Source organism: Streptomyces sp. NPDC090442, assembly GCF_044769405.1.
GTDB lineage: Bacteria > Actinomycetota > Actinomycetes > Streptomycetales > Streptomycetaceae > Streptomyces.
Map to the genome: position 1 here is coordinate 171,415 of NZ_JBIVXW010000003.1, position 57,671 is coordinate 229,085.

The window sequence follows — 57,671 nt, forward strand, 5'->3', positions numbered from 1 at the left end:
GGTCAACGACATCGGTAACGAGGAAGCATTCCTCGCCGCGATCGACGAGACGATCAAGTACTTCAACGACGGCGACATCGTCGACGGCGTCATCGTGAAGGTCGACCGGGACGAGGTCCTGCTCGACATCGGTTACAAGACCGAAGGCGTCATCCCGAGCCGTGAGCTCTCGATCAAGCACGACGTCGACCCCAACGAGGTCGTTGCGGTCGGCGACGAGATCGAGGCGCTTGTTCTCCAGAAGGAGGACAAGGAAGGCCGCCTGATCCTCTCGAAGAAGCGCGCCCAGTACGAGCGTGCCTGGGGCACCATCGAGAAGATCAAGGAAGAGGACGGGATCGTCACCGGTACCGTCATCGAGGTCGTCAAGGGTGGTCTCATCCTCGACATCGGCCTCCGCGGCTTCCTCCCGGCCTCCCTGGTCGAGATGCGTCGTGTCCGCGACCTCCAGCCCTACGTGGGCAAGGAGCTCGAGGCCAAGATCATCGAGCTGGACAAGAACCGCAACAACGTGGTCCTGTCCCGCCGTGCCTGGCTGGAGCAGACCCAGAGCGAGGTCCGTCAGACCTTCCTCACCACCCTCCAGAAGGGTCAGGTGCGCTCCGGCGTCGTCTCCTCCATCGTCAACTTCGGTGCCTTCGTGGACCTGGGCGGCGTCGACGGTCTCGTCCACGTCTCCGAGCTGTCCTGGAAGCACATCGACCACCCCTCCGAGGTCGTCGAGGTCGGCCAGGAGGTCACGGTCGAGGTCCTGGACGTCGACATGGACCGCGAGCGCGTCTCCCTGTCGCTCAAGGCGACCCAGGAAGACCCGTGGCAGCAGTTCGCCCGCACCCACCAGATCGGCCAGGTCGTGCCCGGCAAGGTCACGAAGCTGGTGCCGTTCGGTGCGTTCGTCCGCGTGGACGAGGGCATCGAGGGTCTGGTCCACATCTCCGAGCTGGCCGAGCGCCACGTGGAGATCCCGGAGCAGGTCGTCCAGGTCAACGACGAGATCTTCGTCAAGGTCATCGACATCGACCTGGAGCGCCGCCGCATCAGCCTCTCGCTGAAGCAGGCCAACGAGTCCTTCGGCGCCGACCCGTCGGCGGTCGAGTTCGACCCGACCCTGTACGGCATGGCCGCGTCCTACGACGACCAGGGCAACTACATCTACCCCGAGGGCTTCGACCCCGAGACCAACGACTGGCTCGAGGGCTACGAGACGCAGCGCGAGGCCTGGGAGAACCAGTACGCCGAGGCTCAGCAGCGCTTCGAGCAGCACCAGGCCCAGGTCATCAAGTCCCGCGAGGCCGACGAGCAGGCTGCGGCCGAGGGCGCTGCCGCTCCGGCGGCCGGCGGCCAGGGCGGCGGCGGCAACGTCTCCGGTGGCTCGTACTCCTCGGAGTCGGCGGACAACTCCGGCGCCCTGGCGTCGGACGAGGCCCTCGCCGCGCTCCGCGAGAAGCTGGCCGGCGGCCAGAGCTGAACGGTTCCACCGTCAGCGCTAGCCGGTTGAGGTAGCTGAAGACGCAAGGCCCGCTCCCTTCGGGGGCGGGCCTTCGTCGTGTGTGGAGGCTTCGCTGAGAACTGCTGAGCCCGCTGGGATCGGGCCGGTTGGCGGGGGCGAGAGACCGTGTGGTGTGGTGTCGTAGCTCCGACCCGGGGGCGGGTGGTGGCTGCTGGGTGAGGGTGGCACGTGGGGGCGCGGCGGCGTGTGCCTCTTGTGGTCGTAAGGTCCCGTTCAGGCGGAGCCCGTGAGCCGCCGCTCGCGGTGCGCATGGTCATGACGGTGCCGGCGCGGGCGATGAGGGGGCGGGTGCGACTCAACTTCCGTGCCAGATGTGGCCCTTGTCCGGGAGGCGACCTGGTTCATTGATGTGCACGGGGTGTGGGGACGGGAATGCCGGGGCCCTTCCGGGACGTTCTTGCTTACGGACACGAGGAGGAGCGGTCACTGTGTTGGATCCCCAGGGTTTGTACGAATGGGAGCCGAGTGGGCTCGCGGCGGTCGAGGCGTTCACGGCCAGGGACTCCGCCGGCCTGGTGCTGCTCTACCACTTCGACGGCTACATCGACGCCGGTGAGACCGGCGACCAGATCGTGGAGCGGTTGCTCGACGGCCTGTCGCACCGCGTCGTGGCCCGTTTCGACCACGACCGGCTGGTGGACTACCGTGCGCGCCGCCCGCTGCTCACCTTCGAACGGCACCGCTGGACCGCTTACGAGACCCCGAGCATCGAACTCCACCTGGTCGAGGACGCCACCGGGGCGCCCTTCCTGCTGTTGTCCGGGCCCGAACCGGACGTGGAGTGGGAGCGGTTCGCCGCGGCGGTCCGGCAGATGGTGGAGCGGCTCGGCGTCCGGCTGTCGGTCAACTTCCACGGCATCCCGATGGGCGTCCCGCACACCCGCCCCGTGGGTCTCACCCCGCACGGCAACCGCACGGACCTGATCCCGGGGCACGGCAGCTTCTTCGACGAGGCCCAGGTGCCTGGTAGCGCCGAGGCACTGGTCGAGTTCCGGCTCGCCGAGGCGGGGCACGACGTGCTGGGCGTCGCGGCGCACGTGCCGCACTACATCGCCCGGTCCGCGTACCCGGACGCCGCGCTCACCGCCCTGGAGGCGGTCACGGCTGCCACCGGCCTGGTGTTGCCGAACGCCGCGCATGCGCTGCGCACGGAGGCGCTGCGGACGCAGGAGGAGATCGAACGGCAGATCTCGGAGGGCGATGAGGAGTTGATCGCCCTGGTGAGTGGCCTTGAGCACCAGTACGACGCGGTGGCCGGGGCGGAGTCCCGGGGCAACCTCGTCGCCGAACCGCTCGAACTCCCGTCGGCCGACGAGATCGGCCGGGAATTCGAGCGCTTCCTGGCGGAGCGCGAGGCGGAGGGCGGCGGAGGCGCCCTCTGAGGCCGGCCAGCGGGCCAGCGGCCAGCGGCTGAGTGCCTAGCGGGGCAGGCCCACATGGTTGATCGTCGGCTCGACTTCGCCTGCGCGTAGAGGAGTTGTGCCGTACGGGGCTGCTCCGACTGGTGGGGGTCCTGACGGGGCGGCATCACCTGCGTGAGGGCGCCGTCCGGTGAATGGTGGGCGGTGGCGGAGTCCAGCCTGACCGTGTCGGGGGTGCGGGTCGTGGTGAGCGGCTGGGGTGGATTCCCCTTCGTCGGTGTGGTGGCCGGGAGTTGAGGACCGGTTGGGGTACGGGACACCGCTGCCCGGGCGTCCCGCCGCGGGGCGGGGCGTATAGCGTGGGGTCATGGTGAAGGTGGGGCTGACCGGCGGGATCGGTGCCGGCAAGAGTGAGGTGTCACGGTTGCTGGCGTCGTACGGCGCGGTGATCGTGGACGCGGACAAGATCGCCCGCGAGGTCGTCGAGCCCGGTACGCCCGGACTCGCCGCGGTGGTCGAGGAGTTCGGGGCGGATGTCCTCGCGCCGGACGGCACCCTGGACCGGCCGAAGCTGGGCGCGCTGGTCTTCGCCGACCAGGAGAAGCTCAAGGCGCTCAACGCGATCGTGCACCCCCTGGTGGGCGCGCGGTCGGCCGAACTCGAAGCGTCGGCGGGCCCGGACGCCGTGGTGATCCACGACGTGCCGCTCCTGACGGAGAACGGCCTGGCACCGCTCTACGACCTGGTGGTGGTCGTCGACGCGACACCGCAGACCCAACTGGACCGGCTGGTGCGGCTGCGCGGGATGGCGGAGGACGACGCTGCGCAGCGGATGGCGGCGCAGGCCACCCGCGAGCAACGGCTCGCCATCGCCGACCTGGTGATTGACAACGACGGCCCGCTGGAGGCGTTGGAACCCCAGGTCCGCGCGGTGTGGGAGCGGCTGCGCGGGGCCTGAGCCCGGGCGGTAGCCTCACCGCCATGACAACCACCGATCTTGCCCCCAAGTCCCCTGCCCCGGAGCCCGGTTCCACCACCGGGGCGTCCGGCTCGGCCGCTGACTCCGGTGACGTCGCTCCCGCGTCGTTCGTCGTCAACATCCCCGGGCTCGCCGACGCCGAGCTGGAGCCGGAGCCCCTCGCCCCCGAACAGATCGTCTCCGGCGACCCGGTGGTGACCGGGAAGGTGCTCTGGGAGTCCCCGGACGGCCGCCAGATCCGCGGCATCTGGCAGATCACGCCGGGCGTGGTGACGGACGCTGAGGCGAACGAGCTGTTCGTGGTCGTCAGCGGACGCGCCACCATCGAGGTCGAGGGCGGCCAGGTCCTGGAGGTGGGACCGGGGGACGCCTGCGTCCTGCGCGAGGGCGACCGGACGCGATGGACCGTGCACGAGACGCTGCGCAAGGCGTACCACATCAGCCTCTAGCCGCGCGGCGGGCACATCGGAATCAGTGTCGGTGTCCGTTTCGGTGTCGGAGTGAGCGTCGGCGTCGGTGTGAGGTGCTGACGTCGGGGTGGGACGCACTGCCATCCACGAGTCCCGGTGCCGACGGACCCCGTTGCCCGTGGGCCTCGGCGTCAACGGGTACCACCACCGCCGACGGGTCCCGGCTTCGGCCGGGAGCGACCGCCGGTCGGGAATGCGGCAACGCATCCGGGTGTTGACGACCTCGTTGTCGCACCGCACAGGGCGGTCGCACCACACTGAGCGGATGTGCACCGCACATCGCCGTACGGAGTAGGCCGGTTACGGCCTGCCCCGACGACACCGGAAGGAGTCGGCCCGTGCCCGAGCGCAGCCCCGAGACACACGTCATCGACTACCGTGCTGCGGAGCAACTGCTGGACGCCCGTGACCCGCGTGGCGCGATCCGGCTGCTGGATTCGGTGATCAGCGCACACCCGGAGAACACCGCCGCGCGGCTGCTGCGTGCCCGTGCCTTCTTCCTCTCCGCCCAACTCCGCCCCGCGGAGCTGGAGTTCCAGATCGTGCTGGAGCGCGAACCGGACAATGCCTTCGCCCACTTCGCACTGGGCCGCACCCTGGAGCGTGCCAGCCGTCCCGACGAGGCGCTGCGGCACTTCCGCCTGGCAGCAGCACTCGAACCGCGCCCGGAATTCATCGAGGCCGCCCGCTTCGCGCCGGACCGCGGCAACGGTGGCCGTGCGACTGGCCCGGAGAACGGCGCCCCGTAGTTCGGGCCACCTTCAGTGCGTCGTAGCTGCCGCCGGAGCGCCATCTGGCCTGTCGACCGGCGGCGGCTGCGGTCGCGATCTGCTGCTACGGCCTGCCGTCGCGGCCCTACGGTCACGATCTGGGGTCACGGTCTGGAGTCGCGTCGCCGACCAGTGGTGTCGCGTGTCTGGTTGCGGCCGTGGTCCGGCGCATAGGGCGGTATGTGCCTGCCCGGCTGGTAGTGCGGTCCCTGGTGGATGTGCCGGATCACCAGGGCCAGATCGGTGGCGGCCAGCGCGGCCAGCGCGGCGCAGGCCGCCGCCCACTGCGGCCGGCCGGCCATCACGAAGGCCACGGCGCCGGCGATGGCCCACAGCAGCCCCCACAGGGCCAGCCCGAATCGCATCCTCAACGGGCTGCGCGCATGTAGCGGCTCATCTCCCGAACGCATCACACCCATCTCCTACCTCCAGCATCCTCCTGCTCGATTCGTCCGTCACGTGTCGGGCTTCTCCTTTCTGCGTGATCGTCGTTGCCTGAGCTCTTCTCCCGGCTCCTGCGCTCATCTCCTGACCCTCCGGACGTTTGTCTCCTGTCCTCCCTAGAGGCTTGCCTTCGGTTCGGCGTACTGGTCTGCTCGGTTTTCGTCGCGGTGTCGCGGTGTCGCGGTGTCGTGTTGTCGGGGTCTCGGGTCTTGCGTTCTCGTGCGGGGTGTTCCGTCCTGTCCCGGCTGGGTGGCGTGTGTAGTGGTGGGTGGCTTTCGGGATCGGGCCCGGCCCTCGGTGGTCATTGGCTTTGGTTCTTGAGCCTTTCGGCGTTGGGGCCCTGGCGGGGCATTGCGGAGGCGGGGCGGGCCTTAGATGTGTGGGTTCGGGCGGGGGTTACCGCCGTCGGGCTGAGGGCGCCGGCCGGGTGGGTGTTAATCCACGACAGCCCGCCGATGTCGAGCTGCGACCGGGCGCGGGTCACCGCGACATAGGCCAAGCGGGCCTCGTCGAGGTCGATCGGGCCGGGCAGGGGTGTGCCGTCCTCGTCGCGCTCGTCGAGATCATCAGGGCCGGTGAAGTCGTCCGCGATGCGCACGCTGGACCACTCGCGGCCCTTGGCGCGGTGGGCCGTGGACACCGTCACCTCGGCGGACTCCTCGGGCCAGAGCCGGTCCAGGGCGCGCAGTACCGCGTCCGAGCCGTGTTCGTCGATCAGCTCCACCAGGGGCAGCAGGTCGCGTCCGGCCGGATCGAATTCCGCGTACTCGCGGAGCTCGGACCAGGTCTCGAAGAGCATCAGCTCGGGATGCGCGGTGCGCCGGCCCGATGCCAGGTCGTGCGCGGCGCGGGCCAGCGCGGTCAGCGGCTCCCCGCCACCGGCGAGTGCGACCCGGCGGTTCGCCTCCAACTGCCGTATCACCTCGACCATGGCGCCCACGTTCGTCCGGCACAGGATCGCCTCGGGGACCGGGACGCGGCACAGCTCGGACTTCAGACAGGGGGACCCGGTGAGCCGGAGGGGCGTGCCGACGATCGTCAGCCACCGGTTGGCCTCGTTCGCCAGGGCCGGGCCGAAGCGGAAGGAACGGGAGAGGCTGAGGTGGGTGCCGTCGAAGCCGGTCATCACGTCGCGGGCGCCACGCCAGCCGTAGATGGCCTGTGCGGAGTCTCCGACCAGCACGAGCTGCGCGTGGTCCCGCTGTGTGGTGAGGACCTGCTCGACGACCGGGTTGGTGTCCTGTGCCTCGTCGAGGAGGAGGAAGTCGGTGGGGATGAGGGGGTCGCTCAATGCCCACATCTTGAGGTAGTGGTCGTGCTCGAAGCGGACCACGCCCTGGTCCGGGTCCTGTAGATCGGCCCATGCCTTGCGGGCGAACGGCAGGACCAAGGTGGCGAGTTGGGCGTGCAGTGGCTCGGACTCGGCGCCGCGCAGTGGTGGGACGTGATGGTGTGCGAGCTCCTTGTCGGCGGAGTGGCAGAAGCGGGTGACGGTGCGCAGCACCGTGTAGGACAGGGCTTTGTTGTTGACCTTGCGCGGGCCGATGCGTAAGGACAGGCCGTCCTCGATTCCGAGGGCGGCGCCCGTGCGCCAGCCTGCTTGGCGTGGGGCGTTCAGGCGCGCTTGGTAGTGCCGGCCGACGGCGGTGTACGCGAGGGCGTGTGCGGTTCTGCAGGACACCTCGGAGGGGAAGGTGCTGGCCGCGTGGCGTGCGACGGCGCGGTTGAAGGCGATGTAGCGGCCGCTGCGGCGTTGGCGTCGGGCGGTGTGGGCCAGCATTGCGAGAGTCGTCGTCTTTCCGGTGCCGGCGCCGGCCTGGATGACGAGGTGAGCGCCGGTGGGGAAGGCTTCGGCCGCGGCGGCCTGCTCGGGAGTGGGGGTGTGCATGAGGGCTCCTTCGACGGTCGTGGATCGCCGTGTGGTGTGGTGAGTTGCTGTTGTGCCGTCGCGCGGCGGTGTTGGTGCGCGACTGGGGGTTCCGTGTGTCGCGGCGAGTGATTACGTCACTGAATGTAATCGACTTGATGCGGGAGCGGGCGGTCCGCGTCCAGCCTGTGGATAACTTCGGTGTGGGTGGCTTTCGGAGCGGCTCGTCATGCGTTGCCGGCGGCTCTCTGTGCTGGTCAGGGCGTGTGCGGCCGGGCGGTCTCGAAAGGGATGCGGCGCGCCGTGCGTGCTGTGCGCGGGGCGAGGGGCCGCCGATTGTCAGTGCGGTCTGCTTTCCTCGACATCACGCAGGCGGCGCGCGGATGTCACGCAGAGCTGCGGTGCGGGACGTGGCGGGAAGGCACGGCGTGAAGAGCACGCCGTGACCGGTGGGGAATGCCGCGGCCGCCGGAGGACGACGGGGGAGACGACATGGAGACGACCGTAGACTCGCAGGTCGGGGGCGTAGCAGAGGGAATCCGGGTGCGATGGGCCCGGGGAGCGCCGTTGGCGGCGCGGAACGATCCGACGGCAGGGGATGGCATGGCGAGGTGGCAGGAGGCGCCGGGAGAGGCGTCCCGGCCCTCGATCACCCCTGCCGCCGGCGCGCCCCGCGCGGGCGAAGGTGGAGTCGGCGAGCTGGCCGCGGCCCTGGTGGAGTGCGCCGCGATCTTTCTGCCGGCCCGTACGCCGCGGGCCGGGACGGTCGCCTTCTGGCGGCCGGACGGCGGCCCGCTTCCCGGTGTTGACGTGGAGGGGAACGGCGGCCGGGCGTCGGAGTCGGGCAGTGGTGTCACGCGGCTGACCGTCGCGCGGCGGCATGGCAACGGCGCGCGGAGCCGGACGGTGTCCGCGCATCTGCTGCCCCTGCCGGATGCCGCTCCGGTGCTGGCCCGGGCCCGACGCACCGCCGACGCCCATCCGGCCGCCGCCTGTTGGGGCGCGGCCACCCTGCACGCGCTGCACCTCGCCGCTCGCGGCAGACTGCTGCCCGGCCTGACCGACGAGGACGCCGATGCCTGGCGCGCCGGCCCGCTCGACGCGGACGACATCGCGCACCTCCGGGCCGTCGCCGCCGCCATGCCCCCGGAGGCGTACGCGGTACCGATCCCGGGTGCCCGGCCGCTCCAGTTGCCCGATCCGGTAGTCCTGGTACGGCAGTTCGTGGATGCCGTCGTCGACACCCTGCCGCGCACCCCGGCCGCCGAGCTGGTGGCGGGCGCCCCGTTCGCCGCGACGGCACCGCAGCACCTCCCGGCCGCCCAGGAGTGGGCCGCAGAGGTCGCGGCCGGTGTCGACGCCGGAGTACGGCTCTCGCTCCGCCTCGACCTCGCCCCGCACCAGCTCTTCGATACCGCGGGAGGGGATGCGTCCGCGGGGGGCGACGCGCAGGGCGAGGACGTGAGTGGGGAAGGGGCGGCAACTCCGGGCGGTGGCATGGAGGAACGGCGCGCGGCGGCGGCGGTCCTGCAGGTCCACAGCCTCACCGACCCGACCCTGGTGGTCGATGCCCGCCAGCTCTGGGAGGGCGGGGCACCGGACCACTTCGGCGCCCGGTCCCGTGCCGACGCGCTGCTCGCGCTGCGCCGCGCCACCCGCGTCTGGTCCCCGCTCGGCCGCCTCCTGGAGCGCCCCGTTCCCGATGTGCTCCCGCTCGGCGAGGGCGAGTTGTACGCACTCCTGGGGGAGTTCGCGCCGCGCCTCGACGCCGCCGGGGTGGCCGTCCACTGGCCCAAGGAGCTGACCCGCGGTCTGACCGCGACGGCGGTGCTGCGGCCCGCTCCCGGTTCGGCGGCGGACGGCTTCGGCTTCTTCGACGCCGGTGAACTGGCGCAGTTCCGCTGGCAGTTGGCCATGGACGGGGTGCCGCTCAGCGACGCGGAGATGGATGCCCTCGCCGAGGCGCACCGCCCCATGGTGCGGCTGCGCGACCAGTGGGTCCTCGTCGACCCCGGGTTGGTCCGCAAGGCACGCAAGCGCGAACTGGGCTATCTGGACCCGGTCCGGGCCCTCGCCGCGACGCTCGACGGCACCGCGGAGGTGGACGGCGAACAGGTCGAGGTGGTGCCCCTGGGCGCCCTCGCCGCCCTGCGTGGTCGGCTCACCACCGAGACGCGCCCGCTACCCCAGCCCGCGGGGCTGCGGGCGACCCTGCGCGACTACCAACTCCGCGGCGTGGCCTGGCTGGACACCATGGTCTCCACGGGACTGGGCGGCTGCCTGGCCGACGACATGGGGCTGGGCAAGACCATCACCGTCATCGCGCTCCACCTCCGCCGGCGGCCCACCGCCCCCGTCCTCGTCGTCTGCCCCGCGTCCCTGCTCGGCAACTGGCAGCGCGAGATCGAACGCTTCGCGCCCGGCACGCCCGTACGCCGCTTCCACGGCGCCGGCCGCAGTCTCGACGGCATGGACGGCGGCTTCGTGCTGACGACCTACGGGACGATGCGCAGCAGTGCCACCGAACTGGCCGGCCGCACCTGGGCCTGGGTCGTCGCCGACGAGGCGCAACACGTGAAGAATCCGCGCTCCTCGACGGCCAGGGCGCTGCGCGGCATCAAGGCCCCGGCGCGGATCGCTCTCACCGGCACGCCCGTGGAGAACAACCTCTCCGAGCTGTGGGCGCTGCTGGATTGGACCACCCCCGGGCTCCTGGGGCCGCTCAAGACGTTCCGCGCCCTGCACGCCCGGGAGGTCGAGGGCGGGGAGGATCCGCGGGCGGCGGAGCGACTGGCCAGACTGGTGCGACCGTTCATCCTGCGCCGCAAGAAGTCCGATCCCGGTATCGCGCCCGAACTCCCGCCCAAGACGGAGACCGACCATCCGGTCCCACTGGGGCGCGAACAGGCCGCGCTGTACCAGGCGGTGGTGCGCGAGACCCTCGCCCGGATCGAGGGCGCCGAGGGGATGGCGCGGCGCGGCCTGGTGATGAAGCTGCTCACCGACCTGAAGCAGATCTGCAACCACCCCGCGCAGTACCTCAAGGAGAACGCCCCGGGCCTGGCCGCGCGCTCCGGGAAACTCGAACTCCTCGACGAACTCCTGGACACCATCCTCGCGGAGGGCGGCGCCACCCTGGTCTTCACCCAGTACGTCGCCATGGCACGACTTCTGGAGCGCCACCTCGCGGGGAGAGGCGTCCACAGCCAACTCCTGCACGGCGGGACCCCGGTGGCCGAACGGGAGCGGATGGTGGACCGCTTCCAGTCGGGTCGGGCGCCGGTCTTCCTGCTGTCCCTGAAGGCGGCCGGCACCGGCCTGAACCTCACCCGGGCCGGACACGTCGTCCACTACGACCGCTGGTGGAATCCGGCGGTGGAGGAGCAGGCCACCGACCGCGCCTACCGCATCGGCCAGACCCAGCCCGTCCAGGTCCACCGGCTGATCACCGAGGGCACCGTGGAGGACAACATCGCCCAACTCCTCACCGCCAAAAGGGCCTTGGCCGACGCGGTGCTCTCCGGTGGCGAGGGCGCGCTCACCGAGCTGACCGACGCCGACCTCGCCGACCTCGTCTCCCTGAGGAGGACCGGATGAACCCCGGGCACCGGCGCTGGCCCGTCACGGGGCGCGCCGCGGCGGCGGACCGGCTGGCCCGCGCCGACCGTTCGCGCACCTTCCCGCCGCTGCCGGTCCTCGACGGTCCGGACGGGACGGCCGCCGCGTCCTGGTGGGGCGGTGCCTGGCTGACGGCGCTGGAGCGCAGCGCACTGGACGGCGCCCGGTTGACCCGTGGTCGGGCCTACGCCCGCGACGGCCATGTCGACACGATCAACATCACCCCGGGCCGGATGATCGCCACCGTACGGGGCAGTCGACCCCGCCCGTACAGCGCCGAGGTGCGCGTCAGGACGCTCACCGACCAGGAGTGGGACGCCCTGTTGGACGGCGTCGCCGCCCACCCCGACCAGCTCACCGCGCTGTTGGCCAAGGAGCTGCCCCGCGCACTGGCCGAGGCGGAATCGGGCCTCCTGCCGGGGCCGGGCGACTTGGTGCCCCGGTGCTCCTGCCCGGACACCGGCCGGCCCTGCAAGCACGCCGCCGCGCTCTGCTTCCAGGTGGCCCGGCTGCTGGATGCCGATCCCTTCGTCCTGCTGCTGATCCGGGGCCGGGGCGAGCGCGAGCTGCTCGACGAGCTCGGGCGTCGCAGCGCCGGCCACGGTGCACGGGAGAGCCGGGGGCGGGCCGTGGGTCCGGCCCCGGCGGTGCCCGGGGGCGACGAGGCCGCGACCGTCGCCGCATCTGCGGTGAGCTCGGCTTTGGCTACTCCCACCCCTTCTGCGTCCCGCCCGGCGTTCGGCCCTGACGGAGTGCAGGCGTCCGGATCCGCTGCCGCGGCGCCGGAGGAGGAGCGGGTCCGGTTGGGCACCGAAGGGGGCGTCGGTGCCGCCTGGGCCCCGGCTCTCCCGGCTCAGGGCGTGCTCGCCCGGGAGGCCCTCGCCGACCGCCCCCGACCGCCGCTCCCACCGCCGGCCGCGGTACCGCCGCGGCCCGGCCGGCCGTTGGCCCTCCCGGACGCCGACGGGCTCCCGTTCGACGCCGCCACGCTCGAACTGCTCGCCGCCGACGCCGCGGCCCGCGCCCACGCCTGCCTGACAGACCCCGAATCCCCGGGGGAGCCCGCGGCGGCCGGCCCCTTCCCGGCGCTTGCGCCGTGGGAGGACGCCATCCGCCTGGCCGCCACCGCCCACCCCACGGCCGGTCTGACCACCACCACCCGCGCGCTGTACCGCGACCTCGCGGCGGCGACCGGCCGTACCCCCACGGACATCGCCCGGTCCGTCGCCGCCTGGCGCCAGGGTGGCCACGAAGGGCTCGTCCTTCTGGAGGGCACCTGGAACCCGCCGGCCGGCGACTTCGACCGGGCCCGCAGCGCCCTCCTGGCCGCGGGGCTGCCGGCTCTGCGCCCGCACCACAACCGCCTCACCGACGCCGCCCGCGGTCTCCAGCTCCGCTTCGGCCGCGACCACCGCTGGTACCCGTACGAATCCGAGCCCGGCGCCGAGGACTGGTGGCCCACCGGCCCCGCGGACGCGGACCCCGTGGGCGCCCTGACCACCCTGGTGACACGATGACTAACCTCAAGGCCGTGGAAGGACTCGACGCACTCACCCGTTCCCTGGCACAGCGCACCCCCGAACGGCTCGCCGCACTGCTCACCCGGCACGCCGAGCCGCTCGCCCGCCGGCCCGCACCCACCGAACTCCGGGGCCTGGCCGGCGCGTTGTGGTCCTACGAGACCCTCCACCAGGTGGTGCTGCACCTCGACCACCCCCGGCTCCAGGTGCTCGCCGCCACCGCCAGGATCAGCCAGCAGCGGGCCGCCCGGGACGCAGCCGCGCCCGCCGCCCCCACCGCCGGCGCCGACTACCAGTCGCTGATGGCCCACCGACTGTCCTTCCCGGAGCTGGCCAGCGAGGCCGTCACGCCCGAGGACGTCTACGCCGCGCTCGACGTCACCGCCCCTGGGCCGGCCCGGTCCGTCGCCGAAGCCGCCCTGGACGCGCTCTTCGACGACGGGCTCGCCGCGCCCACCGAGGACGGCGCCGTCGTCGTGCCGCCGCGCGTGCCCCAGCTCCTCGCCGCCCATGACCTCGGCCCGTTCGCGCCGCAGGCCCCCACTCCCGAGGGCGCCGCACCCGCCAGCGCCCCCACCGTGCCCGCCCCGCGGACCTCGCCGCACGACGAATCCCAGGCCGCCGCCGCGCAGTTGGCCACCACCGTGGAGCGGCTGCTCGCCTCCCTGGCCGGCGAGCCCGCCACCCTCCGCAAGTCGGGCGGGCTCACCCTCCGCGAGGTGAAGCGCCTGGCGAAGGCGGCCGGCACCACGGAGCCGCACGCCCGGCTCTTGCTCGATCTCGCCCTGGCCGCCGGCCTGATCGCGCTGACCCGCAGCCCGTCGGGCATCACCGCACTGCCCACCCACGCCTACGACGACTGGCTCGCCAAGGCGCCCGGCGCCCGCCTCGCTCCCGTACTGGCCGCCTGGTACGCCCTGTGGGACATCCCCACCCATACCCCGTTCGGCGAGACTCCCACCGCTCTGGTCCGCGGGCACGACCGGCACGCCCCCGCCCTCCGGTTCGCCCTGCTCGCCGCCCTGGCCGACGTCCCCCCGGGCGCCGGACCGCTACCTCCGCCGCTGCCGCTCCCCGACGCGCCGGAGGACGAGGAGGCCCTCGCGCCCCTGCGGCGCCTCCTCCACACCGCGCAATGGCACCGTCCGCTCGCCGTCACCGAGCAGCCGATGGTCGACGAGCGCGCCGCCCACACCCTCCACGAAGCCGCCTACCTCGGGCTCACCGCCCACGGCACCCTCACCCCCCTCGGCCGGGCCCTGCTCGCCGACCCGGCAGACCTCGACGAGCCGCTCCGCGACCTGCTCCCGCCGCCGGTCGAACGGGCCCACTTCCAGGCCGACCTGACCGCCGTCGTGCCCGGCCGTCCCGCCCCCGCACTCGCCGGACTCCTCGCCTCCGCCGCCGACCGGGAGTCCGAGGGGCACGCCGTGACCTGGCGCTTCACCCCCGGCTCGATCTGCCGCGCCCTGGACGCCGGTCACACCGCCGACACCCTCCGGGACGCGCTCACCGCCGCCTCGGCCGGCGACGCCCTGCCACAGCCCCTCGGCTACCTCGTCCAGGACACCGCCCGCACCCACGGCCGGATGCGGGTCGTGCCCGCCGGCTGCTGCATCCGCTCCGACGACGAGGCCCTGATCGCCGAACTCGCCGCCCACCACGCGCTGCGCGGGATTGGGGTGCGGGCGATCGCCCCCACGGTCCTGGTCAGCGGCCGCCCGCCGGCCGCCACCCTGGACGCGTTGCGTGCCGCCGGGTACGCCCCCTCCCTGGAGTCCGGCACCGGCACCGCCACCGTCGAGCGGCTGCCCAGCCACCGCACCGCGACCCCCGGCCCCACCCGGGACCCGCACGCCCCGCTGGCCCTTGCCCAACGCCTCCTGGGGCACCCGGTCGAGCCACGGCAGACCGCAACGAGCGGCCGCAACTGACCCGTTGACCCGGTATTCCGCTCCGCGCCGTACGGACGGAGTGGAACGGCTCCCTTCCGGTTGCCCGCCTCCTCGTACCGCGCGCCGTCCCTACGCGACAGAAGGCCGTCGCTGGTCATCTTGGCGATGGCCCGCCCAGAGCAGATGCCGATCCGCGGCAGCAGACCGGTCGCCGGCTCGACCCGCCCGCGCATCGAAATCGGCACCGGCGGAACCCACTTGACGTTCCCGAGCTCCGCCGCGCATCCCCGTTCGGCCCCGTACCGCTTTCTCTTTCCGTGGTGGGGCGGTCCGTGCCGCGCCCTTCCCGCCGTCGCCCGGACCGAATCCCACCGCTGCTTGACCGGTTGCGGCCGATCGGCAGGGGGCGAGTGGCGCGTCGGTCGGCCGGCGGGCGGCGTTGTCAGTGGCGTCAAGTAGCGTTTTCCGCGTACGGAGTCGAGCGAGGGGGAGTGCGACGTGGGGGACAACGCGGCGGACGCCGAGCGCGTCCGGAACGAGTTCAGCGGGACGGCGCACGGGCCGGTGATCCAGGCCGGGGTGATCGAGGGCGGCGTGCGGATCGAGATGCACCGACCGGAGCGGCCGGTGCCGCGACAGGTGCCTGCCGGCTCCCGGCAGTTCGTGGACCGCGAGCCGGTGCTGGCGGAGATCGACGGCTGGGTCGGCGACGGCGGTGGCATGGCGGTCCTCAGCGGCCTACCGGGCGTCGGCAAGAGCGCGACCGTACGGAGATGGGCACAGGAGGAGCGGGGCCGGTTCCCCGGTGGGGAGTTCTATGTCGACTTCGCCGAGCTGCGGGCGCAGGCGGGCGGCGACGTGTCGGCCGGGGTGAGCCGCTGCCTGCGGGCGCTCGGCGTCGAGGACCGCTATCTCCCCGACTCCCTGGGCGAGTTGACCAACATGCTGCGCACCCTGACCGCGGACGCGCGCGTACTGATGGTGCTCGACGACGTGACCGAACCGGCGCAGGTGCGGGCGTTGCTCCCGAGCGCCCCCGGCAGCGTCGTCCTCGCCACCAGCCAGTCGAAGCTGGGGGAGTTGCTGGCCGAGGGCGCCCGCCTGATGCCGCTGGAACCGCTGTCGCCGGAGCACGGCATGCAACTGCTGCGCCGGCTGTGCGGGGCGGAGCGCATCGCCGCGGACGACGAGGGCGCGGCCGAGCGGATCGTGGCGAGTTGTGGTGGGCTGCCGGTGGCCCTTCAGGTCGCCGCGGCGCGGTTGGTGATGCATCCAGGTTTGTCGGTCGCCGCGCTGGCCGATGAATTGGCCGACGACCGGCGCCGGTTGGATGCTCTGCGCCGGGGAGGGGAGCGCACGGTGTCCGCCGTTTTCGCAGTGGCCTACGCAGGACTGCCCGGGCCGGCCGCCCGACTGTACCGACTGCTGGGCCTGCACCCCGGCCGCCGCTGGGACGCCGCCTCGGCCGCCGCGGTGGCCGGGACGACGCCCGAGCGCGCCGCCGAGCAGCTCGACGTCCTGGAGACCGCGAGCCTGGTCACCGTGGCCGCCGACGGGCGCTACGAGTTCCACGACCTGGTGCGGCTGCACGCCCGCGAACAGGCCGTTCTGGAGGATGACGAGCCCGAGCGCACCGCGGCCGTGGCCCGGGTCGTGGACCATCTGCTCACCCGTGCCGCCCAGGCCGATCTCGCCGTCATGGGCCGTCGGATGCGCATCGGCGCGTACACCGACCGGCTGACCGAGGCGGACCGCGCCACCGCCTTCCCCGGCCGGCAGGAGGCGCTGCACTGGCTGGACGCCTGGCGCGGTGAGTTGCTGTCCGCCCAGCAGGTCGCAGCCGACCACGGCTGGCACCGCCGCGCCTGGGAGCTCGCCGAGGCGCTGACCGCCCTGTTCCTCAATCGCAGATACCTCAACGACTGGGTGCGCAGCGGCGACCTGGGCGCCCGCCACGCCGAGGCCGATGGCAACCCGGCCGCCGAGGCCCGGCTGCGCGCGCTGCTGTCCCGCCCCCTGATGGACCGCGACGAACTGCGGTGCGCCCACGGAGAGTTGGAGACCGCCGTCGCCCGGGCCGACGAGTCCGGCCACACCCTGTTGCGCGCCTCCGTCCGCGAGTTCTACGGCCGCTACTGGGACCGCTGCGATCCCGTCCGCGCCGTGACCGTCTACGAGGAGGCGATGGTCCACTACCGCGCCGCGGGCGACGAACGCGGCATCGCCATCGGCCGCTTCTTCCTGGGCGGCGCCCTGCACGCCGTCGGTCGTACGGGCGAGGCGCAGGCCGCCCTCCGGGATGCCTACGACGCGTTTCTGGCCCTCGACGACCGGCGGATGGGCGCCCGTGCGCTGGCCGCCCTCGGCGGTGTGCATCGCGACCTTGGGCGGGCGGCGGAGGCCGTGGCGGCGCTGGAGGAGGCCGCGGCCGTGCTCCGCGAGCGCGGGGCCGTCCACTACGAGGCCGAGGTGTGCGAGTCGCTCGCCGAACTGGCCGAGGAGCGCGGCGACCGCGAGCAGTGGCGACGATTCCTCACGCGGGCCCTGGAGATATACGAGGCCGGTGGCGGCCCGCGCGCCGTGGAACTGCGCAGCAGGTTGACGGACGCCGCGCCCGGTGCGGCAACCGACGCCGGCAGCGCCACGGAGCGGTCCGACGGCGGGAAGGAGGCCGACGGCGAGGGCACGGGGGGCCTCTAGCGCGCCGATGGCGGAGACGGTCCGGTCAACTCCGGTCGGGGCGCGGACCGTTGTGGGGCATCAGTTGGTCCGACCTTGCCCTCCCGGGGATTCGGGGGCGGGCCTCCCCGCTTCGCCCCTGCGGGCCGCGAGCCGGACGCCCCCGATCCGGATCCGGACCAGGGGAGCTCAGCGCGGCCGGCCGGCTCGTCGGGTGGGGCGGAGCTCGATGTCCTCGGTGCGACTGCCCAGGGCGAGCGTGGCGAAGCCCTCCAGGGGGCGCCGGGCGCGCAGGCAGGCGTAGACGACGGCGGCCAGGACGGCGGCGTCGTCCAGCAGGCCGGTGGCGTTCACTTCCACCGTCCGGCCGTCGCGCAGCCCCGCTTGGCAGCCGCGGCCGGTGACTGTGGCGACGGCGAGCAGACAGCCGGGGTAGCGGGCGAGGGTGTCGTCGATCCACCGGTCGGCGCTCACCGTGGTCTTGGCCGGGGTGCGACGGACCAGCACGGACGCGCTCTCCGGCCACCGCCGGTCCCCCTCGTCGTCGGCACAGGACAGATGCCGGAACGGGCCGTCAGGGGAGTCGTCCCCCGCCACGGACGAAGAGAGCGAGCAGGACGAGGAGGGCGCGGAGGACAAGGAGAGTGCGGAGGGTGAGGACGAGGTGACCGCGGCGGGGAAGCGTTCGACGGATATGCGGGGGCCGCCGGGCTCCTCGGTGACCGAGGTGTGGACGTGGCAGGCGGTGGTGGGCTCCGGGTGGTCCCGCAAGGCGGGTGGCGCCGGGGCGCGGCGCGGTGGCGGTGAGCCGTCCGGTTCGGGGAGGCGCAGCAGGTCGTACACGGCGGTGCGCAGGAGTTCCAGGGCACGCCCCGGTGCGGCGAAGGCGCTCTCGCCGATCTTGCGCAGCCGCTCCGCGATGTCGTCGCCCGCCGACTTCCCTTGCCCCAGCGCCCGTTCGAGCTGAGGCCGCAGTGGAGCGTCGGGGCGTAGGCGCGGGGCGATCCGGCCCAACTCGGCCATGGGGGTCCCGGGGACGGCCTCGTCGTCGCTGAACGCGCCGAGCAGCAGGGGCGTGCCGAGTGCCGCGCCGTAGAAGGTGACCGATCCGTGGTCGCCGATCAGCAGGTCGGCGGCGAGCAGGGTGGCCTGCCAGCCGGCGGTCGGCGGGATGGTCAGCAGCCCGGCGTCGTGTGCGGAGCCGAGGTGTGAGCGGAGGGCGTAACTGCCGTGGGCGGAGGTGATGTTGGGGTGGGTGACCAGGGCGATGGCGTGGTCGTCCAGGGGGAGTTCGGCAAGCAGGCGGGCCGGTAGGGCGGGGTGGCGGCCCAGGAGCGAGTGGTCGCGCCAGGTCGAGCTGAGCACGATCAGCCGCTGCCCGTCGCGGACACCGAGGGTCCGGCGGTAGTCGGCGCGGAGGTCCCGTCCGTCCAGGAGCGCGTCGTAGCAGGGATCGCCGACGAGCAGCGTGCGGCCCGCGGTGGCCGGGTGTGCGGCGGCGAGTTGGGCCGCCTGGTCCGGGTGGGATATCGCGAGCCGGGCGCGGCCGCTGCGCAGCAGCGCGTCCGGGACGACGCCGGCCAGCCGGTCGCGGTCGCTGCGGGAGTCGGGAACGACCTTGTGGAAGCCGACGCCGTGCGGCAGCACCAGCACCGGGCAGGTGTGGCCGGCGGAGGCGAGGTCGGCGTTCTCGGTCGCCGTGACGATCAGATGCGGGTCGGTCTCGGCGAACTGGTGCCAGGGCAGCACCCGGACGCCGACCGAGCGGAGCAGTGCGGGCACCCCGTCGTTGAAGGCCGAGGTGGGGTCGAAGGCGAAGACCAGGTGGACCCGCGGGTCGTCGCGCAACACCGGGCCGAGGACGTCCAGGACCCGGACGGTGGAGGTGACGGTGCGGGCGACGGCGACGACCAGCTTCTCGCCGGGGAACGTCTGCCAGCGCTCGGGGTCCTCGCCCACGGGGACCCGGAGCGGCGGCAGCAGCCCATGGGTGGTGTCGGCCGCCGCGGGCACACAACCACCGGCAGGCCCGGCCTCGTTCGCGGTTCGCGGTTCGCGGTTCGCGGTTCGCGGTTCGCGGTTCGCGGTTCGCGGTTCGCGGTTCGTCGCCATAGTGGTCGTAGCGCGCCTCACCGTTCTCCGCAACCCCCTGGTGGTTCGACTGCCGGCGGTCGTTCCACCGGCGATCGGACGTGTCCCTGCCGCCCACCGTAGTTCAGGGGCGCGCCTCAGGAGCCGTCGGGTTTCCTTCGGCCGCTGTTGAACCGCCGTAACCGCAACGCGCCGGGCCCGAAACCGAGGGGGCGGGGGAGTCGGCGCGGGGGCTGCTCGGTACCGGCGCCCGAACCGGCGGCGCTACCGGGGCTCCCCGGTACCACCGGGGGCGGTGCCGCGGTGAGTGCGGCGGTGGCCGAGGCGCTGAACAGGGACGACAGGGGGGAGGGCGGCTCCGGGGTGTCGACGCCCGGCGGCCGTACCGTGGGCGCCGGCGCGGTGGACGCCGGGCGCGGGGCGAACGCCTGCGGTGGACGGGCCGCGTGCACCGCGGGCGTGATCACATCGACATAGGCGCGACAGACCGGTGGCAGGGCGGCGGCCGGGAGGTGCGCCCCGGGCACGGCGCCGCGCACGAGGCGGGCGGCGAGCGACGCCGCGTTCGGGTGCGGCGACCGCGGGAGCTCCGCGCCGGTGGCCAGCGCCCAGGGCGCCTCGACCAGGTCGCCGACGGCGCGCTGCACCCTGTGGGCCAGCGCGGGTTCGTCCAGGCCGTACCGCCGCAGCGCGTTGCGGAGCGCGGTGGCGCCGTGGGCGGCGAGGGACAACCCCTGGCCGTAGTCCGGATTGATCGAGGCCACCGCGCCGCCGAGCGCCACGAACCCGGTGGGCCAGCGGGACAGTTGCTCGTAGTGGTGGCGACGGCTCGTGGTGTCGCGGGTCACCCGCACCTCGCTCAGCGGCTCGGCGTCGGCGATGAGGTCCCCGATGGCCGCGTGGATCCGGCGGGCGAACGGCACGAAGGCGTCGGCCCGTTGGGACGGCCGATCGGTGCCGCTGCCCGTGAGGGTGACCAGCCAGCGCCCGTCCTCGATCGGGACCAGGGTCGCCGTCCTGGTGGCCGGGTGGGGGGAGTCCGGCGCGTCGGTGCTGCCGTCACCGCCCGAACGGGCCGTGAGCACCGGACAGTTCTCCTGCCCGGGCGGGGCGCGGAAGATCCGGGTGGCGCAGACGATGCCGGAGTCCCGGACGTCCTCGGGGGCGGCGGGCAGGCCGAGCGCCGCCAGCCGGTCCGGGGTGGTGGAGGAGCGACCGGTGGCGTCGACCACCAAGTCGGCGTCCAGGCGGTACGTTTCACCACCGATGATGTCCTTGACCCACACCCCGGTGACGTGTTCGGCGGTGCCGGTCAGCCGCTCCGCCTCCGTGCTGTCGAGGATCGACACCCCGGTGAGCACCGGCACCTGATCGCGGACGCCCCGGTCGAGCAGATCGCGGGAGCAGGCGAACACCTCCCGCGTACGGGTCCGGCGGGCCGGCCGACCGGGCAGCAGCGGACCGGCCGGTTCCGTCGGGGCGGGGAGCCGGTGGGCGCCCTCGGCCAGCCATCTGTCGATCGCGCCGGGCAGCAGGCCCTCCACGACCCGGGCGCCGTCGGCTGCCAGTAGATGGGTGTGGCGGGGCTGCGGAAGGTCCGTGGGCAGCACGGGGGTTCGCGGCAGCCGCTCCCGCTCCACCACGATCACATCGGCGTACGCGGACAGCGCCGCGGCGGCGAGCATGCCCGTGAAACCGCCGCCGAGCACCACGGCGAGATACGGGTGCGTGAACTGGAGCCCTGCGCTGCTCGTACTGCTCGACGCGTTCATGGGCGGTCCCTTTCTCGGCGGTGGCGCGCGGGTCCCCGGCTGGGCCGGGCCGCGTCCAGAAAGGGCGGAGCGGCGTACGGCCGGGACCGGCGGCGCGCGGCGGCGATGACGGCGTCGGTGGCGGCGGTGACCCGCGCCGTCAGCGACGGCAGGGAGGCGGACGCGGTTCGCAACATGCGCAGGGGAGCAGGAGGCAGCGGCAGAGCGCGCTGGATGTCGCGGCAGGCCGGCGCGAACGCCGGCCTGCCGCCCCCCGATTTCCCCATCATGAATCCCCCTCAGGCCGTGTCCGCCCTGCCGCAGCCCGAGCCGCGTCCTCCGCCACGCCCCGCCCGGCGCACCGGGTGGGACGGGCCGACACCGCAGCCTCGCACGCCGTGCCCAGCCCCTGGAAACGCGGCCGTCACTTCTGGGCAACGGCGGACACACGTCCGGATCGTAGGCGGCGGCGATCACTTCCGGTAGCCGAAGACGAGTGAGGGATATGTAGGAGCCATCCGGCGTGTACCACTGGGTAGACCCGCTACAAAACGGAGCAATAGGTGGAAAACGGCCGGGAGTTTTCTCGCGAGACGAGAAAACCACCGGGAATCCGAGGGCCGAAAGTGGCGGCTGCCTCCTGAATGGCCGGAGGGTTGGCGCGAAATGATCGGGGGGCGGCAGGCCGGCGGGCGCCGTGCCTACCCTGTGCGGGCACCGCACCGGAGGACCCGAGGGAGAGACGTGCGCGCGATCGTGATGCGAGAGTTCGGCGGCCCGGACGTGCTCCGGCTGGAGGACGTCCCCGAACCGGAGCCCCGTGCCGGGCACGCATGCGTCGAAGTGGCCCTGGCCGGCGTCAACTACGCCGATGTGCACGTCCGCGGGGACACCTACCTCGCCCCCGTCGAGCTGCCCTACACGCCCGGGAACGAGGTCGTGGGCACCGTCGACGGCGGACGCCGGGTCGTCGGCCTCACCCGGGGCGGCGGATACGCGGAACGGGCGCTGCTGCACCGCCGCGTCACCTGGGACGTGCCGGACGCTGTCAGCGACGAGCAGGCGGTCGCGCTGGCCCTCCAGGGCAACAGCGCCTGGCACCTGCTGTTCACCGCGCTGCGCCTGACCGAGGGCGAGAGCGTGGTCGTGCCGGCCGCGGCGGGTGGGGTCGGCACGCTGGCCGTGCAGCTTGCCGCGCGGGCTGGCGCGAAGGTCGTCGCCCTCGCCGGCTCCCCGGCCAAGCGCCAACTCGCCCTGGACCTGGGCGCGCACGCGGTCGTCGACTCCACCGCCGAGGACCTCACGGAGCGCATCCTGGAGGCGGCCGGCGGCCCCGTCGAGACCGCGCTGGAGATGACCGGCGGCGCCACCTTCGCCCGGACCCTGGCCGCCGTCGCGCCGCGCGGCCGGCTCGCCGTCTACGGCTTCGCCGGCGGGGAGTTGGCGAGCGTGTCCACCCGGGAGCTGATGGAGCGCTCGATCACCGTCTCCGGTTTCTGGCTGCCCCAGCTCTACGCGGACCGGACGGCGCTGCCGACATCCATGCGGGCGCTGTTCGACGCCGTCGCCGACGGTTCCCTCAGGACGCTGACCGGCGCCACCTACGCGCTCGGGGAGGCGGCGCAGGCGCACCACGACCTCGCCGCCCGCACCCCGACCGGGAAACTCGCCCTCGACGTCACCCGTTGACGCAGGGGGCGCCGAGGGCGGGGCACCCCGCACCGCACACGCCGTGCGCCTTCGGGCGCGGATCACCGCCAGAGGAGAGAGCACACGATGGGCCATCGCACCGCAGCGTCGCAGTCCACGGCTCCCAAGGCCGCACAGCAGAACGGCCCGGCAACCAGGGGCGCGACCGCCACCGGCGGCCGGACGTCCGGATCCGGCCATGCCGAGCGGGTCTTCCTCGTCCAGACGGCCTTCGCCGAACTCGGCGGGTCCGCCCACGGGCCCGGTGAGATCGCGGAGTTCACCGGCCTGGACGACTCCGTCGTCTACCGCATCCTGCAATCCGGCGTCTACCAGCGGATCTTCGAGCGGGTGGACCGCGGCCTCTACCGGCTGCGGACCTCGGCCGCCCAACTCGCCTTCACCGCCCTGGACCACCGCCTCGACGGCGCCCAGACCGTCCTCGCCGGCCTGCGCGACGCCACCGGCAACGGGCTGGTGTTCCTCTACATGGTGGCGCCGTTCTCCGGTGCGCAGCGGCAGTGTGTCGACATGGCCGTCGGCGACTCCGATCTGGCCGAACTCGGCATGACACCGCGCGACGTGCTGTCCGTGACCCGCTCGCTGCGCACCGGCGCCTCCGGGCGCACCATCCTGGCCTACCTGCCCGACGTCCTCCAGCAGCGCGTCCTGGCCGAGCCCGTCCCCGAGCAGGCCGGCCCCGGCGTCTACCGGGACAACGACGCGCTGTCGACCTCCCTGGCGGAGGTCCGCGACCTCGGTTACGCGCTCGGCTTCGAGGAGTGCATGGCCGGCTGGAACTCCTGCGCCGCGCCGATCATGTGGGACGGCGCCATCATGGGCGCGGTGCTGCTGCTCAAGCAGAAGACCGTGATGCCGCAGGTGCCCGAGGAGATCATCGAGGCGACGAAGGAGGCGGCGGCCGTACTCAGCCGCCACGGAGCGGCCCGCCCGGCGCTGGACGTCTGAACTCCCGCCGCGGCGCCCGGCCGTACGGCTGTTCAGCAGGCGGCCCGGCTCTCTACCGTGGCACCACGCGCGCGACGCACGCGTGCCCGACGTACAAGGGGGTCCGATGGAACAGGAACTGATCGCGCTGGCCACCGCGGGGGCGACGACGCTGGTGCAGCAGATGGCGACCGAGGGCTGGGCCGCCGTCCGCCGGCGGACGGCGGCCCTGCTCGCCCGGCGTCGTGGCGACGGTGAGGAGGAGGTCGAGCGCGAGCTGGAGCAGGCGCGCACCGACGTCCTCGCGGCCCGGGAGGACGGCGACGAGGAGGTCGCGCAGGGGGTGAAGGCGGTCTGGAAGGCCCGGCTGCGGCGACTGCTGGCCGAGGACCCGGAGGCGGCCGCCGAACTGCGGGCGCTGCTCGACGAGGTGGCGCCCCAGGAGCGCCGGAGCACCGTGCGGGACATCCACAACACCATCAGCGGCGGCTCGCACGGATCGGTGATCCAGGTCGGGCTCGTCTCCGACGGGGGCAACCTCAACGTCCAGCCCGGCGGAACGTCCCCCCGCTGACCCCCGGCGCCCGGAGCCGGTCGGCGGGGCACAATGGCCGGGTGCGGCTCGAAGCGATCACCTGGGAACGGCTCACCGACGCGCTCGCCGCGCGCGTCGACGCGCTGGCGGCGCACGACGGGAGCCCCTGGTTGCGGGTGGCGGTGGACGGAGCGCCCGCAGCCGCCCCCGGCGACCTCGCCGGGCGGCTCGCCGAGGCGCTGCGGCTCCGGGGGCGGGCGGTGCACACGGCCGACGCCCACGGCTTTCTGCGCCCCGCCTCGCTGCGGCTGGAGTACGGCCGCGAGGACCCGGACGCCTTCCACGACGAGTGGTTCGACCGGCGGGCCCTGTGGCGCGAGCTGTTCCAGCCGCTGGAGCCGGACGGTACCGGCCGGGTGCTCCCGGACCTGTGGGACCCGGTGGCGGACCGGGCGACCCGCAGCCCCTACGTGGAACTGCCGCCCGGCGGCGTGCTGTTGCTGCACGGCCCGCTGCTGCTCGGACATGGGTTTCCCTTCGACCTCTCCGTGCACCTGAAGCTGTCGCCGGCCGCCCTCGCCCGCCGCACCCCAAAGGACCAGCGCTGGACGCTGCCGGCGTTCGCCCGCTACGAGGCCGAGACCCGGCCCGAGGAGGCGGCGGACGTGGTCGTACGGGCCGACGATCCCCGCCGACCGGCCTGGAGCGGGCCGGTCGCCTGAGCCGCCGGTCGCCCGGCGCCGCGCGTGCAGGGCCCGCGCCGCCCTCAGACCACCCGCCGGATCTCGCCCCGGACGCGGTAGAAACCGTCCGAGGCGGGGGCCAGCTCCTCGACGACGTACCGGGCCCCGGCCTGTCGTATGTGGCGCGGGAACTGGACGTTCCACGATGGTTCGTAGCCGGCGGAGACCACATGGACCCGCAGTCGGCCGGCTTCCTGCACGCACTCCACCAGGACCCCCGAGGCCGCGTCGCCCGCCACCGTGCGGACCGTGGTGGCCGGGGCGTAAGTGGGCAGCGCGGCGGCCGACTTCACGTCCCGCGCGACCGGGACCGTGCCCGCGCGGGCGGCGGCGATCGCGGCGTCGCCGGCGTCCACGCACACCAGGGAGCCGTCGGTGGTGACCAGATAGAGCTTCTCGTCGAGGTACTGCATCGACAGCGCCGATCCGCCGCCGGTGCCCAGCTTCCACAGCCGGGTGCCGTCGGCCGCGAAGCAGTACACCGAGGACGCCGAGTCGCCGGCGAAGACATAGCGGCCGCCCGGCGCCGTGGCACAGGAGTAGACGACCGTGTCGCACGCGTAGGTGGCCTCCAGCTCCCCGCTGTCCTTCGCCAGTCGCTGGACCACCCGTCGGTCGGTCCCGGCGTAGACCGCGTCGTCCTCCTGCCAGCCGAACAGCACCCCGCCCCGGGTCGCGGTGTGCCACAACTCGCCGCCGCCGTCGGTGGCGTAGGCGGTGACGCCGCGGTGGTGACCGTGGTAGACGGCCCGGTCGTCGCGCCGCACCATCCAGGCGTGCGCGCCGCTGCTGCGGCGCGACCACTGGTACTCGTCCTCGTGGTCGATCACGGTCAACGTGCCGTTGCGGTCGGCGACGTTGAGGACGCCCTCGTGGATGTCCAGCCAGAAGATGTCGGTGTCCGGGGAGATGGCGTAGGCGGCGAACGGGAGCTTGGAGGAGAGGTCGTAGACGGTGCCGTCGTCGCAGCCCGCGTAGATCCAGAAGTCGTCCGCTACCAGGCACTTGACGCCGTCCGGGAGCTGGTAGCGGGCCAGCACCTCGCCGTCGTGGCCGAGGGTGAAGACCTCGCCGTTCTGGTTGCCCACCCAGCAGCGGTCCGCGGCGATGTGGATCCCGAACGCCGCGGCGTCCGTGCGGAAGCGCCACAGCACCGGTGCCACCGCCCGTGCCGTCGACGGCGCCGAGGCCGTCTGGCGCCGCGTCACGGGCCGGGCCGTGCGCTGCCCGCGGACGGCCGGGGCGTAGCCCTTGCGGACCTTCTCGCCGATCTTCCTGGCCGCCGCGGCCTGCGCCTTCTCCCGCGTCGGGAACGTCGAGGTCTGCCGCTGCCCCGCCGATCCGATCCGCCCGTAGCGCACCGCGACGACGGTGTCCGCCACGCGGACCTCGTAGAACTTGTGGGCCCCGCCGCCCTCTTGGGACAGCTCCAGATATGTCGTGGTCTCGGACATGGTGATCCCTTCCGGGCGGTCCCGTCGACCGTCCCCCCGCTGTGAAAAACCGTACGGCCGACCACTGACAATCGACCGCGGGCGGCCGAACACGGGCCGCTGACCAGCGAGTTCACCGCGGCCGGTAGCGTGCGGGGATGACCACTTCGTTCCCCGCAGCAGACCCGCACCAGCCCCTGCCCGGCAGCCAGGGCCCCACCGCGACCGCGGAGGTCACGCCGCGCGCCGTCGGCGCCGTGACGATGGCCTACGCGCCCGACCCGGACGGCGAACCGGACCCCGGCGAGATCGTCTGGACCTGGGTGCCCTTCGAGGAGCACGACGGGCGCGGCAAGGACCGGCCGGTGCTGGTCGTGGCGCGGGAGAAGGCCGGGACGGTGCTGGCCGTGCAACTGTCGAGCAAGCGCCACGACGAGAGCCGGGACTGGGTGGCGATCGGCGCGGGCCCCTGGGACCGCGAGGGGCGCGACTCCTGGGTCGCCGTGGACCGGGTGCTGCGGCTCCACCCGGACGGGATGCGCCGGGAGGCGTGCGCGCTCGACCAGGGCCGCTTCAACCTCGTCGCCAACCGGCTGCGGGAGCTCCACGGTTGGCGCTGACGCCCCGAACCGCCCCGGGCGTCAGGGTCGTCCCCGGGCGCCCGTCGGGTCGTCAGGCGTCGGCCAGCGCCAGCAGCTTGGTGACGGTGTTCCAGTTGCGGGCGGTGGCGGTCACCCCGAGGCGGGCGCGCCCCACCGCATCGGCCAGCCTGGAGCGCCCGATGCCCTGCGGGCACCACAAGTACAGCTCGCGACCCCGCAGTTGGAACCGGTCCGGCGCGAACGCGGCCTGATCGAGCGCGTCCAACCGGGCCGTGTCGGCGGGCACTTCGGACAGGAACGTCACGTGCAGGGTCCTGGGCTCCGGCACCGCCGACGGGAACGGGTTCCGGGCGACCGCGGCGGCCAGCTCGTCCCGGGTCCGCACCACCACCGGCACCGTCAGGCCCAGTTCGGCCAGGATGCCCTCCTCGATCCGCCGGGCGGTCCGCTCCGGTGGAGTCCCCGGATCCGCGAAGACGAGATTGCCCGTCTGCAACAGGACGGAGACCTCCTGGAACCCCAGGGAGCGGGCCAGCTCCAACTGGCGGGCCTTGGGGAAGGCGTTGTGGCCCCCGACGTTGATGCCGCGGAGCAGGGCGATCTGACGGGACATGCGGGGCCCTTCGTGGACGGTGCCGCGCCGCCGGGGCGGACCCCGGCGGCGCGGAGGAGGAACGGGCGGGGAGCGGACGGCGCCGTTCAGAACAGGGGCGCGGGCAGCACGCCCTCCAGGGCCAGCAGCAGCCGCTTCGTCTCCAGGCCGCCGCCGAAGCCCCCGATGCCGCCGTCGCTGGCCACCACCCGGTGGCAGGGGACGACCAGGGGGAGCGGATTGGAGCCCATCGCCGCGCCCACCGCCCGGGCCGCGCCCGGCTCCCCGACCCGGTCGGCGAGGTCCTGATAGCCGACCACGCTGCCGTACGGGACGCCGTCGTCCAGGGCGTGCAGCACCCGGGCGTTGAAGCCGCCGGACAGCGACCAGTCCAGGGGGACCGCGAAACTCCGCAGCTCGCCGGAGAAATAGCGGCGGAGCTCGGCGGCGGCCGTCGCCAGATGCGGTATCTCCGGGAGCGGGGGCCCGCCGAAGACGGTCTCCAGCCGGCCGAGCGCGCGGCGCGTGACCCGCTCGTCGGCGTGGAAGGAGACCTGCACCAGACCCTCCCGGGTCGCCGCCAGCAGCAGCGGGCCGATCGGGCTGTCGATGCGCGTCCAGCCCCAGTCGCGGTGGGCCGGGTACGCCTTCTCCTGGGCGGTGTCGGGTGCTGCGGCCGGCGTCGTCGCCGGCCCGGGAACGTGCTCTGCGTCCGTCACGCTCCCCAGCCTAGGGCCGCCCACCGACAACGCGGCGGGGAGGAGGCCCGGCGACGGCCGCCGGGCCTCCTCCCCGCCGCGCCGCAGCGGTCAGTAGCCGTCGTTGTGCAGCGCCTTGCGCGCCACGTCGGGCTTGTTGCTGATCACCCCGTCGACGCCCTGGCCCGCGGCGCGCACCGCCGACTTGGCGTCGTCGACGGTCCAGGTGTAGAGCTCCAACCGCCGGTGGTGCGGGCCCTTGAGGTGGTGCACGGCGGTCACGTAGTGCGGGGTGACGGCCGTGTGCGGCGGGTTGATCTGGTCGCAGTAGGCCGCGTACTTGGGCAGGTCGGCCACCGAGGGGCTGCCCAGGAAGCCCGTCTTGATGGCCGGGTTCATCCGGTGCACCTTCCTGATCGCGTCGGCGTTGAAGCTCTGGACGATCAGTCGGCGCTTGAGGTGCGAGCCGTTCAGCCAGCCCTCGTCCCGCAGCTCCCGCAGGGCCTGCCGCTCGATCCCTGGGTAGAGCTCCGGGTTCTTCAGCTCCATCAGCAGCCGCTGCCCGTTGTGCTCGACCTCGTCCAGGTACTCCTCCAGGGTGGGCACCCGCACCCCCTTGAACCTCGCCCCGTACCAACTGCCCGCGTCCAGCTTCTTGACCTCCCGGAGCGTGAAGTCGCCGACGTTCCACGGGGAGCGGCCCGGAAAGAGCTTCTTGACGTTGGTGGTGCGCGCCAGCGAGGTGTCGTGCAGGACGACCAGCTCCCCGTCCTTGGTGCGCTGGACGTCGTTCTCGACCCAGGTGATCCCGCGCCGGTGCGCCGCGTCGATCGAGGCGAGGGTGTTCTCGGGCGCGTACGCCGCCGCGCCGCGGTGGCCGACCACCACAGGGGGGTGCCCGCCGGCCGCGGCCCGGGCCGCGGCGATGGGGAGGACGAGCGCGGACAGGCCCATGAGCGCGCCGGCGAGGGCTGCGACGGGGCGGATACGCATACGGACTCCTCGTGACGTCGTGGAAGTGAGCTGACGTGAAGTGAGGTGAACGGGGGAGACGGTCGGAGAATCGCAGCCGGGCCGGAGGAGAGGACGGACGTGCGGTGGCCGGGCGCTGAACGACAAGAGGCCGGTGTTCCGTGCCGAGCGTCGTAGGTGCAGGGTGCCCGGCATGGCCGTGCAGCAGACGTACGTCCCGACGTCGTCCAACTTGCCGGAGCCGCGGCATCCGCGCATCTCGGCCGACGATCGGTCACCCTTCGCATGGTTGGCCGATTTTGCCGGCCGTGTCCGGGGCGGGCCGCCGACCCGGACCGCCCCGCACCCGGCTCCGCCCGACCGCGGGCCGCGGGTCGCCGCGCCGGGCCCGCGGACCCGCCGCGCCCGCGCCCGCCCGCCCCGCTCCTCAGAGCACCCGTGAAAACCGCAGGTCAGATCGGATCCGGCCCCGATTGTCAGTGGCGGGTCGTACGGTGGATCCCATGCGGCCCGTTTCAAAGATCGAACGCACGGTGGCGCCCTTCGAGGTCGTCAGCTCCTACCAGCCCAGCGGCGATCAGCCGACGGCCATCGCCGAGCTCGACCGGCGCGTCCGCGGCGGTGAGAAGGACGTCGTCCTGCTGGGCGCGACCGGTACCGGCAAGTCCGCGACCACCGCGTGGATGATCGAGAAGCTCCAGCGCCCGACGTTGGTGATGGCGCCCAACAAGACCCTCGCGGCCCAGCTCGCCAACGAGTTCCGCGAGCTGCTGCCCAACAACGCCGTCGAGTACTTCGTCTCCTACTACGACTACTACCAACCCGAGGCGTACGTCCCGCAGTCCGATACGTACATCGAGAAGGACTCCTCCATCAACGAGGAGGTGGAGCGGCTGCGCCACTCCGCGACGAACTCCCTCCTCACCCGGCGGGACGTCATCGTGGTCGCCTCGGTCTCCTGCATCTACGGCCTGGGCACACCCCAGGAGTACGTCGACCGCATGGTGTCCCTCAAGGTCGGCGACGAGATCGACCGGGACCAGTTGCTGCGCCGCTTCGTCGACATCCAGTACGCCCGCAACGACGTGGCGTTCACCCGGGGCACCTTCCGGGTCCGCGGCGACACCATCGAGATCTTCCCGGTCTACGAGGAGCTGGCCGTCCGGATCGAGATGTTCGGCGACGAGATCGAGGCGCTGTCCACCCTGCACCCGCTCACCGGCGAGGTGATCAGCGACGACCGGCAGCTCTACGTCTTCCCCGCCAGCCACTACATCGCCGGCCCCGAGCGGTTGGAGAAGGCGGTCGCCGGGATCGAGGCCGAGCTGGCGGACCGGCTGGCCACGCTGGAGAAGCAGGGCAAGCTGCTGGAGGCCCAGCGGCTGCGCATGCGCACCACCTACGACATCGAGATGATGCGGCAGATCGGCTCCTGCTCGGGCATCGAGAACTACTCGATGCACTTCGACGGCCGCGAGCCGGGCTCGGCGCCCAACACCCTCCTCGACTACTTCCCCGAGGACTTCCTGCTGGTCATCGACGAGTCGCACGTCACCGTCCCGCAGATCGGCGCCATGTACGAGGGCGACGCCTCCCGCAAGCGCACCCTCGTCGACCACGGCTTCCGGCTCCCGTCCGCGCTGGACAACCGCCCGCTGAAGTGGGAGGAGTTCCTGGGGCGGGTCGGCCAGACCGTCTACCTCTCCGCGACGCCCGGCCCCTACGAGCTGTCCCGGGGCGACGGCTTCGTGGAGCAGATCATCCGGCCGACCGGTCTGGTCGATCCGGAGGTGGTGGTCAAGCCCACCGACGGGCAGATCGACGACCTGGTGCACGAGATCCACAAGCGCACCGAGAGGGACGAGCGCGTCCTGGTCACCACGCTCACCAAGAAGATGGCCGAGGACCTCACCGACTACTTCCTGGAGCTCGGCATCCAGGTCCGCTATCTGCACAGCGACGTGGACACCCTGCGGCGCGTGGAGCTGCTGCGCGAGCTGCGGGCCGGCGAGTTCGACGTGCTGGTCGGCATCAACCTCCTCCGGGAGGGCCTGGACCTGCCGGAGGTCTCCCTGGTGGCGATCCTGGACGCCGACAAGGAGGGCTTCCTGCGCTCCGGCACCTCGCTGATCCAGACCATCGGCCGGGCGGCCCGTAACGTCTCCGGCCAGGTGCACATGTACGCCGACAAGATCACCCCGGCGATGGAGAAGGCCATCGAGGAGACCAACCGCCGCCGGGAGAAGCAGCTCGCGTACAACAAGGAGAACGGCATCGATCCCCAGCCGCTCCGCAAGAAGATCGGTGACATCGTCGCCACCCTGGCCCGCGAGGAGATCGACACTCAGGAGCTGTTGGGCAGCGGCTACCGCAAGTCCGGCGGCGACAGGGACGGCAAGGCCAAGGCGCCGGTGCCGGCGCTCGGCGGGAAGGCCGGCAAGGCGGCCAAGGGCAAGGGCGGCAAGGGCGCCGAGGTTCCCACGGACCGCCCCGCGGCCGAGCTCGCCGAGACGATCGAGGAGCTGACGGAGCGGATGCGGGCGGCCGCCGCGGAGCTCCAGTTCGAGGTCGCCGCCCGGCTGCGCGACGAGGTCGGCGAGCTGAAGAAGGAGCTGCGGCAGATGAAGGAGGCCGGCCTGAAGTAGCGGCCGCCTCCAGCCCGTCCGCCGCTCTGCCCCGCCCGTCGGCCCGTGTGCCGAGGGGCGGGGCAGAAGTGCGACCGGACGGGGAACGCGGCGCACCAGCCGCTTCGACACCGCCCTCCACCTGCATACTTGCCTATCTCTTTGCCATTTGATGAACTTCCTTTACTCTTCCTGGTGTGGAGGGTGCGGAAAGTCCCTCCGGCAGCGACGACGCTGTGAGTGCCGTACGAGACTGTCGGAGGAGCAGTGGACGTTTCCCTTGGTCTGTGGGTGCTGACCATCCTCGGTCTGATCGCCCTGATCGCCGTCGATTTCTTCATCGGCGGCCGCAAGCCCCATGAGGTGTCCCTCAAGGAGGCTGGCATCTGGACCGGCGTCTGGATGGGGCTCGCCGTGCTGTTCGGGCTCGGGCTGCTGTTCTTCGCCGGCGGTGCGCCGGCGGGCGAGTTCTTCGCGGGCTTCATCACCGAGAAGTCGTTGAGCGTCGACAACCTCTTCGTCTTCGTCCTGATCATGAGCAAGTTCGCGGTCCCGGCCGTCTACCAGCAGCGGGTGCTGATGGTCGGGGTGCTGATCGCGCTGGTGCTGCGGGCCGGCTTCATCGGCGCGGGCGCCGCGATCATCGCCAACTTCTCCTGGGTCTTCTACCTCTTCGGCGCGTTCCTCATCTGGACGGCGTGGAAGCTCATCCAGGAGGCGCGCTCCGGGGCGGAGGACGAGGAGTTCGAGGAGAACCGCTTCCTGAAGGCGGTCGAGCGCCGCTTCCCGTCCACCGACCGGTACCACGGCACGAAGCTGTTCGTCGTCGAGAACGGCCGGCGGCTGATGACGCCGATGCTGATCGTCATGCTGGCGATCGGCACCACCGACGTGCTGTTCGCCCTGGACTCGATCCCGGCGATCTTCGGCCTCACCCAGGACCCGTACATCGTCTTCACCGCCAACGCCTTCGCCCTGATGGGGCTGCGGCAGCTCTACTTCCTGATCGGCGGACTGCTCAAGAAGCTGGTCCACCTCTCCTACGGCCTGTCGGTGATCCTCGGCTTCATCGGCGTGAAGCTGGTGCTGCACGCCCTGCACGAGTCCGGGGTGGCCGTGCCGGAGATCAGCATCCCGGTCTCGTTGGGCGTGATCTGCGCGGTGCTGGTCGTCACCACGTTGACCAGCCTGCGCGCCTCGCGGCGGCTGGCGGCGGCCGAGCAGCCCGACGAGGCGGGGGCGCATCCCCGCGGCTAGCGGGTCGCGGGGCGCATACGAGGCGGGCCCGGTGGGTGCGGCTGCACCCACCGGGCCCGGAGCCGTTCGACCGGCGCCTACCAGCCGCGCTCGCGCCACTCGGCGAGGTGCGGCCGCTCGTCGCCGAGCGTGGTGTCGGCGCCGTGGCCCGGATACACCCAGGTCTCGTCCGGCAGTGCGTCGAAGAGCTTGCGCTGCACGCCGTCCAGCAGGCTGGCGAACCGCTCCGCGCTGCCCCAGGTGTTGCCCACCCCGCCGGGGAAGAGGCAGTCCCCGGTGAAGACGTGCGGGTGGCCGTGCGGGTCGTCGTAGACCAGCGCGATGCTGCCCGGGGTGTGCCCGACCAGATGGCGCGCGGTCAGCCGGACCCGCCCCACGGTGAGGACGTCGCCGTCGTCGACCAGGACGTCGGTGGGGACGGGGATGCCCTCGGCGTCGTACCGCCCCGCGTACGTCCGGGCGCCGGTCGCGTCGACGACCTCGCGCAGCGCGCCCCAGTGGTCACCGTGCTGGTGCGTGGTGACCACGGACGCGAGGCCGCTGTCGCCGACCAGGGTGAGCAGCGTGTGCGGCTCGGCGGCCGCGTCGATCAGAAGCTGTTCGTCGGTGGCACGACAGCGCAGCACATAGGCGTTGTTGTTGGTGGGACCGACCGCGACCTTCGAGATCATCAGGTCGGTCAGCTCGTGCACGTCGGCCGGTCCGCCGACCTTCACTGCTCCGCTGTAGGTCATGGCACCAACTCTAGAGCGGCGGGATCAGCGGCAGCGGACCGCCGTGGGTCTCCAGCCGGCCGCCGTCGGAGCGCCCGGTCAGCCAGCCGACCAGATCCCGCGCCGGGCCGCGCACCACCACCGGCGCGGTCGGTGTGCCGTCGGCGGAGTCCGCGCGCCCGGTGCGCCAGCGCCGGCCCTCGTCGGCGTGCAACTCCAGGGCCGGCAGGTCCGGGTGGCGGGCGAACTTGATCCCGGCGAGGAAGTCCAGCTCGCTGTCCACGAAGGCGGCCGGCAGGTGCGCGACGGTGTAGCCGACGCCCAGGTCGACGTGGTGCAGCTCGACCTCGGTCAGCCGGCGCAGCGACAGCCGGTCGGCCCGTTCGACGACGCCGTTGCGCATCTCGACCTCGTAGGCCCGACGGTCCTCGGGCAGGTCCCGCGCCGCCGCCGCGAAGCGGGCCGAGCTCTCCGCCAGGTCCGCGAGGTGCACCGCCAACGGGCGGTCGGCGCCCCGCTCGATGTCGCCGTTGCGCGCCTCCGCGCTCGCGTACATCGGCGTGCGGACGCCCGTTTGGGCCCACGTCAGGAGGTTGACCAGGGCGTCGGCGTTGCGGGCCAGGTGGGCCAGGACGTGGCCGCGGGTCCAGCCGGGAAGCAGCGACGGCTCGCCGACCGCGGCGTCGTCGAGCTTCCCCAGGGAGATCAGCAGGCGCTCGGTGGAGTCGTGGACGGCGGCCGTGTCGCGGGGGAAATCAGGAGCGATGGTCATGTCCTGACGCTAGCGCCGGGCGGCCGGATCCGGGAGGCGGACGGAGAGCTTCCGGCCGGATCAGGGGTGGTGCCGGTGGCACGGGTGGTGCGCGCGGGCGCGGAGGGGGCGGACGGAACGTGGGGTTCCTCACCTGCCGTCCGCCCGGTCCGCGCCGGGGCGCGTCAGCCCACCGGGACCACGGTGGGCGCCCCGAACCACCGGGCCAGCGCCGCGTCCAACTCCCCGTAGGGGCCGGGGACGTCGGACGCCCAGGCGACGTAGCCGTCCGGTCGCACCAGGAGGCCGGCCAGGCCGGGCCGGTCCGGACAGCCCGCCGTCAGGACCCGCACCCGGTCGCCGAGGCCGGCCGCCCGCCCGCGCAGCCCGGGAGCGTCGGCGAGGTCGAGCAACAGGCCGGTGCCGGCGTGCAGATGGTCCGCCAGCCGGTGCCCGTCGGACAGCTCCAGGTCGGGGGCGCTGCGGCCGGTCAGCTCGTGCGTGCCGGGCAGGTCGTAGCGCTGCCAGACGCCGGAGATCTTCTTGGCGAAGTAGGTGGTGACGTCGGACGTCCCGGCCAGTTCGGCGACCACCCGGCGCAGCGCGTCGCTGTGCGATCCGGGCCGCATCAGCGCCACTTGGGCCCGGGTCCACTCCAGCACCCACGCGCCGAGCGGCTGCCGTTCGGCGGCGTAGCTGTCCAACAGCCCCTCCGGGGCCCGGCCGTGCACCGTGGCCGCCAGCTTCCAGCCGAGGTTCATCGCGTCCCCGAGGCCGAGGTTGAGCCCCTGGCCGCCGAACGGGGCGTGCACATGGGCCGCGTCGCCGGCCAGCAGCACCCGGCCGCGGCGGTACTCGGACGCCTGCCGGGCGTTGTCGGTGAACCGGGTCGCCGAGCGCACGCCGGTGACCGTCACGTCCGGGACGCCGGAGACCCGGCGCAGCGCGCCCTGCAACTCCTCGGCGGTGACGGGGGCTTCGCGGTCCTCCGGTGCCCCGTCGAACTCCACGGTGAGGATCCGGCCGGGCATCGGCCCGTGGGCGTACGTCCCGGTGGCGGTCCAGTTCCAGCCGGCCCCCAGGGCGTCGGCGCCGGTCAGTTCCACGACGGCCTGGTGGCCGGTGATCGACGGCGCCGTCCCGGGGAACGGGATGCCGGCGAGCCGGCGGACCGTGCTGCGGCCGCCGTCGCAGCCCACCAACCAGCCGGCGCGCAGCGGGCCTTGGGAGGTGTGGACGCGGACGGCCGCCGCGTCGTCGTCGGTGTCGAAGCCGGTGAGCGTCACCCCGCGGCGGACGGTGACGCCCAGTTCGGCGGCGCGGGCGGCGAGTATCCGCTCCAGCGCCTCCTGGGGGACCAGGCCGACCTCGGCGGCCGGGCCGCTGGTGCCGAAGTCCGGGTCCGACTCGTCGAGCAGCTCGCCGCGGAGCATGATGCCCGCGAAGTGCCCGGCGAACTTCGGTACCGGCTTCGTCAACGAGGCGCCGGCGGCCTGCCGTTGCCGGACGAACGCGCCGAAGCCCTCCAGGGCGGTGCGCTGCGCCGCCGCCAACCGGGGCAGCAGCCCGCGCCGATAGAGGGCCTCCACGCTGGGGGTGTTGAGAGACCCCGCCTTGATCGTGGTGTCCACCTCGGCCAGTCGCTCCAGGACGATCACCGAGACGTCCGCCAGGGCCAGTTCGCAGGCGAGCATCAGCCCCACCGGGCCGCCCCCCGCCACCACTACGTCTGCGTCATGCGTCATGGCGCGGAGTGTAGTCACTAAAAATTTGTTTTGGATACAATTTTTTCGTCGCTCTCCTGCCGGGAGAGGCTGGTGCCCTGCTGAGGAAGTGCGGAAGGGGAGAAAGTGGCCGGAAAGAAGTCGGCGGGGGAGTCGGTGCGGGGGAGCGCGGGCGCCGAGGGGGACGCCCAACTGCCGCTGCGCGAGCGCAAGAAGCGGCTCACCCGGCAGCGGATCTCCGCGGTCGCGACGGAGCTCTTCATCGAGCGCGGCTTCGACGACGTCAGCGTGGCCGAGGTGGCCCGCGCTGCCGAGGTCTCCACGATGACGGTCTTCAACTACTTCCCGCGCAAGGAGGACCTCTTCCTCGACCGGATCCCCGAGGCCGTCGAGCTGGTCGTGCGCGGGGTGCGGGAGCGCGGCGCGGACGAGGCGCCGCTCGCCGCGCTGCGCCGGCTGGCGCTGGAGCTGTTCGCGCAGGGGCATCCGCTGGGCGGGCCGAAGGAGGGGTTCCAGCACTTCTGGCGCACCGTGCTGGACTCGTCCGCGCTGCGGGCGCGGGCCCGCGAGGCGGTCGAGGAGATCGAGGGGGCACTGGCCGGGGCGCTCGCCGAGGCGGCCGGCGGCGACCCCGCGCGGCCCGACCGGGACGCCCGGCTGGCCGCGGCGCTGATCGTCGCGGGGTGGCGGACGGCCTTCGTCGACGGCGCCGCCCGACAGTTGGCGGGTGACCCCGCGGACGCGGTCGCCGTTGACCACGAAGCAGTGATCCGGCACACGTTCGACGTGCTGGAGCGGGCGCTGCCGGACGGGGGTCGGGGGCGGACGGGCCGAAGCCGTGCCGCGCGCCGAACGGCGTAAGGGCTGGTCAGCGCGGCGGGAAGGTTGTGGGGTCGTGACACGTTTGGGTGAAGAGGGCTTGCGAGGCCGGTAAATCGAATGCACGTGCTATAGGCTCGTGTGTGGCATCCCAACGACGCTGCCGCGGCGACCCCCATACCCTTGGGCGGGGGTCCCGCTCCGCTCCGCCGCCTCTGCTCGCTCACCGCGCGGCGGGCGCAGCCCCGTGGCTCCCGCCCCACTCTCCAAGAAAGGTGCCGACCGGCGTGGCCGACCGTCTCATCGTTCGTGGCGCTCGCGAGCACAACCTCCGTAACGTCTCGCTCGACCTCCCCCGCGACTCCCTCATCGTCTTCACGGGGCTCTCCGGGTCGGGCAAGTCCTCGCTCGCCTTCGACACGATCTTCGCCGAGGGGCAGCGGCGCTACGTCGAGTCGCTCTCCTCCTACGCCCGACAGTTCCTCGGGCAGATGGACAAGCCCGATGTGGACTTCATCGAGGGCCTGTCCCCCGCGGTCTCGATCGACCAGAAGTCGACCTCGCGCAACCCGCGCTCGACGGTCGGCACGATCACCGAGGTCTACGACTACCTCCGGCTGCTCTTCGCCCGGATCGGCAAGCCGCACTGCCCCGAGTGCGGCCGGCCGATCGCCCGCCAGTCGCCGCAGGCCATCGTCGACAAGGTCCTGGAGCTCCCCGAGGGCAGCCGCTTCCAGGTGCTCTCGCCGCTGGTGCGCGAGCGCAAGGGCGAGTTCGTGGACCTCTTCTCCGACCTCCAGACCAAGGGCTACAGCCGCGCCCGGGTCGACGGCGAGACCATCCAGCTCTCCGAGCCGCCGAAGCTGAAGAAGCAGGAGAAGCACACCATCGAGGTGGTCATCGACCGCCTCACGGTCAAGGAGAGCGCCAAGCGCCGGCTGACCGACTCCGTGGAGACCGCCCTCGGCCTCTCCGGCGGCATGGTCATCCTCGACTTCGTCGACCTGGAGCCGGACGACCCGCAGCGCGAGCGGATGTACTCCGAGCACCTCTACTGCGCCTACGACGACCTCTCCTTCGAGGAGTTGGAGCCCCGCTCCTTCTCCTTCAACTCCCCCTTCGGCGCGTGCCCGGACTGCACCGGCATCGGCACCCGCATGGAGGTCGACCCCGAGCTGATCATCCCGGACGAGGAGCGCTCCCTCGACGAGGGCGCCATCCACCCCTGGTCCGGCGGTCACACCAAGGACTACTTCGGCCGGCTGGTCGGCGCGCTCGCCGACGCCCTGGGCTTCCGCACGGACATCCCCTGGGCCGGCCTGCCGCAGCGCGCCAAGAAGGCCCTGCTGCACGGCCACAAGACCCAGATCGAGGTCCGCTACCGCAACCGCTACGGCCGCCAGCGGGCCTACACCACCGCCTTCGAGGGCGCGGTGCCGTTCGTCAAGCGGCGGCACAGCGAGGCGGAGAGCGACAGCAGCCGGGAGCGCTTCGAGGGCTACATGCGCGAGGTGCCCTGCCCGACCTGTGAGGGCACCCGGCTCAAGCCGATCGTGCTCGCGGTCACGGTGCAGGAGAAGTCGATCGCCGAGGTCGCGGCGATGTCGATCAGCGACTGCGCCGACTTCCTGCGCACCATGACGCTCAACGCCCGCGAGAAGACCATCGCCGAGCGGGTCCTGAAGGAGGTCAACGAGCGGCTGAAGTTCCTGGTCGACGTTGGCCTGGACTACCTCTCGCTGAACCGCGCGGCCGGCACCCTCTCCGGCGGCGAGGCCCAGCGCATCCGCCTGGCCACCCAGATCGGCTCCGGCCTGGTCGGCGTGCTCTACGTCCTCGACGAGCCGTCGATCGGCCTGCACCAGCGCGACAACCACCGCCTGATCGAGACCCTGGTGCGGCTGCGCGACATGGGCAACACCCTGATCGTGGTGGAGCACGACGAGGACACCATCAAGGTCGCCGACTGGGTCGTCGACATCGGCCCCGGCGCCGGCGAGCACGGCGGCAAGGTCGTGCACAGCGGCCCGATGAAGCAACTGCTGGCCAACAAGGACTCCATCACCGGCCAGTACCTCGCCGGCAAGAGGGCCATCGCCACGCCGGACGTGCGCCGACCCGCCGACCCGTCCCGCCAGTTGACGGTGCACGGCGCGAAGGAGAACAACCTCCGCGACATCGACGTCTCGTTCCCGCTCGGGGTGCTCTCGGCCGTCACCGGCGTCTCCGGCTCCGGCAAGTCGACGCTGGTCAACGACATCCTCTACACCCACCTCGCCCGCGAGCTGAACGGCGCCAAGTCGGTCCCCGGCCGGCACACCCGGGTCGCCGGCGACGACCTCGTCGACAAGGTGGTGCACGTCGACCAGTCGCCAATCGGCCGCACCCCGCGGTCCAACCCGGCCACCTACACCGGCGTCTTCGACCACGTCCGCAAGCTCTTCGCGGAGACGATGGAGGCCAAGGTCCGCGGCTATCTGCCCGGTCGCTTCTCCTTCAACGTCAAGGGCGGCCGCTGCGAGAACTGCTCGGGCGACGGCACCATCAAGATCGAGATGAACTTCCTGCCGGACGTCTACGTCCCGTGCGAGGTCTGCCACGGCGCGCGGTACAACCGCGAGACGCTGGAGGTGCACTACAAGGGCAAGTCCATCGCCGAGGTGCTGGACATGCCGATCGAGGAGGCGCTGAGCTTCTTCGAGGCGGTGCCCACCATCGCCCGCCACCTCAAGACGCTCAACGAGGTCGGCCTCGGCTACGTCCGGCTCGGCCAGTCCGCGCCCACCCTCTCCGGCGGTGAGGCGCAGCGCGTCAAGCTGGCCAGCGAGCTCCAGAAGCGCTCCACCGGCAGCACCGTCTACGTCCTCGACGAGCCCACCACGGGCCTGCACTTCGAGGACATCAGCAAGCTGATCAAGGTGCTCTCCGGTCTGGTCGACAAGGGCAACACGGTGATCGTCATCGAGCACAACCTCGATGTGATCAAGACCGCGGACTGGGTCATCGACATGGGCCCCGAGGGCGGCAGCGGCGGCGGCATGGTCGTCGCCGAGGGCACCCCGGAGCAGGTCGCGGCGATCCCGGCCAGCCACACCGGCAAGTTCCTGCGGGACATCCTCGGCGACCGGGTCAGCGACGCCGGCCTGGTGAGCGGCGCGACCAAGGCGCCGGCCGCCCGGAAGACCACCGCCAAGAAGGGCACGAAGAAGGCCGTGGCCGCCGCGTCCGCCGGGACACCGACGGTGACCGCCTCGACGGCGAAGAACGGCACGGCGAAGAAGACCGCGGCGAAGAAGGCCACCGCGAAGACGGCGGCCAAGAAGACCGCGGCCACCTCCGCCGCCAAGAAGACCGCCGCCAAGAAGGCCCCGGCCAAGAAGACGACGACGCGGGCCCGCCGGGCCTCGTGACGTAGGCGCCCGGCACACCGTCGCACCCACAGCGGGGGCGGAGCTCCTTCCCGGAGCTCCGCCCCCGCCGGCGCAACCGCCGCCCTCAGGCCGCCAGTTCGGCGGCGAACGGCGGCTGCGCGCCCGCGCGGGAGCAGGTGATCGCGGCCGCCCGGGCGGCGAAGCGGAGGATGTCCGCCCAGTCCTCGCCGGTCAGCGCCGCGACCGCCGGGTACGACAGCGCGTCATGGGCGTCCAGCCGGTGCAGCAGCGCCGCGTTGACGGTGTCGCCCGCGCCGATGGTGTCGACCACGGCGACCCGCTCGCCGGGCACCGACACCTCGCCGCCGCGCGTCAGCACCGTCAGCCCGTCGCCGCCGTGGGTGAGCACGATCGCCGCCGGCCCCGCCGCCAGCCACTCCCGGGCCGCCGCGAGCACCGCCGCCCGGTCGACGCCCGCCGCGGCCGGCGCCCCGGTCAGCCACAGCGCGTCCTCCTCGGAGAGCTTCAGCAGCGCCAGATCCGGCAGCCAGGAGCGGAACCGCGCCCGGTAGGCGTCCGGATCGAGGATCAGTCCCGGGCGGATGTTGGGGTCGAGCGCGGTGAACACCCCGCGCCGGGCCTCCCGTCGCAGCAGCGCCTCGTAGGCGCCGGCGCCCGGCTCCAGCACCAGCGAGCAGGTGCCCAGGGAGAGCGCGCGCACCGCGTCCGGCAGCGCCGGGGGCAGGGTGAACAGCCGGTCGGCGGTGCCCTCCACGTAGAAGCCGTAACCGGCCGAGCCGTCCGGGCTGATGTCCGCCATCGCCAGCGTGGTCGGCTCCGGTCCGCGCTGCACCAGCGAGGTGTCCACCCCGCCGTCCCGCAGCCCGCGCAGCAGCGCCGTGCCGAAGGAGTCGGTCGAGACCCGGGAGCAGAACGCGGTCGGCGAGCCCAACCGCCCCAGTGCCACCGCGGTGTTGTACGGCCCGCCGCCGCACTGCGGCAGCAGCGCCGGCAACGGGCCGTCGGGGGAGGGCGGTTGACTGGGGACGAGGTCGATCAGCGCCTCGCCGGCGACGACGATCACGGATGCGGGTCCTTTCCTACGGGCGGCCGGGGCCGGTCGGGACGTGGCGGGGGAGGGCGTACGGGCCCCGGGCCGGGGCCGGTTCGGGCCGTCAGCCGGAGGCGGGGCAGCCGCACGAGGTGCGGTGCACGAAGGTGCAGGGCAGCCGAACGGTGCGGGGCGGCCGGTCCGGCGCCTCCAGCCGCTCCAGCAACAGGCGCACCGCCGCCGCACCCAACTCCCTGCTGGGCTGGGCGATCGCGGTCAGCCGGGGGGTGAACAGGTCCGCCCAGGAGAAGTCGTCGAAGCAGGCCAGCGCGATGTCCCGGGGGACCTCGCGACCCAGGGCACGCAGTGCCTGGAGCGCGCCGATGGTCATCGCGTTGTTGGCGGTGATGATCGCGGTGGGCGGCTCCGGCGCGGCGAGCAGGTGCCGGGTGGCGTCCTGGGCGCCCTCCGCCTCGGAGTTGCCGCCGGCCAGCAGCTCGGGCGCGAACGGCAGCCCGCGCTCGCGCAGCCCCGCGCGGTAGCCCTGGACCCGCTCGGTGGTGGTGCTGAGCCCGGGCAGCCCCGCCACCAGGCCGATCCGGGTGTGCCCCAAGTCGGCCAGGTGGCCGACGAGTTGGCGCACCGGGTCGGTGCTCTCCGCGCACACCTGGTCGAAGCCGTCGCCGACCAGCCGGTCGAGGAAGACCGTCGGCACCCGACGCCTGGTCACGTAGTCGACCATCTCGGCGGGTTCGGCGGACGGGGCGACGATCATGCCGTCCACCCGCCGCTCGTGCAGCAGTTGGACCACCTTGCGCTCGTGGTGCGGATCGTCGTGCGGATCGGCGATCAGCAGGCTGTACCCGGCCTCCAGGGCGCCGGCCTCGACGCCCTGGAGGATCTCGGTGAAGTACGGGTTGCTGATCGCCGAGACCGCCAGGCCGATGGAGCGGGTGCGGGAGGTGACCAGCGAGCGGGCGAGGGTGTTGTGGGTGTAGCCGAGCTCCTCGATGGCGGCCAGCACCGCGGCCCGGGTGTCCGGGCGCACGGGGCGGGTGCCGTTCACCACGTGCGAGACCGTGGCGACCGAGACGCCCGCGCGCCGTGCCACATCCACCATCGTCGTCATCCGGCTCTTTCCTCCCGACGCCCCGGCGCACCGTGCCCCGGCTTCCCGGGCGGGCGGTCCCGGCACCCGACCGTCCGCCGCAGTCCATCACAGTACGTCCGCGGAAGACCAAACGTAAACGCTTGCGTAAGCGTTTACGTCCTGGTGATTCTTCTGTAGTGTCCCGGCCATCGAACCCGCACGACGTCGTGAGGAGGCGCCGATGCGCGCTCTCGTGGTCACCGCACCGGGCCCCAGGGGCACCACCGCTGTCACCGAACTGCCCGACCCCCGCCCGGAGTCCGACGAGGTGGTCGTGCGCGTGACCTCCTGCGGACTGTGCGGCACCGACCTGCACCTCCTCGACGGCGAGCTGCCGGTGGCCCGCTACCCCCTCGTCCCCGGGCACGAGTTGACCGGCGAGATCGTTGCGATGGGCACCGCGGTGCGGGACCGGAAGGTCGGCGAGCGGGTCGCGGTCGACCCCAACATGCCGTGCGGCGCCTGCCACTACTGCCGAATAGGCCGCGGCAACCTCTGCGAGGACTACACCGCGATCGGCGTCACCCGGGCCGGCGGCTTCGCCGAACTCGTCGCCGTCCCGGCCCGCTGCGCCTACGTGGTGCCGGCGCACCTCTCGGAGGCCGCCGCCGGACTCGTCGAGCCGCTGTCCTGCGCGGTGCACGGCCTCAACCGGCTGCCCCGCCGCCCCGGCGAGCACTACCTGATCTACGGGGCGGGCACCATGGGCCTGATGATGGCCGCACTGGTGCGGACCGCGGGGGCCGCCTCGGTCTCGGTCGTGGACCTCAACGAGGAACGGCTGGCGTTCGCCCGCTCCTTCGGCGTGGACGCGGCGGTGACGCACGCCGACGCCCTCGACCGGGCGCCCGGATTCGAGGTGGTGGTCGACGCGACCGGGGCGGTCGCGGCCATCGAGGACGGCCTGGGCCGGGTGCGCCGCGGCGGCACCTTCCTCCAGTTCGGGGTCGCCGACCCGGCCCGCGCGGCGTCGTTCTCGCCGTACCGCGTCTACAGCCAGGAGATCGACATCATCGGCTCGATGGCGGTGCACAACAGCTTCCAGCCCGCCATCGACCTGCTGGCCGCCGGGCTGGACCTGGACCCGCTGGTCTCCGACGTCTTCGGCCTGGGCGACTTCGACGAGGCGGTGGCCCGCTTCCGGGCCGGCACCGGCCGCAAGATCCACCTCGCCCCGCAGAAGGGCTGAGCCCCGTGCCCGCATCCGTCAAGAACGCAGCGATCTGGGTCTTCGGCGCCCTCGGCGGCATCCTGTGGGGCTATGACACCGGGGTCATCTCCGGCGCCATGCTCTTCATCAAGCGCGACATCGCGCTCACCCCGCTCCTGGAGGGGCTGGTCGTCTCCGGCCTCCTCGTAGGAGCGATGGTCGGCGCCGGTCTCTCCGGGCGGCTCTCCGACTCCTGGGGGCGCCGCCGGCTGATCCTGGCCGCTTCCGGGGTCTTCATCCTCGGCACCCTCGGCGCGGCCCTCGCCACCGGGGCCGGCGCGCTGATCGCGTTCCGCCTCGTCATCGGGGTGGGCGTCGGCATCGCCTCCGTCGTCGTCCCGCTCTACCTCACCGAGCTCGCGCCCAAGCACCTGCGCGGTGGGCTGACGTCCCTGATGCAACTCCTGGTGACCGTCGGCATCTTCGTCGCCTACCTCACCGACTACGCGTTCGCCGACTCCGGGGCCTGGCGCTGGATGATCGGCCTGGGCGTGGTGCCCGCCGCGGTGCTGGCGCTGGGCATCATCACCCAGCCGGAGAGCCCGCGTTGGCTGGTGGGCAAGGGGCGCAGCGCGCAGGCCCGCGCGGTGCTGACCCGGCTGCGCGGGGACGCCGCGGCGGCGGGCGAGGAGCTGGCCGAGATCGAGCGGACCGAGCGCGCCGAGCGGACGACCGGCGAGGCGCTGACCCTGCGACGGCTGCTGTCGCCGCAGCTCCGGCCGGTGCTCGTGGTCGGGATGCTGCTGGTGTTCTTCCAGAACTTCGTCGGCATCAACACGATCATCTACTACGCGCCGACCCTGCTCACCGACATCGGCTTCGGCGCCAACGGGGCGATCCTCGCCAACGTCGGCATCGGCCTGCTCAACATGGTGATGACGCTGCCGGCGATGCGGCTGATCGACCGCCGGGGCCGCAAGCCGCTGCTGCGGGCCGGGGCGCTGGGGATGTGCGCGGCGATGGTGGTGCTGGCCGTCACCAACCTCTCCGGGCTCGGCTACGGCGCGCTGCTGTCCACCCTCACCCTGCTCGGGATCGCGCTCTACATCGCCTCGTTCGCGGTCTCCTGGGGGCCGGTGCAGTGGGTGATGCTGCCGGAGCTGTTCCCGATGCGGATCCGCGCCGCCGCGGTCAGCCTGTGCGTGCTGTTCAACTGGCTCTTCAACATGGTCGTGGCGCTGGTCTTCCCGTCCCTGCTGCACGCCTGGGGCGCCGGGATCAACTTCCTGTTCTTCGCCGGGACGACGCTGCTGGCGTACCTCTTCGTCCAGCGGCTGCTGCCGGAGACCAGGGGCCGCAGCCTGGAGGAGATCGAGGCGGAGCTGCTGGGGGCCGGTGCGGACCGCCGCTCGGCGGCTGGGACCGCCCCGGTATCGTCGGAGGTCGACGCCGTCCACTGATCAGGAGTTGCCTCATGAGCGTGTCCCCGGACCGCCGGACCATGTTGCGCGGGGCCGCGCTCGCGGGCCTCACCTGCTTCGGCGCCGCCGCCTGCGCCTCGGGGACGCAGGGCTCGGCACCCAAGCCGTCCTCGGACGCGCCGGTCGAGCTCGGCCCGGCCACGGACGTACCGGTCGGCGGCGCCAAGCTCTACGCCGCGCAGCGGCTGCTGGTCTCCCAGCCCACCCAGGGCGAGTTCACGTGCTTCAGCAGTGTCTGCACGCACATGGGCGGGGTCCTGAACAAGATCGAGAACGGGCAGGCCGTCTGTCCGCTGCACGGCAGTCACTTCCAGGTGGCCACCGGCAAGGTCACCAAGGGCCCGGCGAGCGTCCCCCTGGAGACGGTCCCGATCAAGGTCAAGGGCGGCAAGCTGATCGCGGGTTGACGGCCCCGGCGCCCGCCCGTCGGCGCGCCGACCGCACCGCCGTCCCGTTCACCCCCAGTCCCAGGTGATCCCCAGGATTCCCGGCCGCACCCCCTGCTCCACCATGTGCACCGCGTGGTGCCGGCCGCTCAGCGTCAGCTCCTGGCGGCCGCTGCGCGGGGCGCCGGCCGAGACCTGGCTGAAGCGCCGGCAGCGCACCGGCAGCGCCGCCTCGTCGAACCGCACCTGGAGCACGTACTGGCCGCCGGCGAAGCTGAAGCCGCGCACGTACTCGGAGCTCGGGCCACCGCTGCCGTCCTCGAAGGCGTAGCCGAAGACATGGGTGTCGCCGGCCCGCAGCCGGGTGTCGAAGAGCAGCTCGGCGACGACCACGCCGTTCTCGGCGTCCCCGCGCACCCGCCCCAACCGGCAGTTCTCCGCGGTCCGCACCCGCACCCGGGAGGGATCGCAGCCGGCGTCGCCCCGGTGGATGGCGACATAGCGGTCCACGCCGTCCCGGTGGGCGCGCACCACCTGGAGGGACTCCCGTTCGCTCAGCTCGCGCCGGGGCCCGATCCGCACCCGCTCGTGGTGGCCGACGGTGTGCACCCCGCCGTCCGCCGGGGTCTCCAACTCGGCGAAGAGCTGCTGGAGGCAGTCGGCCGGCGCCACCAGGGAGCGGTACGAGCGGGCCGGCGGCCGCTCGGTCTCCGGGCGGGCGCCGCCGTCGGGCACCAGGAGCCGGTGCAGCGACCGGTCGGGCAGCCCGAGGACGTCCTCCAGGGCGCGGACCGCGCGCAGCGACTCGGGGCGCTGCGGGCGCCGGGCGCCCTGCTGCCAGTAACTCAGGCTGGTGACACCGATGGTGATGCCGCGCTGGGCCAGCTTGTGCTGGACGCGGGTGAGCGCCAGGCCACGCGCGGTGAGCGCGCTGCGCAGGGCGAGGTGGAACGGTCCGGTCCGCAGCAATTGGGCCAACTCAGCCGGTACGGGAGGGTGCTGTGCGGTTTGGGGAGTGTTCTGTGCCATTGCCTCAATCCTCCGGCGCGCGCGGTGAATGTTCACAACCGGGATGCACGGCGCGCGCTCTCCCTGCTCGTTCACTGCAGGACGCCGGGCACCGGTCGTTCACATTCGGGCCCGCTCGTCCACACCCCCATGTCACCTCGCATTGAAGCGTGTTGACCTGCCTGCGACAACACCCGATGCTCCACAGCAGCATCCGGATGCGCTCCTCTCCCCTCTCACCCCTCACGGGAGGAACGCCATGCTTCACGCTCTGTTCACCCGGCACCGGCGCCGCAGATGGCTGTCGGCCGCGGCGCTGGCCGCCGTGGCCCTGACCGGCCTGCCGAGCGCCGCCAGCGCCGCCCCGCTGGGCGCCAACCGCCTCAACATCACCATGCAGGCCCAGGAGAAGACCAATTGGTGCTGGGCCGGCTCCGGCAACACCATCGCCGCCTTCTACGGCCGCAACTACAGCCAGAACCAGTTCTGCAACGCCGCGTTCAACCGCCAGCAGAACTCCACCTGCCCCAACAACCAGGCCACACTGGGAAATGTGCAGAACGCGTTTGACTGGATGGGGATCAATCCTGGCTCGTATGTGACGGGTTGGCTCCGCTACACCACCGTGCAGAACGAGATCAACGCCAAGCGCCCCATCGAGACCCGCATCCAATGGGCTTCCGGCGGCGGCCACATGCACGTCCTCTACGGCTACGACACCTCGCGCAACTGGGTGTACTGGGGCGACCCGTGGGCCACCAACAACCGCTACAACTGGGGCGACTTCGACTACTACGTGAACGGCAGCTCCTTCTCCTGGACCCACTCCCTCTACCGGATAGGAGCCTGAGGCCATGACGAAGCGCACCGCCGCCCGCGCCGCCGCCACGGGCACCCTCGCCGCCGCCCTGCTCGGCCTGGCCCCGCACGTCGCGCTGGCCGCCGCGCCCGCGCCGCCGGCGCCGGCCGGGGCCAGCGTGTCCGCCGCCCGCGACGCGGCCGCCGCCCCGGCGACCCTGGACACCCTGGCCCGCTTCTTCGCCGCCGCCCCGGGCAAGAAGGGGCCGGCCGCCGCCGTGGCCGCCGACACCGCCCCGCACGTCGAGGGCGCCACCGTCCCGGTCTACGAGCTCTCGCCCGACTTCGTCCGTGGGAAGGCCGACGCCCCCGTCGCCCGGCTGGAGTTCATGGCCACCAAGGCGGTCGCCGCGGACGGCCGCAAGGCGTCCGTGTGGACCGCCCACCAGGGCACCTCCTGGAAGGTCGTCAACATCGCCACCGGCGACGACGAGACCCGTTACGCCGCGGCCGGCGCCGCACAGGGCGGCGGAACGGTTTTCCACGAGCCGCAGATCGACGCCTGGTACGTCCAGCGCGGCGACCGCGTCGAGCCCCTGGACGACGCGGCCCGCAAGGCCGTGGGCCCGCACGGCACCACCGTCGCCGCCTACCAGAAGCGGGTCGCCAAGGCGTACGGCGACAAACTCCCCGGCTCCGCGTACGACAAGCGCGGTGAGGCCGGTGGCTTCGGCCCTGCCGGCGCACCGGCCGCCGACCCCGGCCGCGCACCGCACCCGGTCGCCGCGGACGCCGCGACCTCGGACGCCTTCCCGGTGACCGCCGCCTCGTCGGTGGCCGGCGGCGCCGCGTTGTTGGCCCTCGGGCTGTCGGCCACGGTGGCGGTGCGCCGGCGCCGCAGCCGCTGACCGACCCCCTTCCGCCGCACCCCCGGAGCCCGTCCCGCCGCCCCGTCACCGGGTGCGGCCGGGGCGGGCTCCGCCGCCTCGACCCTGATTGTCAGCGGCGGTCAGTAGGGTGGTGGGCATGGCAGACCCCAGCAGCTACCGACCCAAGCCGGGACAGATCCCCGACTCGCCGGGGGTCTACAAATTCCGCGACGAGCACGGCCGGGTCATCTACGTCGGCAAGGCCAAGAGCCTGCGCCAGCGCCTGGCCAACTACTTCCAGGACCTGGCCGGTCTCCACCCGCGCACGCGCACGATGGTGACCACCGCGGCCTCCGTGGAGTGGACGGTCGTCTCCACCGAGGTCGAGGCGCTCCAGCTCGAATACAGCTGGATCAAGGAGTTCGACCCGCGGTTCAACGTCAAGTACCGCGACGACAAGAGCTATCCGTACCTCGCGGTGACCCTGGGCGAGGAGTTCCCCCGCGTCCAGGTGATGCGCGGCGCCAAGAAGAAGAGCGTGCGCTACTTCGGCCCGTACGCCCACGCCTGGGCCATCCGCGAGACGGTCGACCTGCTGCTCCGCGTCTTCCCCGTGCGCACCTGCTCCGCCGGCGTCTTCAAGCGCTCCGCCCAGATCGGCCGCCCCTGCCTGCTCGGCTACATCGGCAAGTGCTCGGCCCCCTGTGTCGGCCGGATCTCCCCCGAGGACCACCGCGAACTCGCCGAGGAATTCTGCGACTTCATGGCCGGCCGCACCGGCGCCCACCTCCGTCGGTTGGAGCGTCAGATGCAGGAGGCCGCCGAGGAGATGGAGTACGAGCGCGCCGCCCGGCTGCGCGACGACATAGGCGCGCTCAAGCGGGCGATGGAGAAGAGCGCGGTGGTCCTCGCCGACGCCACCGACGCCGACCTCATCGCCGTCGCCGAGGACGAACTGGAGGCCGCCGTCCAGATCTTCCACGTCCGCGGCGGCCGGGTGCGCGGCCAGCGCGGCTGGGTCACCGACAAGGTGGAGGCGGTCACCACCGGCGATCTGATCGAGCACGCCCTCCAGCAGCTCTACGGCGAGGAGCAGGGCGACGCGGTCCCCAAGGAGGTGTTGGTCCCGGCGCTGCCCGACCCCGTCGAGCCGGTCGCCCAGTGGCTCACCCACCGCCGCGGCTCCCAGGTCTCGTTGCGCATCCCGCAGCGCGGCGACAAGCGGGACCTGATGGCCACCGTCGCGCGCAACGCCCAACAGGCCCTCGCCCTGCACAAGACCAAGCGCGCCTCCGACCTGACCACCCGCTCCCGTGCCCTGGAGGAGATCGCCCAGGCCCTCGACCTGGACACGGTCCCGCTGCGCATCGAGTGCTTCGACATCTCGCACCTCCAGGGCGAGGACGTCGTCGCCTCGATGGTGGTCTTCGAGGACGGCCTCGCCCGCAAGAGCGAGTACCGGCGCTTCCAGATCAAGGGCTTCGCCGGGCAGGACGACGTCCGCTCCATGCACGAGGTCGTCGGCCGCCGCTTCCGGCGCTACCTCCAGGAGAAGCAGAAGTCGGGGGAGTGGGGCGAGGAGCCGACCGTCGAGGAGCCGAGGGGAGCGGAGCAGTCGCCCGAGGGCGAGCAGACCGGGCCCTCCGCCCTGGAGCCGACCGAGGCCCTCAGCGACGCTCCGACCGACGACTCGCCCGGCGCCCCGACCGACGACTCCGCCGAGCGCCTCACCGACGAGGACGGCCGTCCCAAGCGGTTCGCCTATCCGCCCCAACTGGTGGTCGTCGACGGCGGCGCCCCCCAGGTGGCCGCCGCCCGCCGGGCCATGGACGAGCTGGGCATCGACGACGTCGCGGTCTGCGGTCTGGCCAAGCGGCTGGAGGAGGTCTGGCTGCCCGGCGAGGACGACCCGGTGGTGCTGCCGCGCAGCAGCGAGGGGCTCTACCTCCTCCAGCGGGTCCGTGACGAGGCGCATCGTTTCGCCATCACCTATCAGCGCAGCAAGCGCGGCAAGCGGCTGAAGGCGTCCCCGCTGGACGCCGTCCCCGGGCTCGGCGAGACCCGCCGCCAGGCACTCCTGAAGCACTTCGGCTCGCTGAAGAAGCTGCGGGCCGCCACGGTGGAGGAGATCTGCCAGGTCCCGGGCGTGGGCCGGAAGACCGCCGAGATCCTCGCCGCGGCGCTGGCCGGCGCGGCGCCGTCGGCCCCCGCGGTGAACACCGCCACAGGAGAGATCATTGAGGATGACGGGGCCCCGCCGGCCGCGTTGTCAGCAGAACGGGGGCAGGACCGATGAGCAGCAGACCGCACGAGACGCAGGAACCCGAGAGAGACGGTGCACAGGTGAGTACGGGCACGATGCGCGAAGCCGACCAGGGCGAGAGCGCCGCGATCCCCGAGCTGGTGATCATCTCCGGCATGTCCGGCGCCGGCCGCAGCACGGCGGCGAAGTGCCTGGAGGACCTCGGCTGGTTCGTCGTCGACAACATCCCGCCCGAGCTGATCCCGCCCATGGTGGAGCTCGGCGCCCGCTCCCAGGGCAATGTCGCCAAGATCGCCGTGGTCGTCGACGTCCGCGGTCGCCGCTTCTTCGCCAACCTCAAGGAGTCCCTGGCCACCCTCGACGCGCAGAACGTCAAGCGCCGCATCGTCTTCCTGGAGTCCTCCGACGAGGCCCTGGTGCGCCGCTTCGAGTCGGTCCGCCGCCCGCACCCCCTCCAGGGCGACGGCCGGATCGTCGACGGCATCGCCGCCGAGCGCGACCTGCTGCGCGAGCTGCGCGGCGACGCCGACCTGGTCATCGACACCTCCAGCCTCAACGTCCATGAGCTGCGCGCCAAGTTGGACGCCCAGTTCGCCGGCGAGGAGGTCCCCGAGCTGCGTGCCACCGTCATGTCCTTCGGCTTCAAGTACGGCCTCCCGGTCGACGCCGACATGGTCGTCGACTGCCGCTTCATCCCCAACCCGCACTGGGTCCCCGAGCTGCGCCCCTTCACCGGCCTGAACGACGAGGTCTCCAACTACGTCTTCAACCAGCCCGGTTCCAAGGAGTTCCTGGACGGCTACACCGAGCTGCTCCGCCTGGTCGCGGCCGGCTACCGCCGCGAGGGCAAGCGCTATGTGACCATCGCCGTCGGCTGCACCGGCGGCAAGCACCGCAGCGTCGCGATGTCCGAGAAGCTGGCCCGCCGGCTGAGTTCCGAGGGTGTCGAAACGGTCGTCGTGCACCGGGACATGGGGCGCGAGTGACCTCCCGTACGCCGCGGCTGCGCCGGGTCCGCCGCTTCGTCCCCAGCGGCCGCGCCACCAAGGGCGCCACCCCCAAGGTGGTGGCCCTCGGCGGCGGCATGGGCCTGTCCGCCTCGCTCGCCGCCCTGCGCCGGATCACCCGGGACGTGACGGCCGTCGTCACCGTCGCCGACGACGGCGGCTCCAGCGGCCGGCTGCGCGACGAGCTCGGCGTGCTGCCCCCCGGCGACCTGCGCAAGGCGCTGGCCGCGCTGTGCGGTGACGACGACTGGGGCCAGACCTGGGCCCGGGTGATCCAGCACCGCTTCACCAGCGAGGGCGAGCTGCACGACCACGCCGTCGGCAATCTGCTGATCGTCGCCCTGTGGGAGCAACTCGGCGACCACGTCCAGGCGCTGGACCTGGTCGGCAGGCTGCTCGGCGCGCACGGCCGGGTGCTGCCGATGTCGGCGGTGCCGCTCGAACTCCAGGCCCAGGTCAAGGGTCTGGACCAGGATCACCCGGACGAGATCAGCACGGTCCGCGGCCAGGCCACGGTCGCGCTCACCCGCGGCGAGGTGCAGTCCGTGCACGTCGTCCCGGAGGAGCCGCCGGCCGTCCCGGAGGCGGTCGCCGCGGTCCGGGACGCCGACTGGGTGGTCTTGGGCCCCGGTTCGTGGTTCTCCTCGGTCATCCCGCATCTGCTCGTGCCCGAACTACGCCTGGCCCTGGAGGAGACCCAGGCCCGCAAGGTCCTCTCGCTCAACCTTGCGCCCCAGCCGGGCGAAACCGAGGGCTTCTCCCCGCAGCGTCATTTGGAGGTTTTGGCCCGACACGCCCCTAAACTCGCCTTCGACGTGGTGCTGGCCGACGAGGCCGCGGTGCCCGATATCGACGGCCTGACGGTTGCCGCCAAGCAACTGGTGGGAAGCGAGGTCGAGCTGGCCGCGGTCGCTGCACGCGGAGACGACGCCCGGTCCGGTGCCGGGGGAGCCCCCGACCGGCACGATCCGGAACTGCTGGCAGCCGCGTACGACCGTATTTTTCGGATGCATGGAAGGATCGGCCCATGGCGATGACGGCTGCGGTGAAGGATGAGATCTCCCGGCTCCCCGTCACCCGGACCTGCTGCCGGAAGTCCGAGGTCTCGTCGATCCTGCGGTTCGCGGGTGGTTTGCACCTCGTCAGCGGCCGCATCGTGATCGAGGCGGAGCTCGACACGGGCATCGCCGCCCGCCGGCTCCGCAAGGACATCCTGGAGATCTTCGGGCACTCCTCGGACCTGGTGGTGATGGCCCCCGGCGGGCTGCGGCGCGGCAGTCGCTACGTGGTCCGGGTGGTGGCCGGCGGCGATCAACTGGCTCGGCAGACCGGGCTGGTGGACGGCCGCGGCCGCCCCATCCGCGGCCTGCCCCCGCAGGTGGTCTCCGGCGCGACCTGCGACGCCGAGGCCGCCTGGCGCGGCGCCTTCCTCGCCCACGGCTCGCTGACCGAGCCCGGCCGCTCGTCCTCCCTGGAGGTCACCTGCCCCGGCCCCGAGGCCGCGCTCGCCCTGGTCGGCGCGGCCCGCCGGCTCGGCATCGGCGCCAAGGCCCGCGAGGTGCGCAGCGTCGACCGCGTCGTCGTCCGTGACGGTGATGCGATCGGCGCGCTGCTGACGCGGCTGGGCGCCCACGAGTCGGTGCTGGCGTGGGAGGAGCGGCGGATGCGCCGCGAGGTGCGGGCCACCGCCAACCGCCTCGCCAACTTCGACGACGCCAACCTCCGCCGCTCGGCGCGGGCCGCGGTCGCCGCCGGCGCCCGGGTCCAGCGCGCCCTGGAGATCCTCGGCGAGGAGGTCCCCGAGCACCTCGCGGCGGCCGGCCGGCTGCGCATGGAGCACAAGCAGGCGTCCCTGGAGGAGCTCGGCGCGCTGGCCGATCCGCCGCTGACGAAGGACGCGGTCGCCGGCCGGATCCGCCGGCTGCTGGCGATGGCCGACAAGCGCGCCCAGGACCTGGGCATCCCGGGCACCGAGTCCAACCTCACCGAGGAGCTCGCCGACGGCATGGTGAGCTGACCTCCGCCGGGCCCGAACCACACGCGCCCCCGGCACCCGATACGGGTGCCGGGGGCGTCGTGCGTCCGCAGGTCATGGGGGTGCCGAACCCGAAGGCGTCAGAGGGGCTCGAAGGCGCTCACTTGAGCACCTTTCGCGGCCGATGTCAATGTCACGTACGTCTCTTCCAGGGGGTAGGGTCGTAGGCGGTCGGGGACAGCCCATACAGCTCGCCGGTTACCAAAACCGGCGTACCAACGAGGAGATCGGTTCGTGACGATCCGCGTAGGCATCAACGGATTCGGCCGCATTGGTCGCAACTACTTCCGCGCGCTCCTGGAGCAGGGCGCGGACATCGAGATCGTCGGTGTCAACGACCTGACCGACAACGCCACCCTGGTTCACCTGCTGAAGTACGACACCATCCTGGGTCGCCTGAAGCAGGACGTCAGCCACACCGACGACACCATCACGGTCGGCGACCAGACCTTCAAGACGATGGCCGAGCGCGACCCGGCGAAGCTCCCCTGGGGCGAGCTCGGTGCCGACGTCGTCATCGAGTCGACCGGCATCTTCACCAAGCGCGAGGACGCCGCCAAGCACCTCGCCGCCGGCGCCAAGAAGGTCCTGATCTCCGCGCCCGCCAAGGACGAGGACATCACGATCGTGATGGGCGTCAACCAGGACAAGTACGACGCGGCCAACCACCACGTCATCTCCAACGCCTCCTGCACCACCAACTGTGTGGCGCCGATGGCCAAGGTTCTCGACGAGAACTTCGGCATCGTCAAGGGCATGATGACCACGGTCCACGCGTACACCAACGACCAGCGCATCCTGGACTTCCCGCACAAGGACCTGCGCCGCGCCCGCGCCGCCGCGGAGAACATCATCCCGACCTCGACCGGTGCCGCCAAGGCCACCGCCCTGGTCCTCCCGCAGCTCAAGGGCAAGCTGGACGGCATCGCCATGCGCGTGCCGGTTCCCACCGGTTCGGTCACCGACCTGGTGCTGGAGCTCGACCGCGAGGTCAGCAAGGACGAGATCAACGCCGCCTTCCAGAAGGCCGCCGAGGGTCAGCTCAAGGGCATCCTGGAGTACACCGAGGACCCGATCGTCTCCTCGGACATCGTCAACTGGCCGGCCTCCTGCACCTTTGACTCCTCCCTTACGATGACCCAGGGCAAGCAGGTCAAGATCGTCGGCTGGTACGACAACGAGTGGGGCTACTCCAACCGTCTGGTGGACCTCACCGTCTTCGTCGGCGGCCAGCTCTGATCTCCGCCTGACGTCACCCAAGGCACCGGAATGTGCGGACGGGGCTCGTAGGGCGCGGCAACGCGACCTACGGGCCCCGTCCCATGACGGACTACAACGGAGTCACTTCACATGAAGACGATCGACGACCTGATCCAGGACGGCGTCGCCGGCAAGCGGGTCTTCGTCCGCGCCGATCTCAACGTCCCGCTGGACGGCACCACCATCACCGACGACGGCCGGATCCGCGCCGTCCAGCCGACCATCGCCAAGCTCGCCGCGGCCGGCGCCAAGGTGATCGTCGCCTCCCACCTGGGCCGTCCCAAGGGCGCCCCGGACCCCGCCTTCTCGCTGGCCCCCGCGGCCCGGCGGCTCGGTGAACTCCTCGGCCAGGACGTGGCGTTCGCCACCGACACGGTCGGCGAGTCCGCCCGTTCCGTGACCGCGCAGCTGGCCGACGGTCAGGTGGCCGTCCTGGAGAACCTCCGCTTCAACGCCGGCGAGACGAGCAAGGACGACGCCGAGCGCGGCGCCTTCGCCGACCAGCTCGCCGAGCTCGCCGACCTCTACGTCGGCGACGGCTTCGGCGCCGTGCACCGCAAGCACGCCTCGGTCTACGACCTGCCCCAGCGGCTGCCGCACGCCGCCGGCGACCTGATCGCCACCGAGGTCGGCGTGCTCAAGAAGCTCACCGAGGACGTCAAGCGCCCCTACACGGTCGTCCTCGGCGGTGCGAAGGTTTCGGACAAGCTCGCCGTCATCGACGAGCTGCTGGGCAAGGCCGACCGGCTGCTGATCGGCGGCGGCATGGCGTACACCTTCCTCAAGGCCAAGGGCTACGAGGTCGGCATCTCCCTCCTCCAGGAGGACCAGATCTCGACCGTCACCGAGTACATGGAGCGCGCCGCGAAGAACGGCGTCGAGCTCGTGCTGCCCGTGGACGTGCTGGTCTCCGCGGACTTCCCCGACCTCAAGACGAAGGCCCCGGCCAACTTCGAGACGGTCGACGCCGACAAGATCCCCTCCGACAAGGAGGGGCTGGACATCGGCCCCAGGTCCCGTGAGCTGTTCGCCTCCAAGATCGTCGACGCCGAGACCGTCTTCTGGAACGGGCCGGTCGGCGTCGCCGAGCACCCCGACTACGCCGGTGGCACCACCGCCATCGCGCAGGCCCTGCTCGACAGCACGGGCTTCACCGTCGTCGGCGGCGGCGACTCCGCCGCGGCCGTCCGCAACCTGGGCTTCGACGAGTCGAAGTTCGGCCACATTTCGACCGGCGGCGGCGCCAGCCTCGAATACCTCGAAGGCAAGACGCTCCCCGGCCTCGCCGCTCTGGAGGACTGAACAACCGTGAGTGACCGCACCCCGCTGATGGCGGGCAACTGGAAGATGAACCTCAACCACCTTGAGGCCATCGCCCACGTCCAGAAGCTCGCCTTCGCCCTGAACGACAAGGACTTCGACCAGGTGGAGGTCGCGGTCCTGCCGCCCTTCACCGACCTGCGCTCGGTGCAGACCCTCGTCGACGGCGACAAGCTCAAGATCAAGTACGGTGCCCAGGACCTCTCGGCGCACGACTCCGGTGCCTACACCGGCGAGATCTCCGGCGCCATGCTCGCCAAGCTGAAGTGCGCCTACGTGGCCGTCGGCCACAGCGAGCGCCGCCAGTACCACGGTGAGGACGAGGAGGTCTGCAACGCCAAGGTCAAGGCCGCGTTCCAGCACGGCCTGACCCCGATCCTCTGCGTCGGCGAGGGCCTGGACGTCCGCAAGGCAGGCAACCAGGTCGCGCACACCCTCGCCCAGGTCGACGGCGGCCTCAAGGACGTCCCGGCCGAGCAGGCCGAGACGATCGTGATCGCCTACGAGCCGGTGTGGGCCATTGGCACCGGCGAGGTCGCGACCCCCGAGGACGCGCAGGAGGTCTGCGCGGCCATCCGCGGCCGCCTCGCCGAGCTCTACAGCCAGGAGCTGGCCGACAAGGTCCGCATCCAGTACGGCGGCTCGGTCAAGTCCGGCAACGTCGCCGCGATCATGGCGCAGCCGGACGTCGACGGCGCCCTGGTGGGCGGCGCGGCCCTGGACGCGGACGAATTCGTCAAGATCGTCCGCTTCCGCGATCAGTAGCAGCTATGACGACGGGCCCGGCCCGTCGTACCCTGTCGGGGCCGGGCCCGGTGTCGTGCGCACCGCCCGGCCCCGTGCCGTCCGGCCCCGCCCGGCCGGCTTGTTCCGTCCGACAGTCCTCAGAGAGTTGGTCCAGCCGTGGTCATCGGGTTCTCGATCGCCCTCATCATCTTCAGCGTGCTGCTGATGATGCTGGTGCTCATGCACAAGGGGAAGGGCGGCGGTCTGTCCGACATGTTCGGCGGCGGCATGCAGTCCACGGTCGGCGGCTCCTCCGTCGCCGAGCGCAACCTCGACCGCATCACCATCGTGATCGGTCTGCTCTGGTTCGCGTGCATCGTCGTCCTCGGCGTCCTGATGAAGCTCGGTAGCTGACATCCCGTCGGAGACGCGGCCTATCATGAAAGGCAGCGTCCCGGGACGGGTAACTCGTGTCACTGGACGCGCGTTGGGCCTTACGTAGACTGGGGCGCCCGCAGCGGAGCTGCTGCGAGAGGCACGCGGCACCATGACGCAGGGAGTTACGACCGTGGCAAGTGGCAACGCGATCCGAGGAAGTCGGGTCGGGGCGGGGCCGATGGGGGAGGCCGAGCGCGGCGAGTCCGCGCCGCGCATCCGCATCTCCTTCTGGTGCTCCAATGGGCACGAGACGCAGCCCAGCTTCGCCGGCGATGCCCAGGTGCCGGACACCTGGGACTGCCC

46 protein-coding genes (2 of these 46 only partly in view) are annotated in these 57,671 nt (G+C 72.5%); 32 read left to right on the plus strand and 14 right to left on the minus strand.

Annotation, left to right across the window (positions count from 1 at the left end; genetic code table 11):
* The 5 genes from rpsA to ACIQU6_RS04190 all read left to right on the plus strand — a co-directional run.
* On the plus strand, positions 1–1,468 hold the 3' portion of the coding sequence (rpsA, locus tag ACIQU6_RS04170; protein WP_016575406.1) for a 30S ribosomal protein S1. The gene continues 44 nt to the left of window position 1, outside the view; only the last 1,468 of its 1,512 coding nucleotides appear in the window; the start codon falls outside the window, past its left edge; its stop codon occupies positions 1,466–1,468.
* A 470-nt stretch (positions 1,469–1,938) separates the two neighbouring features.
* Positions 1,939–2,892, plus strand: coding sequence for a proteasome assembly chaperone family protein (locus ACIQU6_RS04175; RefSeq protein ID WP_403480072.1), 954 nt, complete (start codon positions 1,939–1,941; stop codon positions 2,890–2,892).
* A 346-nt stretch (positions 2,893–3,238) separates the two neighbouring features.
* Complete coding sequence (gene coaE / locus ACIQU6_RS04180; RefSeq protein ID WP_403480073.1) at positions 3,239–3,829, plus strand: dephospho-CoA kinase; 591 nt, start codon at positions 3,239–3,241, stop codon at positions 3,827–3,829.
* Between the two features lie 23 nt (positions 3,830–3,852).
* Entirely contained in the window at positions 3,853–4,299 is a 447-nt protein-coding gene (locus ACIQU6_RS04185) for a cupin domain-containing protein (RefSeq protein WP_403480074.1), read from the plus strand.
* Positions 4,300–4,658: 359 nt separating this feature from the next.
* The gene (locus ACIQU6_RS04190) at positions 4,659–5,069 is read left to right on the plus strand and encodes a tetratricopeptide repeat protein (RefSeq protein WP_403480075.1); all 411 of its coding nucleotides are present in this window, start codon (positions 4,659–4,661) and stop codon (positions 5,067–5,069) included.
* A gap of 125 nt (positions 5,070–5,194) precedes the next feature.
* On the opposite strand, the gene ACIQU6_RS04195 is transcribed toward ACIQU6_RS04190, so the two are convergent.
* Positions 5,195–5,500, minus strand: coding sequence for a DUF6343 family protein (locus ACIQU6_RS04195; protein WP_403480076.1), 306 nt, complete (start codon positions 5,498–5,500; stop codon positions 5,195–5,197).
* A gap of 335 nt (positions 5,501–5,835) precedes the next feature.
* Positions 5,836–7,422 (minus strand): UvrD-helicase domain-containing protein, encoded by a 1,587-nt coding sequence (locus ACIQU6_RS04200; protein ID WP_403480077.1) that lies wholly within the window; start codon positions 7,420–7,422, stop codon positions 5,836–5,838.
* Positions 7,423–8,004: 582 nt separating this feature from the next.
* On the opposite strand from ACIQU6_RS04200, the gene ACIQU6_RS04205 reads away from it, so the two are divergent.
* The 4 genes from ACIQU6_RS04205 (at position 8,005) to ACIQU6_RS04220 (ending at position 17,134) form a co-directional block, all read left to right on the plus strand.
* Positions 8,005–10,998 (plus strand): SNF2-related protein, encoded by a 2,994-nt coding sequence (locus ACIQU6_RS04205; protein ID WP_403480078.1) that lies wholly within the window; start codon positions 8,005–8,007, stop codon positions 10,996–10,998.
* Positions 10,995–12,536, plus strand: coding sequence for an SWIM zinc finger family protein (locus ACIQU6_RS04210; protein WP_403480079.1), 1,542 nt, complete (start codon positions 10,995–10,997; stop codon positions 12,534–12,536). Before ACIQU6_RS04205 ends, ACIQU6_RS04210 begins: the two co-directional genes overlap by 4 nt.
* Positions 12,533–14,473 (plus strand): helicase-associated domain-containing protein, encoded by a 1,941-nt coding sequence (locus tag ACIQU6_RS04215; RefSeq protein WP_403480080.1) that lies wholly within the window; start codon positions 12,533–12,535, stop codon positions 14,471–14,473. The genes ACIQU6_RS04210 and ACIQU6_RS04215 overlap by 4 nt, the downstream gene beginning before the upstream one ends.
* A 459-nt stretch (positions 14,474–14,932) precedes the next feature.
* On the plus strand, positions 14,933–17,134 hold the full coding sequence (locus tag ACIQU6_RS04220; RefSeq protein WP_403480081.1) for an NB-ARC domain-containing protein: 2,202 nt from the start codon (positions 14,933–14,935) through the stop codon (positions 17,132–17,134).
* Between the two features lie 168 nt (positions 17,135–17,302).
* Here ACIQU6_RS04220 and ACIQU6_RS04225 read toward each other — a convergent pair whose 3' ends face one another.
* Positions 17,303–19,126: a CDP-glycerol glycerophosphotransferase family protein gene (locus ACIQU6_RS04225; RefSeq protein ID WP_403480082.1), complete on the minus strand. Its 1,824-nt coding sequence runs from the start codon at positions 19,124–19,126 to the stop codon at positions 17,303–17,305.
* A gap of 215 nt (positions 19,127–19,341) precedes the next feature.
* Complete coding sequence (locus ACIQU6_RS04230) at positions 19,342–20,976, minus strand: FAD-dependent monooxygenase (RefSeq protein WP_403480083.1); 1,635 nt, start codon at positions 20,974–20,976, stop codon at positions 19,342–19,344.
* A 723-nt stretch (positions 20,977–21,699) separates the two neighbouring features.
* On the opposite strand from ACIQU6_RS04230, the gene ACIQU6_RS04235 reads away from it, so the two are divergent.
* The 4 genes from ACIQU6_RS04235 (at position 21,700) to ACIQU6_RS04250 (ending at position 24,849) form a co-directional block, all read left to right on the plus strand.
* Complete coding sequence (locus tag ACIQU6_RS04235; RefSeq protein ID WP_403480084.1) at positions 21,700–22,644, plus strand: zinc-binding alcohol dehydrogenase family protein; 945 nt, start codon at positions 21,700–21,702, stop codon at positions 22,642–22,644.
* Positions 22,645–22,731: 87 nt separating this feature from the next.
* Complete coding sequence (locus ACIQU6_RS04240) at positions 22,732–23,613, plus strand: IclR family transcriptional regulator C-terminal domain-containing protein (RefSeq protein ID WP_403480085.1); 882 nt, start codon at positions 22,732–22,734, stop codon at positions 23,611–23,613.
* Between the two features lie 106 nt (positions 23,614–23,719).
* The gene (locus ACIQU6_RS04245; protein WP_403480086.1) at positions 23,720–24,166 is read left to right on the plus strand and encodes a hypothetical protein; all 447 of its coding nucleotides are present in this window, start codon (positions 23,720–23,722) and stop codon (positions 24,164–24,166) included.
* A gap of 41 nt (positions 24,167–24,207) precedes the next feature.
* Positions 24,208–24,849, plus strand: coding sequence for a uridine kinase (locus ACIQU6_RS04250; protein WP_403480087.1), 642 nt, complete (start codon positions 24,208–24,210; stop codon positions 24,847–24,849).
* A 44-nt stretch (positions 24,850–24,893) separates the two neighbouring features.
* Here the strand turns inward: ACIQU6_RS04250 and ACIQU6_RS04255 are convergent, their stop codons facing one another.
* Complete coding sequence (locus ACIQU6_RS04255; RefSeq protein WP_403480088.1) at positions 24,894–26,324, minus strand: WGR domain-containing protein; 1,431 nt, start codon at positions 26,322–26,324, stop codon at positions 24,894–24,896.
* 137 nt (positions 26,325–26,461) lie between these two features.
* Here ACIQU6_RS04255 and ACIQU6_RS04260 point away from each other — a divergent pair, with 137 nt between their 5' ends.
* Positions 26,462–26,923: a type II toxin-antitoxin system PemK/MazF family toxin gene (locus ACIQU6_RS04260; protein WP_403480089.1), complete on the plus strand. Its 462-nt coding sequence runs from the start codon at positions 26,462–26,464 to the stop codon at positions 26,921–26,923.
* Positions 26,924–26,975: 52 nt separating this feature from the next.
* On the opposite strand, the gene ACIQU6_RS04265 is transcribed toward ACIQU6_RS04260, so the two are convergent.
* The 3 genes from ACIQU6_RS04265 to ACIQU6_RS04275 all read right to left on the minus strand — a co-directional run bounded on the left by ACIQU6_RS04265 (position 26,976) and on the right by ACIQU6_RS04275 (position 29,188).
* A complete protein-coding gene (locus ACIQU6_RS04265; protein WP_403480090.1) occupies positions 26,976–27,518 on the minus strand; it encodes a DUF1697 domain-containing protein in 543 nt (180 codons plus the stop codon).
* 86 nt (positions 27,519–27,604) lie between these two features.
* Positions 27,605–28,216: a methylated-DNA--[protein]-cysteine S-methyltransferase gene (locus ACIQU6_RS04270; protein ID WP_403480091.1), complete on the minus strand. Its 612-nt coding sequence runs from the start codon at positions 28,214–28,216 to the stop codon at positions 27,605–27,607.
* 90 nt (positions 28,217–28,306) lie between these two features.
* Entirely contained in the window at positions 28,307–29,188 is an 882-nt protein-coding gene (locus tag ACIQU6_RS04275; RefSeq protein WP_403480092.1) for a glycerophosphodiester phosphodiesterase, read from the minus strand.
* A gap of 482 nt (positions 29,189–29,670) precedes the next feature.
* On the opposite strand from ACIQU6_RS04275, the gene uvrB reads away from it, so the two are divergent.
* Positions 29,671–31,812: an excinuclease ABC subunit UvrB gene (gene uvrB / locus ACIQU6_RS04280; RefSeq protein ID WP_403480093.1), complete on the plus strand. Its 2,142-nt coding sequence runs from the start codon at positions 29,671–29,673 to the stop codon at positions 31,810–31,812.
* 246 nt (positions 31,813–32,058) lie between these two features.
* Positions 32,059–33,048 (plus strand): TerC family protein, encoded by a 990-nt coding sequence (locus ACIQU6_RS04285; RefSeq protein WP_403480094.1) that lies wholly within the window; start codon positions 32,059–32,061, stop codon positions 33,046–33,048.
* Between the two features lie 77 nt (positions 33,049–33,125).
* Here the strand turns inward: ACIQU6_RS04285 and ACIQU6_RS04290 are convergent, their stop codons facing one another.
* From ACIQU6_RS04290 to ACIQU6_RS04300, 3 genes are all read right to left on the minus strand, one after another.
* Complete coding sequence (locus ACIQU6_RS04290) at positions 33,126–33,782, minus strand: MBL fold metallo-hydrolase (protein ID WP_403480095.1); 657 nt, start codon at positions 33,780–33,782, stop codon at positions 33,126–33,128.
* A gap of 10 nt (positions 33,783–33,792) precedes the next feature.
* Positions 33,793–34,533, minus strand: a complete 741-nt coding sequence (locus ACIQU6_RS04295; RefSeq protein WP_403480096.1) for a maleylpyruvate isomerase family mycothiol-dependent enzyme — start codon at positions 34,531–34,533, stop codon at positions 33,793–33,795.
* Positions 34,534–34,697: 164 nt separating this feature from the next.
* The gene (locus ACIQU6_RS04300; protein WP_403480097.1) at positions 34,698–36,257 is read right to left on the minus strand and encodes an FAD-dependent monooxygenase; all 1,560 of its coding nucleotides are present in this window, start codon (positions 36,255–36,257) and stop codon (positions 34,698–34,700) included.
* 105 nt (positions 36,258–36,362) lie between these two features.
* On the opposite strand from ACIQU6_RS04300, the gene ACIQU6_RS04305 reads away from it, so the two are divergent.
* Together ACIQU6_RS04305 and uvrA are read left to right on the plus strand one after the other, a co-directional pair.
* The gene (locus ACIQU6_RS04305; protein WP_403480098.1) at positions 36,363–37,097 is read left to right on the plus strand and encodes a TetR/AcrR family transcriptional regulator; all 735 of its coding nucleotides are present in this window, start codon (positions 36,363–36,365) and stop codon (positions 37,095–37,097) included.
* Positions 37,098–37,342: 245 nt separating this feature from the next.
* Complete coding sequence (uvrA, locus tag ACIQU6_RS04310; RefSeq protein ID WP_403480099.1) at positions 37,343–40,465, plus strand: excinuclease ABC subunit UvrA; 3,123 nt, start codon at positions 37,343–37,345, stop codon at positions 40,463–40,465.
* A gap of 85 nt (positions 40,466–40,550) precedes the next feature.
* Here the strand turns inward: uvrA and ACIQU6_RS04315 are convergent, their stop codons facing one another.
* The gene (locus ACIQU6_RS04315) at positions 40,551–41,510 is read right to left on the minus strand and encodes a carbohydrate kinase (protein WP_403480100.1); all 960 of its coding nucleotides are present in this window, start codon (positions 41,508–41,510) and stop codon (positions 40,551–40,553) included.
* A 91-nt stretch (positions 41,511–41,601) separates the two neighbouring features.
* Positions 41,602–42,606 (minus strand): LacI family DNA-binding transcriptional regulator, encoded by a 1,005-nt coding sequence (locus tag ACIQU6_RS04320; RefSeq protein WP_403480101.1) that lies wholly within the window; start codon positions 42,604–42,606, stop codon positions 41,602–41,604.
* A 202-nt stretch (positions 42,607–42,808) separates the two neighbouring features.
* Between ACIQU6_RS04320 and ACIQU6_RS04325 the strand changes: the two genes are divergently transcribed.
* From ACIQU6_RS04325 to ACIQU6_RS04335, 3 genes are read left to right on the plus strand one after another with little or no spacing between them, the layout of a single operon-like run.
* On the plus strand, positions 42,809–43,816 hold the full coding sequence (locus ACIQU6_RS04325) for a zinc-dependent alcohol dehydrogenase family protein (RefSeq protein ID WP_403480102.1): 1,008 nt from the start codon (positions 42,809–42,811) through the stop codon (positions 43,814–43,816).
* 5 nt (positions 43,817–43,821) lie between these two features.
* A complete protein-coding gene (locus ACIQU6_RS04330; protein WP_403480103.1) occupies positions 43,822–45,237 on the plus strand; it encodes a sugar porter family MFS transporter in 1,416 nt (471 codons plus the stop codon).
* A gap of 14 nt (positions 45,238–45,251) precedes the next feature.
* Positions 45,252–45,665, plus strand: a complete 414-nt coding sequence (locus tag ACIQU6_RS04335; RefSeq protein WP_403480104.1) for a Rieske (2Fe-2S) protein — start codon at positions 45,252–45,254, stop codon at positions 45,663–45,665.
* 48 nt (positions 45,666–45,713) lie between these two features.
* Here the strand turns inward: ACIQU6_RS04335 and ACIQU6_RS04340 are convergent, their stop codons facing one another.
* The gene (locus ACIQU6_RS04340; protein WP_403480105.1) at positions 45,714–46,673 is read right to left on the minus strand and encodes a hypothetical protein; all 960 of its coding nucleotides are present in this window, start codon (positions 46,671–46,673) and stop codon (positions 45,714–45,716) included.
* Between the two features lie 238 nt (positions 46,674–46,911).
* On the opposite strand from ACIQU6_RS04340, the gene ACIQU6_RS04345 reads away from it, so the two are divergent.
* The 11 genes from ACIQU6_RS04345 to ACIQU6_RS04395 all read left to right on the plus strand — a co-directional run.
* Entirely contained in the window at positions 46,912–47,502 is a 591-nt protein-coding gene (locus tag ACIQU6_RS04345) for a papain-like cysteine protease family protein (RefSeq protein ID WP_403480106.1), read from the plus strand.
* A gap of 4 nt (positions 47,503–47,506) precedes the next feature.
* A complete protein-coding gene (locus ACIQU6_RS04350; protein WP_403480107.1) occupies positions 47,507–48,358 on the plus strand; it encodes a hypothetical protein in 852 nt (283 codons plus the stop codon).
* Positions 48,359–48,476: 118 nt separating this feature from the next.
* Positions 48,477–50,615, plus strand: a complete 2,139-nt coding sequence (gene uvrC, locus ACIQU6_RS04355) for an excinuclease ABC subunit UvrC (protein WP_403480108.1) — start codon at positions 48,477–48,479, stop codon at positions 50,613–50,615.
* Positions 50,616–50,677: 62 nt separating this feature from the next.
* Entirely contained in the window at positions 50,678–51,568 is an 891-nt protein-coding gene (gene rapZ, locus ACIQU6_RS04360; protein ID WP_403480136.1) for an RNase adapter RapZ, read from the plus strand.
* Complete coding sequence (gene yvcK, locus ACIQU6_RS04365) at positions 51,565–52,626, plus strand: uridine diphosphate-N-acetylglucosamine-binding protein YvcK (RefSeq protein WP_403480109.1); 1,062 nt, start codon at positions 51,565–51,567, stop codon at positions 52,624–52,626. The genes rapZ and yvcK overlap by 4 nt, the downstream gene beginning before the upstream one ends.
* A complete protein-coding gene (gene whiA / locus ACIQU6_RS04370; protein WP_018536829.1) occupies positions 52,617–53,606 on the plus strand; it encodes a DNA-binding protein WhiA in 990 nt (329 codons plus the stop codon). Before yvcK ends, whiA begins: the two co-directional genes overlap by 10 nt.
* 252 nt (positions 53,607–53,858) lie before the next feature.
* The gene (gene gap / locus ACIQU6_RS04375) at positions 53,859–54,863 is read left to right on the plus strand and encodes a type I glyceraldehyde-3-phosphate dehydrogenase (protein WP_274916292.1); all 1,005 of its coding nucleotides are present in this window, start codon (positions 53,859–53,861) and stop codon (positions 54,861–54,863) included.
* Between the two features lie 111 nt (positions 54,864–54,974).
* Positions 54,975–56,186, plus strand: a complete 1,212-nt coding sequence (locus ACIQU6_RS04380; RefSeq protein WP_403480110.1) for a phosphoglycerate kinase — start codon at positions 54,975–54,977, stop codon at positions 56,184–56,186.
* A gap of 6 nt (positions 56,187–56,192) precedes the next feature.
* Positions 56,193–56,969: a triose-phosphate isomerase gene (tpiA, locus tag ACIQU6_RS04385; protein WP_403480111.1), complete on the plus strand. Its 777-nt coding sequence runs from the start codon at positions 56,193–56,195 to the stop codon at positions 56,967–56,969.
* 138 nt (positions 56,970–57,107) lie between these two features.
* Entirely contained in the window at positions 57,108–57,344 is a 237-nt protein-coding gene (gene secG / locus ACIQU6_RS04390) for a preprotein translocase subunit SecG (RefSeq protein WP_403480112.1), read from the plus strand.
* A 154-nt stretch (positions 57,345–57,498) separates the two neighbouring features.
* A protein-coding gene (locus tag ACIQU6_RS04395; protein WP_016578660.1) for an RNA polymerase-binding protein RbpA crosses the window boundary here: on the plus strand, positions 57,499–57,671 show its 5' portion. 163 nt of this gene lie beyond the right edge of the window; only the first 173 of its 336 coding nucleotides appear in the window; it begins with the start codon at positions 57,499–57,501; its stop codon lies off the right edge, out of view.

What these genes read in the sequence shown, in the direction of transcription:
- ACIQU6_RS04205 (WP_403480078.1), top strand. Translation starts at nt 8,005, where the DNA reads ATGGCGAGGTGGCAGGAGGCGCCGGGAGAGGCGTCCCGGCCCTCGATC.
- ACIQU6_RS04320 (WP_403480101.1), bottom strand. Translation starts at nt 42,606, where the DNA reads ATGACGACGATGGTGGATGTGGCACGGCGCGCGGGCGTCTCGGTCGCC.
- ACIQU6_RS04345 (WP_403480106.1), top strand. Translation starts at nt 46,912, where the DNA reads ATGCTTCACGCTCTGTTCACCCGGCACCGGCGCCGCAGATGGCTGTCG.
- ACIQU6_RS04290 (WP_403480095.1), bottom strand. Translation starts at nt 33,782, where the DNA reads ATGACCTACAGCGGAGCAGTGAAGGTCGGCGGACCGGCCGACGTGCAC.
- ACIQU6_RS04200 (WP_403480077.1), bottom strand. Translation starts at nt 7,422, where the DNA reads ATGCACACCCCCACTCCCGAGCAGGCCGCCGCGGCCGAAGCCTTCCCC.
- ACIQU6_RS04230 (WP_403480083.1), bottom strand. Translation starts at nt 20,976, where the DNA reads ATGAACGCGTCGAGCAGTACGAGCAGCGCAGGGCTCCAGTTCACGCAC.
- ACIQU6_RS04265 (WP_403480090.1), bottom strand. Translation starts at nt 27,518, where the DNA reads ATGTCCCGTCAGATCGCCCTGCTCCGCGGCATCAACGTCGGGGGCCAC.
- ACIQU6_RS04195 (WP_403480076.1), bottom strand. Translation starts at nt 5,500, where the DNA reads ATGCGTTCGGGAGATGAGCCGCTACATGCGCGCAGCCCGTTGAGGATG.
- ACIQU6_RS04295 (WP_403480096.1), bottom strand. Translation starts at nt 34,533, where the DNA reads ATGACCATCGCTCCTGATTTCCCCCGCGACACGGCCGCCGTCCACGAC.
- ACIQU6_RS04340 (WP_403480105.1), bottom strand. Translation starts at nt 46,673, where the DNA reads ATGGCACAGAACACTCCCCAAACCGCACAGCACCCTCCCGTACCGGCT.
- ACIQU6_RS04325 (WP_403480102.1), top strand. Translation starts at nt 42,809, where the DNA reads ATGCGCGCTCTCGTGGTCACCGCACCGGGCCCCAGGGGCACCACCGCT.
- rapZ (WP_403480136.1), top strand. Translation starts at nt 50,678, where the DNA reads ATGCGCGAAGCCGACCAGGGCGAGAGCGCCGCGATCCCCGAGCTGGTG.
- ACIQU6_RS04215 (WP_403480080.1), top strand. Translation starts at nt 12,533, where the DNA reads ATGACTAACCTCAAGGCCGTGGAAGGACTCGACGCACTCACCCGTTCC.
- ACIQU6_RS04350 (WP_403480107.1), top strand. Translation starts at nt 47,507, where the DNA reads ATGACGAAGCGCACCGCCGCCCGCGCCGCCGCCACGGGCACCCTCGCC.
- uvrC (WP_403480108.1), top strand. Translation starts at nt 48,477, where the DNA reads ATGGCAGACCCCAGCAGCTACCGACCCAAGCCGGGACAGATCCCCGAC.
- ACIQU6_RS04185 (WP_403480074.1), top strand. Translation starts at nt 3,853, where the DNA reads ATGACAACCACCGATCTTGCCCCCAAGTCCCCTGCCCCGGAGCCCGGT.
- ACIQU6_RS04210 (WP_403480079.1), top strand. Translation starts at nt 10,995, where the DNA reads ATGAACCCCGGGCACCGGCGCTGGCCCGTCACGGGGCGCGCCGCGGCG.
- ACIQU6_RS04275 (WP_403480092.1), bottom strand. Translation starts at nt 29,188, where the DNA reads ATGCGTATCCGCCCCGTCGCAGCCCTCGCCGGCGCGCTCATGGGCCTG.
- whiA (WP_018536829.1), top strand. Translation starts at nt 52,617, where the DNA reads ATGGCGATGACGGCTGCGGTGAAGGATGAGATCTCCCGGCTCCCCGTC.
- ACIQU6_RS04240 (WP_403480085.1), top strand. Translation starts at nt 22,732, where the DNA reads ATGGGCCATCGCACCGCAGCGTCGCAGTCCACGGCTCCCAAGGCCGCA.
- ACIQU6_RS04380 (WP_403480110.1), top strand. Translation starts at nt 54,975, where the DNA reads ATGAAGACGATCGACGACCTGATCCAGGACGGCGTCGCCGGCAAGCGG.
- ACIQU6_RS04245 (WP_403480086.1), top strand. Translation starts at nt 23,720, where the DNA reads ATGGAACAGGAACTGATCGCGCTGGCCACCGCGGGGGCGACGACGCTG.
- ACIQU6_RS04300 (WP_403480097.1), bottom strand. Translation starts at nt 36,257, where the DNA reads ATGACGCATGACGCAGACGTAGTGGTGGCGGGGGGCGGCCCGGTGGGG.
- ACIQU6_RS04335 (WP_403480104.1), top strand. Translation starts at nt 45,252, where the DNA reads ATGAGCGTGTCCCCGGACCGCCGGACCATGTTGCGCGGGGCCGCGCTC.
- ACIQU6_RS04255 (WP_403480088.1), bottom strand. Translation starts at nt 26,324, where the DNA reads ATGTCCGAGACCACGACATATCTGGAGCTGTCCCAAGAGGGCGGCGGG.
- uvrB (WP_403480093.1), top strand. Translation starts at nt 29,671, where the DNA reads ATGCGGCCCGTTTCAAAGATCGAACGCACGGTGGCGCCCTTCGAGGTC.
- ACIQU6_RS04260 (WP_403480089.1), top strand. Translation starts at nt 26,462, where the DNA reads ATGACCACTTCGTTCCCCGCAGCAGACCCGCACCAGCCCCTGCCCGGC.
- coaE (WP_403480073.1), top strand. Translation starts at nt 3,239, where the DNA reads ATGGTGAAGGTGGGGCTGACCGGCGGGATCGGTGCCGGCAAGAGTGAG.